The organism is Brachybacterium vulturis (assembly GCF_043641765.1).
Lineage (GTDB): Bacteria > Actinomycetota > Actinomycetes > Actinomycetales > Dermabacteraceae > Brachybacterium > Brachybacterium vulturis_A.
Genome location: NZ_JBHZRO010000002.1, coordinates 141,858 through 197,376 on the forward strand (window position 1 = coordinate 141,858; position 55,519 = coordinate 197,376).

Annotated in this window: 57 protein-coding genes, 1 tRNA gene and 1 pseudogene (2 of these 59 only partly in view); 40 read left to right on the forward strand and 19 right to left on the reverse strand. The window is 71.3% G+C overall.

Annotated features, from left to right (window positions below; translation table 11 throughout):
- From ACHUEU_RS02095 to ACHUEU_RS02150, 12 genes are all read left to right on the forward strand, one after another.
- Positions 1–212, forward strand: partial view of an Rne/Rng family ribonuclease gene (locus ACHUEU_RS02095; RefSeq protein ID WP_394214227.1) — the 3' end only. 2,596 nt of this gene lie to the left of the window's left edge; 212 of the gene's 2,808 nt are visible here — the last part of the coding sequence; its start codon lies off the left edge, out of view; it ends in the stop codon at positions 210–212.
- Between the two features lie 252 nt (positions 213–464).
- Positions 465–773, forward strand: a complete 309-nt coding sequence (gene rplU / locus ACHUEU_RS02100) for a 50S ribosomal protein L21 (RefSeq protein WP_089063991.1) — start codon at positions 465–467, stop codon at positions 771–773.
- A 34-nt stretch (positions 774–807) separates the two neighbouring features.
- Complete coding sequence (rpmA, locus tag ACHUEU_RS02105) at positions 808–1,062, forward strand: 50S ribosomal protein L27 (protein WP_089063990.1); 255 nt, start codon at positions 808–810, stop codon at positions 1,060–1,062.
- A 101-nt stretch (positions 1,063–1,163) separates the two neighbouring features.
- A complete protein-coding gene (obgE, locus tag ACHUEU_RS02110) occupies positions 1,164–2,696 on the forward strand; it encodes a GTPase ObgE (protein ID WP_394214228.1) in 1,533 nt (510 codons plus the stop codon).
- Positions 2,693–3,838: a glutamate 5-kinase gene (gene proB / locus ACHUEU_RS02115; RefSeq protein ID WP_394214229.1), complete on the forward strand. Its 1,146-nt coding sequence runs from the start codon at positions 2,693–2,695 to the stop codon at positions 3,836–3,838. Before obgE ends, proB begins: the two co-directional genes overlap by 4 nt.
- A gap of 63 nt (positions 3,839–3,901) precedes the next feature.
- A complete protein-coding gene (locus ACHUEU_RS02120; RefSeq protein ID WP_394214230.1) occupies positions 3,902–5,173 on the forward strand; it encodes a glutamate-5-semialdehyde dehydrogenase in 1,272 nt (423 codons plus the stop codon).
- 89 nt (positions 5,174–5,262) lie between these two features.
- Positions 5,263–5,451, forward strand: a complete 189-nt coding sequence (locus ACHUEU_RS02125) for a hypothetical protein (RefSeq protein ID WP_394214231.1) — start codon at positions 5,263–5,265, stop codon at positions 5,449–5,451.
- Between the two features lie 35 nt (positions 5,452–5,486).
- Positions 5,487–6,062, forward strand: a complete 576-nt coding sequence (nadD, locus tag ACHUEU_RS02130; RefSeq protein WP_394214355.1) for a nicotinate-nucleotide adenylyltransferase — start codon at positions 5,487–5,489, stop codon at positions 6,060–6,062.
- Positions 6,059–6,649 (forward strand): hypothetical protein, encoded by a 591-nt coding sequence (locus ACHUEU_RS02135; RefSeq protein WP_394214232.1) that lies wholly within the window; start codon positions 6,059–6,061, stop codon positions 6,647–6,649. The genes nadD and ACHUEU_RS02135 overlap by 4 nt, the downstream gene beginning before the upstream one ends.
- A complete protein-coding gene (gene rsfS, locus ACHUEU_RS02140; RefSeq protein ID WP_394214233.1) occupies positions 6,646–7,023 on the forward strand; it encodes a ribosome silencing factor in 378 nt (125 codons plus the stop codon). The genes ACHUEU_RS02135 and rsfS overlap by 4 nt, the downstream gene beginning before the upstream one ends.
- On the forward strand, positions 7,020–7,652 hold the full coding sequence (locus ACHUEU_RS02145; RefSeq protein WP_394214234.1) for a histidine phosphatase family protein: 633 nt from the start codon (positions 7,020–7,022) through the stop codon (positions 7,650–7,652). The genes rsfS and ACHUEU_RS02145 overlap by 4 nt, the downstream gene beginning before the upstream one ends.
- Positions 7,653–7,704: 52 nt before the next feature.
- Positions 7,705–7,777, forward strand: a tRNA-Ala gene (locus ACHUEU_RS02150).
- A gap of 83 nt (positions 7,778–7,860) precedes the next feature.
- On the opposite strand, the gene ACHUEU_RS02155 is transcribed toward ACHUEU_RS02150, so the two are convergent.
- From ACHUEU_RS02155 to ACHUEU_RS02185, 7 genes are read right to left on the reverse strand one after another with little or no spacing between them, the layout of a single operon-like run.
- The gene (locus ACHUEU_RS02155; protein WP_394214235.1) at positions 7,861–8,877 is read right to left on the reverse strand and encodes an NAD(P)H-dependent flavin oxidoreductase; all 1,017 of its coding nucleotides are present in this window, start codon (positions 8,875–8,877) and stop codon (positions 7,861–7,863) included.
- Positions 8,878–8,889: 12 nt separating this feature from the next.
- Positions 8,890–9,528 (reverse strand): endonuclease III domain-containing protein, encoded by a 639-nt coding sequence (locus ACHUEU_RS02160; RefSeq protein ID WP_394214236.1) that lies wholly within the window; start codon positions 9,526–9,528, stop codon positions 8,890–8,892.
- Entirely contained in the window at positions 9,525–10,535 is a 1,011-nt protein-coding gene (locus ACHUEU_RS02165) for a sulfate/molybdate ABC transporter ATP-binding protein (protein ID WP_394214237.1), read from the reverse strand. Before ACHUEU_RS02165 ends, ACHUEU_RS02160 begins: the two co-directional genes overlap by 4 nt.
- Entirely contained in the window at positions 10,532–11,302 is a 771-nt protein-coding gene (locus ACHUEU_RS02170; RefSeq protein ID WP_394214238.1) for an ABC transporter permease, read from the reverse strand. The genes ACHUEU_RS02165 and ACHUEU_RS02170 overlap by 4 nt, the downstream gene beginning before the upstream one ends.
- Positions 11,299–12,069, reverse strand: a complete 771-nt coding sequence (gene modA / locus ACHUEU_RS02175) for a molybdate ABC transporter substrate-binding protein (protein ID WP_394214239.1) — start codon at positions 12,067–12,069, stop codon at positions 11,299–11,301. Before modA ends, ACHUEU_RS02170 begins: the two co-directional genes overlap by 4 nt.
- On the reverse strand, positions 12,066–12,530 hold the full coding sequence (locus ACHUEU_RS02180; protein ID WP_394214356.1) for a TOBE domain-containing protein: 465 nt from the start codon (positions 12,528–12,530) through the stop codon (positions 12,066–12,068). The genes modA and ACHUEU_RS02180 overlap by 4 nt, the downstream gene beginning before the upstream one ends.
- Entirely contained in the window at positions 12,527–13,540 is a 1,014-nt protein-coding gene (locus tag ACHUEU_RS02185) for a YeiH family protein (RefSeq protein WP_394214240.1), read from the reverse strand. The genes ACHUEU_RS02180 and ACHUEU_RS02185 overlap by 4 nt, the downstream gene beginning before the upstream one ends.
- Before the next feature lie 71 nt (positions 13,541–13,611).
- Here ACHUEU_RS02185 and ACHUEU_RS02190 point away from each other — a divergent pair, with 71 nt between their 5' ends.
- The 12 genes from ACHUEU_RS02190 to ACHUEU_RS02245 all read left to right on the forward strand — a co-directional run bounded on the left by ACHUEU_RS02190 (position 13,612) and on the right by ACHUEU_RS02245 (position 25,944).
- Positions 13,612–14,520, forward strand: coding sequence for a LysR family transcriptional regulator (locus tag ACHUEU_RS02190; RefSeq protein ID WP_394214241.1), 909 nt, complete (start codon positions 13,612–13,614; stop codon positions 14,518–14,520).
- Between the two features lie 33 nt (positions 14,521–14,553).
- Entirely contained in the window at positions 14,554–14,904 is a 351-nt protein-coding gene (locus tag ACHUEU_RS02195; RefSeq protein WP_394214242.1) for a cupin domain-containing protein, read from the forward strand.
- A gap of 38 nt (positions 14,905–14,942) precedes the next feature.
- Positions 14,943–15,971, forward strand: coding sequence for an NYN domain-containing protein (locus ACHUEU_RS02200; RefSeq protein ID WP_394214243.1), 1,029 nt, complete (start codon positions 14,943–14,945; stop codon positions 15,969–15,971).
- Between the two features lie 78 nt (positions 15,972–16,049).
- Positions 16,050–16,424, forward strand: coding sequence for a DoxX family protein (locus tag ACHUEU_RS02205; RefSeq protein WP_394214244.1), 375 nt, complete (start codon positions 16,050–16,052; stop codon positions 16,422–16,424).
- 104 nt (positions 16,425–16,528) lie between these two features.
- Entirely contained in the window at positions 16,529–17,491 is a 963-nt protein-coding gene (locus ACHUEU_RS02210) for a squalene cyclase (protein ID WP_394214245.1), read from the forward strand.
- Between the two features lie 175 nt (positions 17,492–17,666).
- Positions 17,667–19,310, forward strand: coding sequence for an ABC transporter substrate-binding protein (locus ACHUEU_RS02215; RefSeq protein WP_394214247.1), 1,644 nt, complete (start codon positions 17,667–17,669; stop codon positions 19,308–19,310).
- A complete protein-coding gene (locus ACHUEU_RS02220; RefSeq protein ID WP_394214248.1) occupies positions 19,307–20,389 on the forward strand; it encodes an ABC transporter permease in 1,083 nt (360 codons plus the stop codon). The genes ACHUEU_RS02215 and ACHUEU_RS02220 overlap by 4 nt, the downstream gene beginning before the upstream one ends.
- A 1-nt stretch (position 20,390) precedes the next feature.
- A complete protein-coding gene (locus ACHUEU_RS02225; protein WP_394214249.1) occupies positions 20,391–21,422 on the forward strand; it encodes an ABC transporter permease in 1,032 nt (343 codons plus the stop codon).
- Positions 21,419–23,110, forward strand: coding sequence for an ABC transporter ATP-binding protein (locus ACHUEU_RS02230; protein ID WP_394214250.1), 1,692 nt, complete (start codon positions 21,419–21,421; stop codon positions 23,108–23,110). The genes ACHUEU_RS02225 and ACHUEU_RS02230 overlap by 4 nt, the downstream gene beginning before the upstream one ends.
- A 132-nt stretch (positions 23,111–23,242) precedes the next feature.
- On the forward strand, positions 23,243–24,271 hold the full coding sequence (locus ACHUEU_RS02235) for a hypothetical protein (protein ID WP_394214251.1): 1,029 nt from the start codon (positions 23,243–23,245) through the stop codon (positions 24,269–24,271).
- A 105-nt stretch (positions 24,272–24,376) separates the two neighbouring features.
- Complete coding sequence (locus tag ACHUEU_RS02240) at positions 24,377–25,246, forward strand: hypothetical protein (protein ID WP_394214252.1); 870 nt, start codon at positions 24,377–24,379, stop codon at positions 25,244–25,246.
- Complete coding sequence (locus ACHUEU_RS02245) at positions 25,243–25,944, forward strand: hypothetical protein (protein ID WP_394214253.1); 702 nt, start codon at positions 25,243–25,245, stop codon at positions 25,942–25,944. The genes ACHUEU_RS02240 and ACHUEU_RS02245 overlap by 4 nt, the downstream gene beginning before the upstream one ends.
- A gap of 54 nt (positions 25,945–25,998) precedes the next feature.
- Here ACHUEU_RS02245 and ACHUEU_RS02250 read toward each other — a convergent pair whose 3' ends face one another.
- Genes ACHUEU_RS02250 through recQ form a run of 3 tightly spaced genes read right to left on the reverse strand, consistent with a single transcriptional unit; the run spans position 25,999 to position 28,846 of the window.
- Positions 25,999–26,661, reverse strand: a complete 663-nt coding sequence (locus ACHUEU_RS02250; protein WP_394214254.1) for a (deoxy)nucleoside triphosphate pyrophosphohydrolase — start codon at positions 26,659–26,661, stop codon at positions 25,999–26,001.
- Positions 26,662–26,699: 38 nt separating this feature from the next.
- Positions 26,700–26,957: a hypothetical protein gene (locus ACHUEU_RS02255; protein ID WP_394214255.1), complete on the reverse strand. Its 258-nt coding sequence runs from the start codon at positions 26,955–26,957 to the stop codon at positions 26,700–26,702.
- Positions 26,954–28,846: a DNA helicase RecQ gene (gene recQ, locus ACHUEU_RS02260; RefSeq protein WP_394214256.1), complete on the reverse strand. Its 1,893-nt coding sequence runs from the start codon at positions 28,844–28,846 to the stop codon at positions 26,954–26,956. Before recQ ends, ACHUEU_RS02255 begins: the two co-directional genes overlap by 4 nt.
- A 535-nt stretch (positions 28,847–29,381) precedes the next feature.
- Here recQ and ACHUEU_RS02265 point away from each other — a divergent pair.
- A complete protein-coding gene (locus ACHUEU_RS02265) occupies positions 29,382–30,287 on the forward strand; it encodes a TM2 domain-containing protein (RefSeq protein ID WP_394214257.1) in 906 nt (301 codons plus the stop codon).
- A gap of 22 nt (positions 30,288–30,309) precedes the next feature.
- Here ACHUEU_RS02265 and ACHUEU_RS02270 read toward each other — a convergent pair whose 3' ends face one another.
- The gene (locus ACHUEU_RS02270) at positions 30,310–31,890 is read right to left on the reverse strand and encodes a DHA2 family efflux MFS transporter permease subunit (RefSeq protein WP_394214258.1); all 1,581 of its coding nucleotides are present in this window, start codon (positions 31,888–31,890) and stop codon (positions 30,310–30,312) included.
- A gap of 227 nt (positions 31,891–32,117) precedes the next feature.
- Here ACHUEU_RS02270 and ACHUEU_RS02275 point away from each other — a divergent pair, with 227 nt between their 5' ends.
- The gene (locus tag ACHUEU_RS02275) at positions 32,118–33,500 is read left to right on the forward strand and encodes a short-chain fatty acid transporter (protein ID WP_394214259.1); all 1,383 of its coding nucleotides are present in this window, start codon (positions 32,118–32,120) and stop codon (positions 33,498–33,500) included.
- A gap of 33 nt (positions 33,501–33,533) precedes the next feature.
- Here the strand turns inward: ACHUEU_RS02275 and ACHUEU_RS02280 are convergent, their stop codons facing one another.
- The 3 genes from ACHUEU_RS02280 to ACHUEU_RS02290 form a co-directional block, all read right to left on the reverse strand.
- Entirely contained in the window at positions 33,534–34,940 is a 1,407-nt protein-coding gene (locus ACHUEU_RS02280) for a DUF3100 domain-containing protein (protein WP_394214260.1), read from the reverse strand.
- Positions 34,940–36,265 (reverse strand): M20/M25/M40 family metallo-hydrolase, encoded by a 1,326-nt coding sequence (locus ACHUEU_RS02285; RefSeq protein WP_394214261.1) that lies wholly within the window; start codon positions 36,263–36,265, stop codon positions 34,940–34,942. Before ACHUEU_RS02285 ends, ACHUEU_RS02280 begins: the two co-directional genes overlap by 1 nt.
- 158 nt (positions 36,266–36,423) lie before the next feature.
- Positions 36,424–38,073 (reverse strand): nuclease-related domain-containing DEAD/DEAH box helicase, encoded by a 1,650-nt coding sequence (locus ACHUEU_RS02290; protein WP_394214262.1) that lies wholly within the window; start codon positions 38,071–38,073, stop codon positions 36,424–36,426.
- A 446-nt stretch (positions 38,074–38,519) separates the two neighbouring features.
- On the opposite strand from ACHUEU_RS02290, the gene ACHUEU_RS02295 reads away from it, so the two are divergent.
- The 5 genes and pseudogenes from ACHUEU_RS02295 to ACHUEU_RS02315 all read left to right on the forward strand — a co-directional run bounded on the left by ACHUEU_RS02295 (position 38,520) and on the right by ACHUEU_RS02315 (position 41,230).
- Positions 38,520–38,822: a hypothetical protein gene (locus tag ACHUEU_RS02295; RefSeq protein ID WP_394214263.1), complete on the forward strand. Its 303-nt coding sequence runs from the start codon at positions 38,520–38,522 to the stop codon at positions 38,820–38,822.
- A gap of 48 nt (positions 38,823–38,870) precedes the next feature.
- Complete coding sequence (gene nadC, locus ACHUEU_RS02300; protein WP_394214264.1) at positions 38,871–39,698, forward strand: carboxylating nicotinate-nucleotide diphosphorylase; 828 nt, start codon at positions 38,871–38,873, stop codon at positions 39,696–39,698.
- Between the two features lie 9 nt (positions 39,699–39,707).
- Positions 39,708–39,884 (forward strand): annotated as a pseudogene (locus ACHUEU_RS16485) (aminotransferase class V-fold PLP-dependent enzyme); the annotation flags it as partial.
- Positions 39,885–40,214: 330 nt separating this feature from the next.
- Complete coding sequence (locus ACHUEU_RS02310; RefSeq protein WP_394214266.1) at positions 40,215–40,370, forward strand: hypothetical protein; 156 nt, start codon at positions 40,215–40,217, stop codon at positions 40,368–40,370.
- A 107-nt stretch (positions 40,371–40,477) separates the two neighbouring features.
- Positions 40,478–41,230 (forward strand): ZIP family metal transporter, encoded by a 753-nt coding sequence (locus ACHUEU_RS02315; RefSeq protein WP_394214267.1) that lies wholly within the window; start codon positions 40,478–40,480, stop codon positions 41,228–41,230.
- 25 nt (positions 41,231–41,255) lie between these two features.
- Here ACHUEU_RS02315 and ACHUEU_RS02320 read toward each other — a convergent pair whose 3' ends face one another.
- Positions 41,256–41,501: a hypothetical protein gene (locus ACHUEU_RS02320; protein WP_394214268.1), complete on the reverse strand. Its 246-nt coding sequence runs from the start codon at positions 41,499–41,501 to the stop codon at positions 41,256–41,258.
- Positions 41,502–41,519: 18 nt separating this feature from the next.
- Positions 41,520–43,073, reverse strand: a complete 1,554-nt coding sequence (locus ACHUEU_RS02325; protein ID WP_394214269.1) for a DUF1846 domain-containing protein — start codon at positions 43,071–43,073, stop codon at positions 41,520–41,522.
- Between the two features lie 332 nt (positions 43,074–43,405).
- On the opposite strand from ACHUEU_RS02325, the gene ACHUEU_RS02330 reads away from it, so the two are divergent.
- The 6 genes from ACHUEU_RS02330 (at position 43,406) to ACHUEU_RS02355 (ending at position 49,934) form a co-directional block, all read left to right on the forward strand.
- Positions 43,406–43,561, forward strand: a complete 156-nt coding sequence (locus tag ACHUEU_RS02330) for a hypothetical protein (protein WP_089063947.1) — start codon at positions 43,406–43,408, stop codon at positions 43,559–43,561.
- A 278-nt stretch (positions 43,562–43,839) separates the two neighbouring features.
- Entirely contained in the window at positions 43,840–45,015 is a 1,176-nt protein-coding gene (locus ACHUEU_RS02335; protein WP_394214270.1) for a peroxidase-related enzyme, read from the forward strand.
- Between the two features lie 32 nt (positions 45,016–45,047).
- Positions 45,048–46,115 carry an ABC transporter substrate-binding protein gene (locus ACHUEU_RS02340; RefSeq protein WP_394214271.1) on the forward strand — a complete coding sequence of 356 codons (1,068 nt, stop codon included), beginning with the start codon at positions 45,048–45,050 and terminating at the stop codon, positions 46,113–46,115.
- Entirely contained in the window at positions 46,112–47,212 is a 1,101-nt protein-coding gene (locus ACHUEU_RS02345; protein WP_394214272.1) for a FecCD family ABC transporter permease, read from the forward strand. Before ACHUEU_RS02340 ends, ACHUEU_RS02345 begins: the two co-directional genes overlap by 4 nt.
- The gene (locus ACHUEU_RS02350; protein WP_394214273.1) at positions 47,209–48,024 is read left to right on the forward strand and encodes an ABC transporter ATP-binding protein; all 816 of its coding nucleotides are present in this window, start codon (positions 47,209–47,211) and stop codon (positions 48,022–48,024) included. Before ACHUEU_RS02345 ends, ACHUEU_RS02350 begins: the two co-directional genes overlap by 4 nt.
- Positions 48,021–49,934, forward strand: coding sequence for an FAD/NAD(P)-binding protein (locus ACHUEU_RS02355; protein ID WP_394214274.1), 1,914 nt, complete (start codon positions 48,021–48,023; stop codon positions 49,932–49,934). The genes ACHUEU_RS02350 and ACHUEU_RS02355 overlap by 4 nt, the downstream gene beginning before the upstream one ends.
- 21 nt (positions 49,935–49,955) lie before the next feature.
- Here the strand turns inward: ACHUEU_RS02355 and ACHUEU_RS02360 are convergent, their stop codons facing one another.
- A complete protein-coding gene (locus tag ACHUEU_RS02360; RefSeq protein ID WP_394214275.1) occupies positions 49,956–50,678 on the reverse strand; it encodes an MgtC/SapB family protein in 723 nt (240 codons plus the stop codon).
- 116 nt (positions 50,679–50,794) lie between these two features.
- Here ACHUEU_RS02360 and ACHUEU_RS02365 point away from each other — a divergent pair, with 116 nt between their 5' ends.
- Together ACHUEU_RS02365 and ACHUEU_RS02370 are read left to right on the forward strand one after the other, a co-directional pair.
- Positions 50,795–51,235: an OsmC family protein gene (locus tag ACHUEU_RS02365; RefSeq protein WP_394214276.1), complete on the forward strand. Its 441-nt coding sequence runs from the start codon at positions 50,795–50,797 to the stop codon at positions 51,233–51,235.
- Positions 51,232–52,875: a sodium:solute symporter family protein gene (locus tag ACHUEU_RS02370; protein ID WP_394214277.1), complete on the forward strand. Its 1,644-nt coding sequence runs from the start codon at positions 51,232–51,234 to the stop codon at positions 52,873–52,875. Before ACHUEU_RS02365 ends, ACHUEU_RS02370 begins: the two co-directional genes overlap by 4 nt.
- 166 nt (positions 52,876–53,041) lie before the next feature.
- Here the strand turns inward: ACHUEU_RS02370 and ACHUEU_RS02375 are convergent, their stop codons facing one another.
- Together ACHUEU_RS02375 and ACHUEU_RS02380 are read right to left on the reverse strand one after the other, a co-directional pair.
- A complete protein-coding gene (locus tag ACHUEU_RS02375) occupies positions 53,042–54,577 on the reverse strand; it encodes a UDP-N-acetylglucosamine 1-carboxyvinyltransferase (RefSeq protein ID WP_394214278.1) in 1,536 nt (511 codons plus the stop codon).
- A gap of 86 nt (positions 54,578–54,663) precedes the next feature.
- Entirely contained in the window at positions 54,664–55,191 is a 528-nt protein-coding gene (locus ACHUEU_RS02380; protein ID WP_394214279.1) for an HNH endonuclease, read from the reverse strand.
- A gap of 238 nt (positions 55,192–55,429) precedes the next feature.
- Here ACHUEU_RS02380 and nagE point away from each other — a divergent pair, with 238 nt between their 5' ends.
- Positions 55,430–55,519: the 5' end (the start) of an N-acetylglucosamine-specific PTS transporter subunit IIBC gene (gene nagE / locus ACHUEU_RS02385; protein WP_394214281.1), read on the forward strand. Its footprint extends 1,866 nt past the window's final position; the window shows 90 of its 1,956 coding nt (coding positions 1–90); its start codon is at positions 55,430–55,432; its stop codon lies beyond the right edge, outside the window.

Sequence of the window (55,519 nt, forward strand, 5' to 3'; positions counted from 1 at the left end):
ACGTGCATCGGCTCGAGGACGACGAGACCACCCGTGCCCAGGCACGGGCCACGATCGCCTCGATCGCCGCGGCCTCGGGCAGCGCCTCGCAGTCGGAGGGCCCCACAGGGGTCGCGGAGACGGCGGAGACCGCGCAGCCCATGCGGGGCGCGGAGTCGACCGGTGAGACCGTCACGACGGCGTGGGAGCAGGACGCCCCCGAGCGGGGGTGACGCGTTCCACAGGATGTGACTGCGTTCTCGCAGGTCGGGCCGTGTCCGGTGGTTGACCGGCAGGTCGCGGGATCGTAAGCTGTCCCCTGGCGCAGAACGCGTCGCAGTCGTGCTCCCGGTGGACATCGCCGACCGCATCTCCCGCTCGGGCCTTCACGGCCCGGGTCAGGTTGACGGTCGCAGGTCCGCGGTGACACCCGGCAGGGAACTCGACTCGTAGAGCAATTCCGAATCACAAGATGGAGCATTGACGTGGTGTACGCAATCGTCCGCGCAGGCGGTCGTCAGGAGAAGGTGTCGGTCGGTGACACCATCGTGATCAACCGCGTGGCAGGCGAGGCGGGCGACAGCGTCGATCTCGCTCCCGTGCTGCTGGTTGACGGCGACAAGGTCACTTCCGCCCAGAACGAGCTCGCGAAGGTGAAGGTCACCGCCGAGAAGGTCGAGGACCTCCGCGGCGAGAAGATCCGGATCCTCCGCTACAAGAACAAGACCGGTTACAAGAAGCGCCAGGGCCACCGCCAGGAGCTCACCCGGCTGAAGATCACGGGCATCGCCTGAGCGATCCCTTCGACTAGACAAGGATTGATTCCAGATGGCATCAAAGAAGGGCGTCAGCTCCTCCAAGAACGGGCGTGATTCCAACTCCCAGCGTCTCGGCGTCAAGCGCTTCGGCGGACAGGTCGTCGGCGCGGGCGAGATTCTCGTGCGTCAGCGCGGCACCAGCATCCACCCCGGTGACGGTGTGGGTCGCGGCAACGACGACACGCTGTTCGCGCTCACCGCGGGCACCGTCGAGTTCGGGCGCAAGCGTGACCGCAAGGTGGTCAACGTCGTCGAGACGGTCTGATCGCTCGCCCCGGATCGCGGGGCACACAGCGTCCTTCGAGGGGCGGAGCCGAACGCTCCGCCCCTCGAGGCTTTTCTCCCCTTCAGCATCGGAGTGCATCCATGGCCACATTCGTCGACCGCGTCGAGCTGCAGGTCGTCGGCGGATCAGGCGGGCACGGCGCCGCGTCCATCCGCCGCGAGAAGTTCAAGCCCCTGGCCGGCCCCGACGGGGCCGACGGGGGCCGTGGCGGGGACGTGATCCTCGAGGTCGACGCCTCCACCACGACTCTGCTGCAGTACCACCATCGCCCGCATCAGCGCGCCACCGGAGGCGGCTTCGGCAAGGGCGATCTGCGCCATGGCGCCAGCGGTGAGGACCTCGTCCTCGCGGTGCCGGACGGCACCGTGGTCACCGCCGAGGACGGCACCGTGCTGGCTGACATGATCGGCATCGGGACCCGCTTCGTCGCCGCCCGCGGCGGCAGCGGCGGTCTGGGCAATGCTGCACTCGCCTCCCGGCAGCGCAAGGCCCCCGGCTTCGCGCTGCTCGGCGAGCCCGGGCAGGAGCGCACCCTGGTGCTCGAGCTGAAGTCCGTCGCGGATGTCGCGCTGGTGGGCTACCCCAGCGCCGGCAAGTCCTCGCTGATCGCGGCGATGAGCGCCGCCCGGCCGAAGATCGCCGACTACCCCTTCACCACCCTGGTGCCGAACCTCGGCGTGGTCGAGGCCGGCGAGCACCGCTTCACCATCGCCGACGTCCCGGGTCTCATCCCCGGGGCCAGCCAGGGCAAGGGCCTGGGCCTGGACTTCCTGCGCCACATCGAGCGCTGCCACGTGCTGGTGCACGTGCTGGACACGGCCTCCCTCGAATCCGACCGCGACCCGCTCAGCGACCTCACCACGATCGAGCACGAACTGGCGAGCTATGCGGCGAGCCTCGACGAGGAGACCGACGGCAGGGTCCCGCTCATGCAGCGGCCCACGGTGGTCGTGCTGAACAAGACCGACCTGCCCGATGGCGAGGACATGGCCGATATGGTCCGCGATCAGCTCGCCGCGCGCGACGTGCCGGTCCTGGACGTCTCCGCCGTCTCCCACAAGGGTCTGCGCGAGCTCTCCTTCACCCTCGGCGAGCTCGTCGAGCAGGCGCGCGCCACACTGCCCGCCCCCGCACCGGCACCGATCGTGCTCACACCCCGCGCCGTCGACGCGAAGGCCTCCCGTGTCGTCACCGAGCAGTACGACGGCCACACCGCGTTCCGCGTGCAGGGGGAGAAGCCCGAACGCTGGGTGCGACAGACCGATTTCACCAATGACGAGGCCGTCGGCTTCCTCGCCGACCGCCTCGCGAAGCTCGGCGTCGAGGATCAGCTGTACGCCGCCGGTGCCGTGCCCGGCTCCACGGTGCTGATCGGCCCCGGCGACGACGCGGTCGTCTTCGACTGGGAGCCGACGATGGTGGGCGGCGCCGAGATGCTGGGCCGGCGCGGCACCGACGACCGCTTCGAGGACCGCTCCCGCCCCACCCGGGAGACGAAGAAGGAGCAGCAGCGCGCCCGCACCGCCGAGCGGATGCAGCGGATCTCGGCGATGGAGGCCGAGCGCAAGGCCGGCCACTGGGCCGACCCGGCCTCCGAGGAGGAGACGCGGTGAGCATCACGGAGCTGCGTCAGCCCGAGCGGCTGACCACCCGTGACTCGCTCCCCTCCGCCCGCCGGATCGTCGTCAAGATCGGCTCCTCGAGCCTCACCGACGAGCACGGGCATCTGGATCGGGGCCACATCCAGCAGATCGCCGATACCGCCGCCGGACTCGTCGAGCAGGGCACGGAGCTGGTGATCGTCTCCTCCGGGGCGATCGCCGCCGCACTGGGCCCGCTGGGCCTGCCCGAGCGGCCGGCCGCCGTCGCGCTGCAGCAGGCGGCCGCGAGCGTCGGCCAGGCGCTGCTGGCCACCGCCTGGCAGGGGGCCTTCGCCCGCCACGACCGGATCACCGGACAGGTGCTGCTCACGGAGTCGGACGTGATCCGCCCGCAGACCTACCGCAACGTGCGCACCGCGCTCGAGGCGCTGCTGGACCTGGGCACCGTCCCGGTGGTCAACGAGAACGACACCACCGCCACCCATGAGATCCGCTTCGGCGACAACGATCGCCTGGCGGCCCTGGTCGCCCAGCTGCTGGGTGCGGATGCGCTGATCCTGCTCACCGACGTCGACGCCCTGTACACCGCACCCCCGAAGGCGCCCGGCGCCGAGCGCATCGGACAGGTCGACGACGTCGCCCACCTGACCGGGGTGAGCATCGGCTCGGTCGGCTCCAAGGTCGGCACCGGCGGCATGGTCACCAAGCTCTCGGCCGCGCAGCTCGCCTCCACCACCGGGACCGCGGCGCTGATGACCTCCACCGAGCAGTTCGGTCCCGCGCTCGCGGGACAGGACGTGGGCACCTTCTTCCCGGCGCAGCACGGCCGCCGACGCTCCCGTCTGGTGTGGCTGCGCTTCGCGACCCGGGGCGCCGGCACCGTGCACCTCGACGAGGGCGCATCCCATGCGGTGCGCAGCCGTCGCCGTTCGCTGCTGGCCGTCGGCATCTCCTGCGTCGAGGGCACCTTCCCGGCCGGGGTCCCCGTCGATCTCGCCGCACCGGACGGTGAGGTCATCGCGCGCGGGCTGACCTCCTTCAGCAGCGACGAGCTGAGGGCCATGTCCGGTCGCAGCACGGCCGACGCCCGCGAGCAGCTGGGGGACCGCTTCCGTCGCCCCGCCATCCACCGCGACCAGCTGGTGGTGCTCTGAGCACGAGGTCTGCTGGTCGGACGCCCCTTCTCGGAACAGGGCCGCACTCGTAGACTCCCCACCATGGACTCTCCCGCGACCACCGCCGTCCTCGCCGCCGCCCGTGCCGCGAAGGATGCGCAGCCGGTGCTGGCCCGCCTGCACCGCGGAGCGAAGGACCAGCTGCTGCTGGCCATGGCCGGGGCGCTGGTGGAGCGGGCGGAGGAGATCGTCGGCGCCAATGCCCGCGATCTGGCCGCCGCCGACGACGCGGGCATCGCGCCCGGCCTGCGCGATCGCCTCGCCCTGGATCCCGAGCGGGTCGCGGCGATCGCCCAGCAGCTGCGGGACGCCGCCGCCCTGCCCGACCCCGTCGGAGAGGTGGTCCGCGGCTCCGTGCTCGACAACGGGCTCGAGCTGCGCGAGGTGCGGGTGCCGATGGGGGTGATCGGCATGGTCTACGAGGCCCGGCCGAACGTCACCGTCGATGCCGCCGGTCTCGCCCTCAAGGCAGGCAGCGCCGTCGTGCTGCGCGGCGGGTCGGCGGCGCTGCACTCGAACACGGCGCTGATCGGGGTGCTGCGCGATGTGCTGGCCGCCCACGAGATGCCCGCGGACCTGATCGTCGGGATCGACGAGCACGGCCGCGAGGGGGTGGACGTGCTGATGCGCGCCCGGGGCCTGGTGGACGTGCTGATCCCGCGCGGCGGTGCCGGACTGATCCGACGGGTGGTGGAGAACTCGCTGGTCCCCGTCATCGAGACCGGCACCGGCAAGACCCATGTGCTGGTCGATGCGAGCGCCGACCTCGACCAGGCCGTGGCCATCGTCGCCAATGCCAAGCTGCAGCGCATCGGGGTGTGCAACGCACTGGAGACCCTGCTGGTCCATCGCGACATCGCCGAGCAGGCGCTGCCGCGTCTGGCGGCGCCGCTGGCCGCCGCCGGGGTGCGACTGCATGCCGATGAACGGGCCTCTGCGCTGCTGCCCTCCGGCCTCGACGTCGTCGCCGCGACCGCCGAGGACTGGGACACCGAGTACCTCGCCCCCGAGCTCGCGGTCGCGGTGGTGGACGACCTCGAGGCGGCGCTGGCCCACATCCGGGCTCACTCCACCGGCCACACCGAGTCGATCCTCACCCGGGATCTGACCAGCCAGCAGCGCTTCCTCGCGGAGGTGGACTCCGCCGTGGTGATGGCCAACGCCTCCACCCGCTTCTCCGACGGCGGCGAGTTCGGCTTCGGCGCGGAGATCGGCATCTCCACCCAGAAGCTGCACGCTCGCGGACCGATGGGACTGCGGGAGATCACTGCGAGCAAGTGGCTGGTGGTGGGGCAGGGCCAGGTCAGGCCGTGACCCGACTCCCATCCTGCGCGTCAGGGTGCTGACCGACTGCGCCGCTGTGGGATGATGGGCCGGTCACCCGTGGAAAGGCCTTCTAGACCATGATCGATCAGCTCATGATCCTCGCCGAGTCCGGCGCCGACACCAGTGAGGCGCTCAGCGCTCCGACCGTCGGCATCGGCATCTTCGTCCTCCTGTTGATCCTGCTGGGCTTCACCTGGCTCACCGGGGGAGCGCACCACCGCAGCCTGGACAGGAAGCGCAAGAACTCCTCCGACTCCGACCACTGACCTCCGTGGAGCTGCAGCGGCGACGGATCGGCGTGATGGGCGGGACCTTCGATCCCATCCACCACGGGCACCTCGTCGCCGCCAGCGAGGTGCAGAGCGTCTTCGCGCTCGACGAGGTCGTCTTCGTGCCCACCGGCAGGCCCTGGCAGAAGCCGGACCAGGAGATCTCCGATCCCGAGCACCGCTATCTGATGACGGTCGTCGCCACCGCCGCGAACCCGGTGTTCACCGTCTCGCGGGCGGACATCGACCGGCCCGGGGACACCTACACCAGCGACACCCTGCGTGACCTCCGCCGGGAGCAGCCGGACGCCGACCTCTTCTTCATCACCGGGGCCGATGCCCTGCAGAACATCCTCACCTGGAAGAACACCGAGGAGATCTTCGAGCTCGCGCATTTCGTGGGGGTCACCAGGCCCGGTCACGAGCTCGACACCTCCGGCCTGCCCGAGGACGGCGTGACCCTGATCGAGGTCCCGGCGATGGCGATCAGCTCCACCGACTGCCGCACCCGCGTGGCCGCCGGCGGACCGGTGTGGTACCTGGTCCCCGACGGGGTCGTCCAATACATCAACAAGTACGCGCTCTACACAGGAGGTGACGGCCGATGACCGAGCCCGAGACCACTCCGCGCCGCGGGCGCCGCGCCCGTGCGCTGAGCCCCGAGGAGCAGGCCGCCCTCGAGGCGCGCGCCGCGATGGAGGCCCCCGGCGAGCAGGCGGCCGTGCCCGGCGTGCGCGGCGCCGTCGCCCCGCCCACCGCGGACACCCCCGTGCCCACCCTGCGCAAGTTCGGTCGCCGTGCGCGCATCATCGAGCTCAGCGAGCAGCCCGAGGCAGCCCCCGCCGCCTCCGGAGACGGCGCCGCCACCATGGCCGAGGACGGCTCCGCGGCGGGGGCCAGCCGCGATCACGACGGCGTCGAGCTGGGCGAGCTCTCGGTCACCGAGGCCCCCGCACCGCGCCCGGCACCGCGCTTCGACGGCAAGGTGCTGCATCGACCCGAGAGCAACGGCGGCCGTCTGCTGCCGTGGCTGGTGTGGATCCTCATCGCGATCGCCCTGGTGGTGCTGGTCACTCTGCTGCTGGCCGGGGTCATCGGGCCCGACACGGCAGCCTCGGCGCAGCCCACCATCTCCCCTGATCACCTGTCCGACCTGTCCCTCGCTCATCCCGTCCTGGAGGAACCTGCCGCGTGAGTGCTCCCGAAGAATCCCTCGACCTCGCCCGGGTGGCCGGCCGGGCCGCCGCCGACAAGCTCGCCGAGGAGGTCATCGGCCTCGATGTCTCCGAGCTCGTCGTGATCACCGATGCCTTCCTCGTCTGCAGCGGCGAGACCGAACGACAGGTCGCCGCGATCGTCGACGGCATCGAGGAGGCCCTCCTGACCGAGCGCCGCCGCAAGCCGCTGCGTCGGGAGGGCGAGCGCGAGGCCCGCTGGGTGCTGCTGGACTACGGAGACATCGTCGTGCACGTCCAGCATGCCGAGGATCGCGCCTTCTACGCCCTCGAGCGTCTGTGGCGCGACGCCCCCGTCATCGATCTGCAGATCGACGCGGACCGTACGGCGTGAGGGGCCCCCGCACGCGTCTGGTCCTGGTGCGTCACGGACAGACGGATTTCAATCGGGAGGGCCGCCTCCAGGGGCAGGTCGACATCCCGCTCAACCCCACCGGGATCCGGCAGGCCGAGTCGCTGGCGCCCGTGGTCGCCGCGACCCCGCCGGACGTCCTGGTGGCCTCGCCGCTGGAGCGCGCAGTGGAGACCGCCCGTCTGATGAGCCGCGGCACGGACGTCGAGCTCCGGACGGACGATGCCTTCCTCGAGCGCGGTTTCGGCCAGTGGGAGGGGCTGCGCGGCGAGGAGATCCGGATGCGCTGGCCCGAGCAGCATGCGGACTGGCGCGCGCACCGCCCGGTGCTCGGGCTCGACGTGGAGGACCGCCCCGAGGTGGGGGAGCGGGTCGCCGCCGCCTGCCGCGCCCTGGTCGCCGAGCACGTGGGCGGGACCGTGATGGTCGTCGCCCATGGCGCTGCGATCACCCTGGGCATCACCGCGCTGCTGGGCCTGGACACCAACGGTTTCCGCGGTCTCGCCGGGATCGAGAACTGCCACCGCTCCGTGCTCGAACCGCTGTCCGGGGAGACGGCGAACGGCCTGATGAGGTTGGTGTCACACAACCTCGCCCCCGATTTCCTCTGATCTCGGCGGCCGTGTAACATCGTCTCGTCGCCCTGGGGGCGGCACCCGATACGGGGCTATGGCGCAGTTGGTAGCGCGCTTCCATGGCATGGAAGAGGTCTGGGGTTCGAATCCCCATAGCTCCACTCGAGAAACCGTGAGACAGTGACTCGTCAGCAGGGCCCCGCCGGGTGGTGGGGCCCTGCTGCTGTCCGGGCTCCGGCCCGGCTCAGATCTCCGAGGCGAGCCAGCTGATGACCTCGCCGGCGGAGCGCTCGGGGGCGCTGCGCCAGCCGGTGCCCGCCCACAGGTGCAGTCGCTGCGGATCACCTGCCGCCCCGGCCGCCCGACGCAGCGGACGTGTCAGGTGGTGGACCTGCGGGTACCCCGTCGGCGCGGTGTCGTGGTGGCGGTCGATGAACTCGTTGCGCAGGGAGCGGGCGGGCCGCCCGGTGAAAGCGCGCGTCAGCACGGTCTCGCCGAACGCGGGATCCGCGAGGGCGGCGCGATGGGTGCGGGAGGTGCCCGCTTCGTCGGTGCGCAGCAGCAGTGTGCCGGTGACCGCGCCCTCCGCGCCCGCGGCGAGGATCCGTCGCACCGCGACCGGGCCGTCCACTCCGCCTGCACCCAGCAGCGGCAGGTCGACCGCGGCGCGCACCTGGCGCACCAGCTCCTCGGTGCGGATCGGGCCGGGCGACCGGGAGGGGTGATGGGTGGCGCTGTGTCCGCCCGCGCTCGGACCTTGCACCACCAGGCCGTCGACCCCGCACTCGGCGGCGGCGCCGGCCTCGGCGGCGTCCGTCACGCTCGCGAGCACGGTGGTGCCCGCCTCGTGCAGCGCGCTCACCGCCGCTGCGGGCGGCAGGCCGAAGGTGAAGGAGACGACCGGCACCGGGTTCTCGCGCAGCAGCGCCAGCTTCGCGGCGAGGTGGTCGTCGTCGCGATGCGGGACGGGGTCCAGAGCGACACCCAGGCGGGCGGCGTCCTCGCCGAGCTCCACCACATAGGCGGCGAAGGCCTCCTCGTCGATCTCCCCGGGCGGCACCACGAAGAGATTCACCCCGAAGGCGGTGCCGAGTCCCCGCGCCGCGGCGATGTCGGCGGCCATCGCCTCCGGCGTGAGGTTCCCACCTGCCAGGAACGGGAACGCCCCGGCCGCGGAGACGGCTCCGGCCAGGGCGAGCGTGGAGGGGCCGCCCGCCATGGGGGCGGCGACCAGCGGGAGACGGGAGTCCAGGAGCGTCATGGCCCGATCTTCTCAGGTGTCCTGCGTCGCCGGCGCCCCTCTCGCGCCGACCACCGGAGCGGTGTCGCGCATCCGCTTGCCCTCCTCGACGATCAGCCCGTGCAGCTCGGCGAGCTCCGCCACCTCGAAGCGCGCGGCGACGAGCGCTTCGCTCAGCGCCCGCCGGAAGGCCCGATAGCTGCCCGGCACGACCGCGCCCCGCTCGCGCAGCAGGCGCCGCGCGTACTCATCGCACAGGAAGGCCGGCCGGCCGAAGCAGTACAGCGAGATCGCATCCGCGGTCTCCTCACCGACCCCGTCGATGCTCAGCAGCTCGCCGCGCAGCGCCTCGTCGTCCAGCGTCCCGGCCACCGTGGCGCGCTCCTCCCACCAGCGCGCGAGCGCCCGGATCCGGCGCGGCTTGGTGCGCGGGAAGCCGGCGGCCCGCACCAGCTCCCGGACCGTCTCCTCCCGGGCCGCGGCGAGCGGGTCGGCGGTGAGCAGCCCCGCTGTGCGCAGCGCAGCGATCGCGGAGGCGGCCTGCTCCCAGCGGCTGCGCTGGACCAGCACCGCGCCGACGGCGATCTCGAAGGGCTCCTCGCCGGGCCACCACCAGCCCTGCGGGCCGTGCCGCTCGCGCAGCTCGCGGTGCAGGACGCGCAGATCGATCATGTCCCGTAGGTTGTCACAGCCTCCTGCGGCACCACCAGGTGCACCGTGGCTCCGGGCTCGAGGCGGAGCTCGGCGATCTCCTGCGGTGGCAGATCCGCGGCGAGATCCGCCGTGCGCACCCGGACCAGGTCACCGTGCGGGAGCAGCGCCGTCACGGTGCGGCGGATCCCTCCCGTCCGCGCCAGCTCGACGGCCGAGGGGCGGAAAGCGGCATGCACCTCCCGGCCCGGGGGATGCGGTCCGGGCGCCGTCAGCCGTGCCCCGTCCGAGAGCACTACGGCCCCGGCCTCCCACCGCCCCGTGACCAGGTTGAGCCCGGCGAAGCTCGCGGTGAAGGCGGTGCGGGGCCGGGCCAGCAGCTGCCGTGCCGGGCCCTGCTCTATGACCCGACCTCCGTCGAGCACGGCGAGGTGATCGGCGAGGGTGAGGGCATCGAGCACGTCATGGGTGACGATGATCGCCGTGCGGTCGGCGAGGAAGCGGCGCAGCTGTCCCCGCAGGGCCACCGCCACGTCGATGTCGAGCGCGGCCATCGGCTCGTCCAGCAGCAGCAGGCGGGGGTCCGCCGCCAGGGCACGGGCGACCGCGACCCGCTGCGCCTGCCCGCCGGAGAGCAGCGCCGGTCGGCGGTCCGCCAGCTCCTCCAGCCCGAGCTCGGCCAGCCACCGCCCGGCCTCCTGGCGGGCCCGAGCACGGGGCACCCCCTGGGACCGCAGCGGGAACATGATGTTCCCCCGCACCGTCAGGTGCGGGAACAGCACCGGGTCCTGGCTGAGCGTGGTGACCCGGCGCTGATGGGGCGGGGTCCAGGAGCGCTCCCCGAAGAGCAGCTGCCCGTCGAGCTCCACCCGCCCGTGCGCGGGACGCAGCGCGCCGGCGACCAGCGAGAGGAGCGTGGACTTGCCCGCACCGTTGGGGCCGATCAGCGCAAGGGTCTGCCCGCGGGCCACGGTGAGGTCGAGCGCGACCCCGCGCTCGGGGATCCGGGCCCGCAGCTGCAGGCTCATGTGCTCACCCTCCGCCGGGCCGCGGCGATGACCAGCACCGCGACGATCATCAGCAGGAAGGCCAGCGCCACAGCGGCATCGGGGTCGCTCTCCCGCTGCAGGTAGATCTCCAGCGGCAGCGTGCGGGTGGTGCCCTGGAGGGAGCCGGCGAAGGTGATCGTGGCCCCGAACTCCCCGAGCGCCCGGGCGAAGGCCAGCACCGTGCCGGACAGCAGCGCGGGCAGCACCAGCGGCAGCGTCACCCCCAGCAGCACGCGCGAGGGCCGGGCTCCGAGCGAGGCGGCGGCGCTCTCATAGCGGGTGCCGGCGGTGCGCAGCGCCCCCTCGAGGCTGATGACCAGGAAGGGCAGGGCCACGAAGGTCTGGGCGATCACCACCGCCGTGGTCGAGAACGCGATCTCGAGGCCCAGCATCTCCAGATGGCGGCCCAGGAGCCCCTGCCGACCGAAGGTGTACAGCAGCGCGATGCCGCCGACCACCGGCGGCAGCACCAGGGGCAGCAGCACCAGCGAGCGCAGCAGCGAGAGACCGCGGAACTCCGCACGGGCCAGCAGCACGGACATCGGCACCCCCACCAGCACGCAGAGCAGGGCGCTGGTCGCCGAGGTCTGCACGCTCAGCCGCAGCGCCGACAGCGAGGCCTCGCTGGTGATCAGTGCGCCGAAGCTCGACCACTGCACGCGCGCCGCCATCGCCGCGAGCGGGAGCAGCACGAACAGCCCGCCGAGCAGGGCGGGGAGCAGCACCCAGCGGGGGAGCGCGTTCACCGGCCGACGAAACCGTAGCCGTCGAGGATCTCCTGGCCCCTGGGACCGCTGACCAGGTCGACGAACTCCTGGGCCAGCTCGAGGTTCTCGGAATCCTTCACCGTGGCGATCGGGTAGATGTTCACGGCCGCCTGCGCCTCGGGGAACGCGATGCCCTCGACGGCGTCCCCTCCTCGGGCCACATCGGTGACGTAGACGAGACCCGCATCCGCCTCTCCGCTGGTGACCTTGTTCAGCACATCGGTGACGGACTGCTCCTCGCTGACCGGGGAGAACGTGAGCCCAGCGGCCTGCTCGACGATCTCGGTGGCCGCGCCGCAGGGGACCTCGGGGGCGCAGACGACGAGGTGCAGGCCCTCCTCGGTGAGCGAGGTCAGAGCGGTCACCCCCGCCGGGTTCCCCGCCGGCACCGCGATCAGCAGCGTGTTGGCGGTGAAGTCCACCGGCTCGGAGCCGTGCAGCCCGGCCTCGACGAGCTTGTCCATGGTCGAGGGGTCCGCAGAGGCGAAGACGTCCGCCGGCGCGCCCTGCCGGATCTGCTGGACCAGGGTGGAGGAGCCGGCGAAGGTGAACTCGACGTCCACCCCGTCATGCGCGGCCGCGAACGCGGCACCGAGCTCCTCGAACGGCTGCTGCAGGGACGCCGCGGCATAGACCTGCAGGGGGACGGAGTCCGCGGCCCCCTGGGTGGCCGCGACGCCGCCGCAGGCGGCGGCCAGCAGCATGACCGCGGCCGCGCCGGTGAGCCGCCGGAGCAGGCCCCTCATGCGCCGTCTCCGTCGGGAGCGCGGTCGGGCTCAGCATCGACCGTCACATGGGTGGCCTTCACGACGGCGCTGGCGACCTTGCCGGGCGCGAGGCCCAGCTCGCGGGCGGCCTCGCTGCTCATCAGGGACACGACACGGAAGGGGCCGCACTGCAGCTCGACCTGTGCCATCACCGTGTCCATCACGACGTTCGTCACCAGCCCCACGAAGCGGTTCCGGGCGGAGCTCGTGGTGGCACCGTGCAGCTGCGGCGTGACCGCCAGCTCCCGGGCGAGGCGGGCCACCTCGGCGCCCTCGAGCACCTTCCGCCCCGCGGCGTCGACGCTCGCGGAGAGGCTCCCCCTGTCGATCCAGCGCCGCACGGTGTCCTCGCTCACGCCGAGAAACCCGGCGGCCTCACGAACTCGCAGATGCGTCATGAATGCGACCATAGCACCGCGTCTGCGGCTCCGGGTGCTCAGGCTGCGAGCAGCACCCCACCAAGGGCGAGAGCGGCCACCAGCAGTGTGGACAGCGCCGCCAGGGCGAGCGGGCGCGCACCGACCTGCAGCAGGTTCCGCACCTTCACCCCGGTACCGAGCGCGAACATCGCCGCGGCCAGCAGGCCGGTCTGGGCGAGACCGCCCAGCTCGAGCACCACCGCGGGCAGCGGCACCACGGAGCGCAGCACCACCATCGCCAGGAAGCCGAGCACGAACAGGGGCACCAGCGGCGGGCGCCTCCCCGCGGCCACCCCCTCGCGTCGCTGCTGGAGGCCGATCACCGCCATCACCGGTGCGAGCAGCAGCACCCGGGCGAGCTTGACGATCACGGCCACGGTCAGCGCCGCTCCGCCGAGGGCCCCGCCGGCGGCCACCACCTGCGCGACCTCATGGATCGAGGCGCCGGCCCAGAGGCCGGCCGTCTCCGGCGCGAGCCCCAGCACCGCGGCGGCAGCGGGCACCGCGGCGATCATCAGCGTGCCGCACAGCACCACCAGGGCGATCGCCGTGATCGTGCGCTCCTCGTGCTCGTCCTCGGGATCGGTCACTCCGGCCGCCGCCGCCACGGCTGCCGCCCCGCAGATCGAGAAGCCGCAGGCCACCAGGAGCGTCAGGCCCTTCTCGACGCCGAGCGCGCGGCCGAGGGCGAGGGTGCCGAGGATCCCGCCGGTCACCACCGCCACCACCACGGCGAGCATCGGGGCGCCGAGGGCGAGCAGGTCTCCGAGCGCCACCTGCAGGCCCAGCAGCACGATCCCGGCCCGCAGGAACTTCTTCGCCGCGACCGACAGCCCGGGCGCGAGGCTCGGCGGCAGCGGGACGAGGTTCGCGATGACGATCCCGGCCACGATCGTGATGATCAGCGCGCTGACGCCCGGCAGCACCTGCGACAGCAGGATAGACAGGACCGCCACCGCGAGGGTGAGCAGGATCCCGGGCCAGGCGGAGGGGCGCAGGGTCGGAGGGGCGGGGGCGGTGGCGAGGGGCATGGACTCCACGGTTCCCCCCGGTGCGCGAGCCCGGTAGAGAGCAGTTCGCGACCAGGGCATATGATTCTGATATGACTGAGGCCCTTCCGAACCTGCCGGCACTCGCCCTGTTCGTCGCCGTCGTCGACGAGGGCGGCCTGGGGGCGGGCGCCCGTCGGCTCGGGATCCATCAGCCCAATGCCAGTCGCCTGATCGCCCAGCTCGAGGTGCAGGCGGGCTCGGCTCTGCTGGATCGCGGCCCGCGCGGTGCACGCCCCACCTCGGCCGGGCTGCTCTACGCCGCCCACGCACGTGAGCTCCTCGACGCGGCCGGGGAGTTCTCCGCCTGGCTGCGGCACACCCGCGACGCGGAGGCCCGTGAGCTCCGCGTCGGCGTGAGCATGACCATCGCCGAGCACCTGATGCCGGCCTGGCTCACCGAGCTGCGGCGCACCAGCGCCCGGGTGCGGGTCGACCTGGAGGTGCTCAACTCCACCCATGTGCTCGCCGGCATCCATGAGGGACGTCTGCAGCTGGGTTTCGTGGAGACGCCGCATGTGCCCCGCGGCGTGCACGCGATGACTCTGCGCGAGGACGAGCTGGTCGTGGTCGTCGCCCCGGAGCATCCCTGGGCGCGACGCACGGAGCCGCTGCCCCGGGAGGAGCTCGCCCAGACCCCGCTGGTGGTGCGCGAGGGCGGTTCCGGCACCCGCGATGCCTTCGAGGAACTGCTGCCCGCGGCCGCGCTGACCCCACCGGTGCAGGAGCTCGGCAGCAATGCCGCCGTGCGGGTCGCGGTCGCCTCCGGTGCCGGGCCGGCGGTGCTGAGCATGCTCGCGGTGCGATCCGCTCTCGAGGCCGGCCGGCTGTGCCGGGTGCCCGTGGCGGGCACGCGGCTGCGCCGCCTGCTCACCGCGGTGTGGAGCGGACCTCGGCGCCTCAGCGGACCGGTCGCGGAGCTGGCCGCCGTGGCCTCGGCGCCCCCTCCGGCCGAGCGCTGACCGACCGTCGACCGCTCCGTGTACGTTCGGGACATGCCGATCCTCACCAACACCGCCGAGCAGCCTGCCGAGCCCCGCCGCGGCGCAGTCTGGTCCATCGCCGAGCCGGAGCGCGAGCTGGACTCGAACCTGATCCGCCTCCCCGCGGGCGAGTCCATCCCCGCCCACGTCGGGGCCGAGGTCGACACGCTCATCCATGTGGTCCGCGGGGGCGGCACCCTGGTGACCGACACCGGGGAGGAACCCCTGCGGCCCGGTGACGTCGCCCTGCTCCCACGGCGCACAGGGCGCGGATTCCGCGCCGGCGCGGACGGGCTCGCCTACCTCACGGTCCACCGTCGACGGCAGTCGCTGCGGATCCAGAGCGGCCCGCCCGGCGACTGACGTCCCGCGCACCCCGAGGGAGAGGGCAGACTGGAGCCATGGCAGAGACTCAGGATTCCCGTGTGGCCGTGTACCTCGACTTCGACAACATCGTCATGTCCTGGTACGACCGGGTGCATGGACGACAGGCGTACAGCCGCGACCGGCAGCGCATCGCCGAGGACCCGACCGAGCCCGAGATCGCCGAGCGCCTGGCGAAGGCCACCGTCGACGTCGGCGCGGTGATCGACTACGCCGCCTCCTTCGGCTCGCTCATGCTCACCCGCGCGTATGCGGACTGGTCCTCCCCGGTCAATGCGATCTATCGCACCCAGCTGGTGGCCCGCGCCGTGGACCTTGTGCAGCTGTTCCCCGCAGCGGCATATGCGAAGAACGGCGCCGACATCCGCCTCGCCGTCGACACCGTCGAGGACCTCTACCTGATGCCCGACCTCACCCATGTGGTGATCGTCGCCGGCGACTCCGACTACGTCCCCCTCGCCCAGCGCTGCCGGCGCCTGGGTCGCTATGTGATCGCGATGGGCGTGGCCGGCTCCACCGCGAAATCCCTGGCCGCCGCCTGCGACGAGTTCGAGTCCTACGAGAACCTGCCCGGCGTGGAACGGCCCGCGGCCCCGCAGCGGAGCCGGTCGCGACGTGGGGGCGGCGGCAGCGCCCAGACCTCCGAGGAGAACCAGACCACCGGGGAGAACCAGACCACCGGCGACAGCGGCGGTCAGCGCACGCGGTCCCGGCGCTCGGCCGACGCCGACGCCAAGGCCCGTGCCGCCGAGCGCGCCGCCGACGAGGCGGCGGATGCCGCCGAGGAGGCCGAGGACGAGGAGACCGGGGAGGATCCGCGCGAGGCCGCGACCCGTCTGCTGCAGCGTGCTCTGCAGCTCGGCGACCGGGGGGACAGCGAGTGGCTGCACGCCTCGGCGGTGAAGTCCCACATGCGACGCATGGACTCCTCGTTCAGCGAGAAGGCCATCGGCTTCAAGTCCTTCAACGACTTCCTCAAGGGCAATGCGGACATCGCGGAGCTCGAGGAGAGCGGCCACGAACGCCTGGTGAGGGCGCGGGACTGAGGACCGCATCGGCGCGTCCCGTGACACCCACCGCCCCGGCGATGGATACTGGGAGGCCCCGTCGAAGGAGGCGCACCGATGAACCTGCTGCTGTGGATCCTGGCCTTCCTGCTCGCCGCGATCTTCGTGGTCACCGGCGTGGTCAAGCTGGTCACCGCCCGTGACCAGCAGATCGACCGCACCCCGTACGTCGAGGACTTCCCGCAGGTCGTGATCCGCGGGATCGGGGTGCTCGAGATCCTCGGGGCGATCGGGCTGCTCCTGCCCGCGCTCCTCGACGTCGCCACCGTGCTGGTGCCGCTGGCCGGTGCCGGCCTCGCGATCACCATGGTCTTCGCCGCGCTCGTGCACACCCGTCGCGGGGACGGGGTCGCGGCGACGATGCCGTCGATCGTGCTGGCGCTGGTGTCGGTCTTCGTCGCCTGGTCACGCTTCGGCCCCTACCCCCTATGACGGGCCCCGCCGGCGACGATCCCGGCGGAGACAGGATGGAGCGGGAGGCGCAGCAGGCCGGATGAGGGCTTGCCCGCGCGCCGGTTCACGAGGAGGATCACCGGATGGCACCGAGCGATGTGATCACCTGGCTGCGGGACACGGATCCGGCACTGCGCTGGCAGGTCGAGCGTGACCTGCTCGATGCGCCCCCGGAGCAGTGGCAGGCCACCCGCGCCCGGATCTCCCAGGAGGGCTATGGGGCGGCGCTGCTCGCCCACCAGGACCCGACCACCGGCCTCTGGGCCGGCGGCGCCTTCTTCCCGGCCGGCTTCCTCGAGGACCCGGCCAGCAGGGAGCTGCCCGGCCAGCCCTGGACCGCGACCACGTGGTCGCTGACCACCCTGCGGGAATGGGGCATGGACGCCGCCCCGCTGATCGCCCGGGACACCGTCGCGAAGCTCGCCGAGCACGCCCGGTGGGAGTTCGATGCCTCCCTGCCCTACTGGGGCGGGGAGGCGGATGTCTGCATCAACGCGATGACCCTGTCCAACGGGCTCTGGCTGGGCGCGGATGTCGAGTCGCTGGTGGACTGGTTCTGCGAGCACCGGATGGACGAGGGCGGCTGGAACTGCGAGTGGGAGAACGGGTCCACGCGCGCGAGCTTCCACTCGACCCTGAACGCGCTGCGGGCACTGCATGATCACGAACGCCGCACCGGGGGCACCGACGCCTCCCGCGAGGTCCAGCGCGCGGGGGAGGAGTACCTGCTGCAGCGGAACCTGACCCGGCGCCTGAGCAGCGGCGAGATCGTGGGCCCCTGGGTGGACCACTTCCTGTATCCGCCGCGGCACATCTATACGGCGCTGCGGGCACTGGACCATTTCCGCGAGGTCGATCGCCGCGACTCCCGGATGCAGGAGGCGGTGCAGATGGTGCAGGACGCGCAGCAGGCCGATGGGACCTGGCTGCAGCAGCATGTGCTGCCCGGCGAGGTGTGGTTCGAGATCGACGTGGGCGTCGGCCAGCCGTCGCCCTGGCTGACGATGCAGGCGTTGCGGGTGCTGCGGTGGTGGAACCAGGACTGAACCTCCCCGGGATCACGGTTCGGTCACGGCGCCCGTCACGATGATCCGGAGGTCGGTCGGCGCGGGGGCGGGCTGTTAAGTTGCGGGGCACAATGGGTGCACCCCGTCACCTCGGGTGCCCCAGTTCACGACGTCGTGATCCCCGCGGCGTCTTCCTCACCTCCAGGAGGACCCCATGTTCGATGCCGCTTTCACCCCCAAGCGCCGCGCCGTGCTGCTGTCGATGGCCGGCGTGCCCGTCCTGCTGTCCGCCTGCGCCCAGACCACCGACGACGGCGGCGGCTCCGGCGGTTCCGACGGCGGCGGCGGGACCCTGACCGTCGGCACCACCGACAAGGTCACCGCCCTGGACCCGGCGGCCGCCTACGACAACGGCTCCTCGACCGTGTGGACGCAGTGCTACGGCTACCTGCTGTCGGTCGCCCTCGGCTCCGAGGACGGACGCCCCGAGCCGGATCTCGCCGAGAGTGCCGAGTTCACCAGCGACACGGTCTTCACCGTCAAGCTCAAGGAGGGTCTGACCTTCGCCAACGGCAACGAGCTGACCAGCGAGGACGTCAAGCACACCTTCGACCGCACCCGCGCCATCGACGATCCCTCGGGCCCTTCCAGCCTGCTGGGCAATCTCGATACCGTCGAGATCGTCGACGACCTCACCGTCGAGTTCCACCTCAAGGAGCCCAACGATCAGACCTTCCCGTACGTCCTGACCAGCCCGGTGGGCCCGATCGTCGACGCCGATGTGTTCCCCGCCGACGCGGTGCTGCCGGACAACGAGATCGTCGCCGCCGAGGCCTTCTCCGGCCCGTACACGATCTCGAGCTGGAAGATCAACGAACTGGTCACCTACGAGGCCTTCGACAACTACCAGGGCCTGTTCGGCACGCCGTCGACCCCCTCGGTGGTGATGTCCTACTACGCCGACCAGAACAACATGAAGCTGGACATCCAGGAGGGCAACATCGACTGCGTGTGGCGCTCCCTGTCCGCCACCGACATCGCCGATCTCGAGGCCGATGACGCGGTCACCGTGCACAACGGCCCGGGCGGCGAGATCCGCTACATCGTGTTCAACTTCAACACCAACCCCTATGGTGCGGAGACCGAGAACCCGGACCCCGCCAAGGCGCAGGCCGTGCGCCAGGCCGTGGCGGACCTGCTGGACCGCGAGGCGATCTCGGAGACCGTCTACAACGGCACCTACACCCCGCTGTACTCCTACATCCCCGAGGGGCTGCCGGGCTCCGGCACCCAGTTCAAGGACATGTACGGCGACGGCTCCGGCGGCCCCGATCCCGAGCGTGCCCGCACGCGGCTCGAGGACGCCGGCGTCGAGACCCCGGTCCAGCTCAGCCTGCAGTACAACCCGGACCACTACGGCAACTCCTCCGGTGACGAGTACGCCGCCGTGAAGAACCAGCTCGAGGCCGACGGGCTGTTCGCCGTGGACCTCCAGTCCACCGAGTGGGTCCAGTACTCCAAGGACCGCGTCAACGATGTCTACCCCGCGTATCAGCTGGGCTGGTTCCCGGACTACTCGGATGCGGACAACTACCTCTCGCCGTTCTTCGCGACCGAGAACTTCCTGGGCAACCACTATTCGAACCCCGAGGTCGATGAGCTGATCACCCAGCAGCGCGGCACCCAGGACCCCGCCGAGCGCGAGGCGCTGTTCGTCGAGATCCAGGATCTGGTGGCCGAGGAGATCTCCACCCTGCCGCTGCTGCAGGGCGCCCAGATCGCGGTGTCCACCGCGGAGGTCCAGGGTGTCACCCTGGACTCGTCCTTCAAGTTCCGCGTCTCGCCGCTGTCGAAGTGAGCACTGCCCTCGAGAACGAGGTCGAGGATGCCCCCCGTCGCACGAGCAAGCGTGCGTCGGGGGGCCTCGGCCGCTACGTCCTGGTCCGCTTCCTCCTGATCATCCCCACCATCTTCATCCTGATGACGATGGTGTTCTTCCTGATGAGGATCACCGGCGACCCCATCACGGCCGCCCTGGGCGGTCGTCTCACGCCCGATCAGCTCGCCGAGAGACGCGCCGAGGCCGGCTACGACCGGCCGCTGATCGTGCAGTACTTCGACTACCTGTGGGGAGTGCTGCGCGGCGACTTCGGCACCACGTACTCCGACAACACCCCGGTCTCCGAGGTGCTGACCACCTACGGTGCGGCCACCCTCGAACTCGTGCTGTACTCGCTGGTGGTGGCGCTGCTGCTGGGCGTGCCGCTGGGCATGATCGCCGCCCGCACCCGCGACCGCTGGCCGGACGCGGTGCTGCGGATCGTGGCGATCCTCGGCTACGCCACCCCGGTGTTCTTCGTGGGCCTGCTGCTGAAGCTGATCTTCTCCGTGGGCCTGGGCTGGCTGCCGGTGGCCGGACGGCTGTCCACCGGGGGACAGATCACGATGAGCAAGATCCTGAACCCCAGCCCGTTCTACCTGCTGGACGCGCTGCGGCTGGGGAACACGGAGCTGATCGTGGACGCGCTCAGCCACGCGGTCCTGCCGGCGATCGCGCTGGGCATCCTCACCGGCGGCATCTTCCTGCGCCTGGTGCGCACGAACATGATCGGCACGATGGAGATGCAGTACATCGAGTCCGCCCGCTCCCGCGGAGTCTCCGAGACCCGCCTGACCACCCGGCACGGCCTGCGGCCCGCACTGATCCCCATCATCACCGTGATGGGCATGCAGATCGCGCTGATGCTGGGCGGCGCGGTGCTGACCGAGACCACCTTCGAGTGGAACGGACTGGGGTACATGCTCGCCGAGTACATGAAGTCCCGCGACTACGTCGCCGTGCAGGGCATCGTCATGATGCTCGCCGTGATCGTCGCGATCTCGAACTTCGTCGTCGACGTGATCGCCGCCCTCATCGACCCCCGAGTGAGGTACTGAGATGACTCTGTCGAACCCTGCCCCCCTCGGTGAGGACGATCCCGGGGCGACCGACCTGGCCGCCGAGGCCGGTGCCGCCTCTGCCGCGCGCCGCAGCCCCTGGTATCTGCGCCTGCCGATCATCAGCCACCTGCGCGGCTCCGTCGGCCTGCAGCGCGGCATGCTGATCACCGGCGTGGTGCTGGTGGTGGTGCTGCTGCTGTCCGCGCTGGCGGCGCCGCTGATCGCGCCCTACGGCTTCGCACAGACCTCGGTGGACGGAGTGCGCTTCGGCACCCAGCAGCCGCCGTCGGCGGCGCACCCGCTGGGCACCACCGTGACCGGCTTCGATGTGCTCTCCCGCGTGATCTGGGGGACCCGCACCGCGGTCGCGGTGATGGCCTGCGCCGTCACCGCCTCGCTGTTCCTCGGGGTGGCGCTGGGGCTGCTGTCCGGCTACGTCGGCGGCTGGCTGGACCGGGTGCTGGTGATGGTCGCCGACGCCGTCTACGCCTTCCCCGCGCTGCTGCTGGCGATCGTCATGTCGATCACCATCTCCGGTGGCCAGTCGGGCGCCTGGTCCGGCATCCTCGCCGCCGCCATCTCGATCACGGTGGTGTTCATCCCGCAGTACTTCCGCGTGATCCGCGCCGAGGTGGTGCGGCTGAAGGCCGAGCCCTTCGTGGAGGCCGCGAAGGTGGTGGGCACCGGGCATCGCCGCATCATGGGCACGCACCTGCTGCGCAACGCCACCCGCACCCTGCCGCTGATCTTCACCCTCAACGCCTCCGAGTCGATCCTCACCCTGGCCGCGCTGGGCTTCCTGGGCTTCGGCATCGAGCCCACCAGCGCCGCCGAGTGGGGCTATGACCTCAACCGGGCGATGGCCGACGCGACCAGCGGGATCTGGTGGACCGGGATGTTCCCGGGTCTCGCGATCGCGCTGGCCGTGCTCGGGGTGACCCTGGTGGGCGAGTCCATCAACGATCTCAACGATCCGCGCCTGCGCACCCGTCGCCGGCGCCGCGGCGCCAGGAAGAAGGTGGCGGCATGACCGACACGAGCAGCGACACCCGCCTGACCATCCGAGACCTCGACATCCACTTCGCCACGGACGGCGGGGACGTCCACGCGGTCGACGGGGTGAGCCTCGAGGTCGCTCCGGGGGAGATCCTCGCGATCGTCGGCGAGTCCGGCTCCGGCAAGTCCGTCACCGCCCGCTCCGTGCTGGGCCTGCTGCCGGAGACGGCCGAGGCCTCCGGCGCGGTGATCGTCTCCGGCACCGACCTGGTGGGCCTGTCGCAGGCGCAGCTGCGCGCCCTGCGCGGCGAGGACGTCTCGATGATCTTCCAGGAACCCTCCAGCGCCATGAACCCGGTCTTCCCGATCTGGTGGCAGATCGGCGAGGGCCTGCGCGCGCATCGCCCGAAGATCACCCGCAAGCAGATCCGCGCCGAGGCCGTGAAGGCCCTCGAATCGGTGGGGATCCCGGACGCGACCGAGCGCATCGACCGTTACCCGCACGAGTTCTCCGGCGGGCAGAAGCAGCGCATCATGATCGCCATGGCGCTGGCGCTGGGCGCGGAGCTGATCGTCGCCGACGAGCCCACCACCGCCCTGGACGTCACGGTGCAGGCGGAGATCCTGGAGCTGCTGCGGGACGTGCGCGACCGCTTCGGCACCGCGGTCATCGTGATCACCCACAACATGGGCGTGGTCGCGGATCTCGCCGACTCGGTCGCGGTGATGTATCGCGGGGAGATCATCGAGCGGGCCACATCGCGGGAGCTGTTCGCCGCCCCGCAGCAGGCCTACACCAAGAAGCTGCTCGCGGCGGTGCCGCATCTGGGCCGCAACTCCGCCTGGACCGCGCTGTCGCCGGAGCGGCAGTCCGCCCTGGAGGAGGCGGAACCGGTGGTGGTGGCGAAGGACCTGGTCATCGAGTACCCGGGCCGGCTGGGCAAGCCGCCGTTCCGGGCGGTCAAGGGCGTGGACTTCGAGATCCGCGCCGGCGAGGTGTACGGGCTGGTGGGGGAGTCGGGCTCCGGCAAGACCACCATCGGCCGTGCGATCGCCGGCCTGGAGCGCACCACCGGCGGCAGCCTGAGCGTGCTGGGCCACGAGATGAACGGGATGCGGGAGAAGGCCTTCAAGCCGCTGCGCCGCCGGATCGGTTTCGTGTTCCAGGACCCGGCCACCTCCTTCAACCCGCACCTGACCATCGAGCAGTGCATCGCCGAGCCGCTGGTGGTGCACGAGCCGCAGCTGAGCCCGGCAGCCCGCAGCCAGCAGGTGCGCTCCTTCCTGGAGGCGGTGGAGCTGCCCGGCCACTACGCCGGACGCTTCCCCCACGAGCTCTCCGGCGGGCAGCGCCAGCGCATCTCCCTGGCCCGGGCCCTGGTGCTCGAGCCGGAGCTGCTGGTCGCCGACGAGCCCACCAGTGCGCTGGACGTCTCGGTGCAGGCGACGGTGCTGGACCTGTTCCGGGACCTGCAGGAGCGGCTGCACTTCGCGGCGCTGTTCATCAGCCACGACCTGGCGGTGGTCGACACCCTCGCCCACCGGATCGGCGTGCTGTTCCGCGGCGACCTGGTCGAGCAGGGCCACGGGCCCGACGTGCTGCAGCGGCCGCAGCACGAGTACACCCGCAAGCTGATCGCCTCCCTGCCGGTGCCGGATCCGGTCGAGCAGGAGAAGCGGCGCGAGGCGTTCATCGCGGAGTGGGGCGGTGCGGCGGACTGATCCGCCTGCTCTTCGCTCACGTCACGGCGATGCGGCCCGCCGGACCGGGCATGGGGACCTCTCCCCATGGCGCGTCCGCCGCGGGGTTCATAGTCTGCCCTGTGCGAGGACAACTGCGACGGTAGGGAAGACATGACGTTCTACGGTGCCGACACCGAAGCTCTGAGGGAGATGGGGGACCGTTTCCGCGACGCCGGGAGGCGGCTCGGGGAGATCGAGCGCCAGCTCACGGTGGCCGTGATGGATCCGTCCATCTGGCAGGGGCCGGACGCCGAGCAGCTGCGGGACACCTGGAGCTCGGAGATCGGGCCGCGCCTGGGCTCCGTGTCCTCGGACACGAGCGGACGGCGCCAGCTGCTCGAGCAGCATGCCGAGGAGCAGGACGAGGCGTCGCATGAGGGCGGCGGCGCCCTCGACATGCTCTGGGATGCTGTCAAGGTCGGGGTGAAGGGCTTCTCGCTCTACAAGGCCGGATCCTCGATCGTCTCCGGGATCGACGACATGAAACGCCTGTGGGACGCGTACAAGCTGGGGCCGGATGATTTCAGCAGGGTCTGGAACTCTCTGAAGACCCGCAACTACATGCAGTGGGCCTCCGAGGGGTACGGCAAGCTGGCGAACTCCATCGCCGGCCAGATCCCCGGAGCGAAGCACCTGGGCCCGCTGTGGGAGTCGATGGGCACGTGGGTCGACGGCATCCCCACGAAGCTCGGCGAGGGAGGGAAGATCCTCAGCGCGATCGGGGAGAAGCTCGGGCCGGACGGTCTGGCGGCGCTGGGCAAGGGGTCCAAGGTGCTCGGCAAGCTCGTCCCCGGCGTCGACATCCTCGTCGGAGGGGCGCAGATCATGACGGCGGACGACGGCTATGGCAAGGTCTCCGGGGCGCTCTCGGTCGCCGGCGGCGCCCTCATGCTCGCGGGCGTCGCATTCCCGCCGCTCGCGGTGGCCGGCGCGGTGCTCACCGGGGCGAGCCTCGCGATGGACCTCGTCGACCTGGGCGGCGAGCTCTTCGGCATCGACCCCTCCAAGGCGGTCTCCGACGCGGTCGGGAACGCGACCGAGGCCGTGGGCGATGCTGTCAGCGATGCCGCGGGCGCTGCCGGGGACGCGATCTCCGACATGGCGGGCGGTCTCAAGGAAGGACTGGGTAGCATCTTCTGACGAGCTGCCGCCCTGCCCGCCCCGCATCCCGGGCTCGGGGCCCCGAACCCGGCGGCCTGATCCCAGCACGCCATCGCCCAGATCCCCGACCGACGGAGTCCTCGCATGTCCTCGACCACCGACACCCCGACGGACCGGACCGCTGGCACCGGTCCTTTCGACGAACGGTCGCTCGCGTGTGCGGCCGGAGTCATCGAACGGGGGCGGAAGGGAGTGGGTGACGTCGCCGTCCTCACCGACGAGGAGCTGATGGCCCTCGAGGGGATCACGAGCACCCAGATGACCGCCATGCCGTTCCTGGACGACCACGCCCCCGACGAGGAGTCCAGGATCCCCCTCGCGCGGACCGCGATGCGCTCGCTGATGGCACGTCGCCTCGTGATCAGCGAGATCGAGGCCGCCGAGGGGGAGGACCGCCCGCTGGCTGATGACAAGCTGCAGAGCGTCGCCGTCGAGCCGCAGATGGCGGGAGCCCTCGTGCTGCGCCGCACCAGTCGGATCCTGGTCTGGTTCGAGCGCGAGGTCCCCTCACAGATCCACCGGCTGTACTACTACCCGCATGTCGATGATGTGGTGCTCGAGGAAGAGGTCACCGCCGACGGGCTCCACATGTTCACGGTCATGCCCCAGTCCGAGGTTCCCGCCCGTGTGCACCATCTGATCGACCAGCCCGGGGTCGGTGGGCAGGACGGCCCGCCGACGACGATCGCGACCGCCGTGATGGAGGACCACCCCGAGTTCGGGCCGCGCCTGGCGGACACCCGCGCCCTGACCGTCGGATCGATGATCAGCAGGGTGGACGACGCCGCGAAGCGTGTGATCTTCCACCTGACGTCCACCGAGGTCCTCGGCGGGCAGCCGTCGGTGGACGGCGAAGAGATCACGCTCATGCAGGTCTCGCCGGAGAGGGTGGAGGAGATCGTCGCCGACCTCTTCACCGAGGACGGCCCCGACGACGCCCCGGTGTCCCGGTGATCCCGCTGCGTGCCCGGTTCATCGCCGGCCGCCATCGCGACCTCGTCGGCAGACCGCTGACATCCTGGCGAGTCGGTGCCGGCCCGTTGCTCCCGCTGTTCCTGGGCGGCGTCGTCCTCCTGGTCTGGCTGCTGCTGGTGCTGAGCCCCGGGGAGCATCTGGCGCTGACCGTCGGCCTCACCCTCGTCCTCGCGCTGCTCATGCTCGGGGTGTATCTGTTCACGATCGATGCCCGACTCGTCGTGTGCGAGCGCGGGGTGATCATGGGACGGCTGATCCCGGGCCTCCCGCTGAGCCCGAGCTATGTGATCGCGGGGCGCGAGATCGATCCGCGGACGGTGGCCGTGGTCTCGAGCGGTGCGACGGCCGCCCGTGAGCTGGGGCTGCCGTTCTTCTTCTTCCAGTTCAAGACGTTCCCGGGCGCGGTCGGGGTCGGCGCCGTGGTCTTCAACGGCCCCTGGGGCGCTGACGTCCACGCACAGCGCGAACTGTCCCACCGCCGCCCGACGCGGAAGTCGCTGTACATCTTCTCCCATCGCCGATCCGCCGTCATCGCCGATGCCGTGCTGCACGCGATCGGCCGTGACGGGGCGATCCCGCCCGGGTTCACCCCGCACAACGGATTGCAGCCGATCGCGGTGACCGGCCGACGGGACGACGCGGTGCGACAGATCCCCGGCGCCTGGCCTGCCGAGTAGGGCGCGGTCGACGCAGCGCGCGGGCGCAGCGTCGCTGCACACTGCTCCCCGTGCTCAGCGCTCGCGGAACTGCGGCGCGGCCCCGGCGACGATCCTCTCCACGATCGGCACGTCGGGGCCGGCCCATTCCCGCTCGCGCAGAGCGCCACGGTCCACCCACTCCAGACGGTCGTGGTCGGTGCTCGAGGTGGGCCGGGCGGCGATCGGTCGGGCCCAGTAGCAGTCGAGATGGAGGACGCGGTCGCCGAGATCCGCCTCGCCCCGCCCGATCAGCCAACCCACCTCGACCTCGATGCCGAGCTCCTCGCGGAGCTCCCGCACCAGCGCCTGCTGCGGGGACTCGCCCGGTTCGATCTTCCCGCCGGGGAACTCCCAGAGGCCGGCGGAGCTCCTGCTCGGCGCGCGCCGTGCGGTGAGGATCTGCTGATCGCGCACGAGCACGGCGCCCACCACACGCAGGGGAGCCAGCTCGCCGGGCGCCTCGTCGTCGCCCTCGCCCCGGTCCCCGTCCTCCTCGGCGGCGCCGACGTCCTCCGCCCACCAGGTGTGTGCGCACTCCTCGCAGCTGCGGTCGGGGCCGAGTCCCGTGCAGCCCGCCCAGTCCACCCATGCCGGGGCGGTCTCGTGCGCCTCGGCCGTGGGCATGCCGATCACACGGTGGATCACCTGGTCGCCGCCGCAGCAGGGGCAGGTGCCGCGCACCCAGTCGTTGTGCATGGGACCAGTCTCCCGCAGGGGTGGGACAGGCGGAGAGCTCACCCTGCGGATGTGCGACGGCCCGGTGCGTCCCGACCGGGCGCGCCGTGGCCGGGAGCACCGACGAGCAGCAGGGCGAGCAGCCCCAGCGCGACGAGCACGCAGCCCGAGCCCTTCAGCACGAGCGCGAGCACCAGGTTCGCCCGGGCATCGGCGCGGGAGACCGACTCCGCCGGGGGAGGGAGGGCGCCCGGGGACGGCCGGGGCGGCGTATCCGGAGCATCCGAGGGTCCCGGACCCTCCGACGGCGTGCTCACGCCGCTCCGCCCGCCAGCGCCTCCAGCACGGCCTCGCCGTACTCGGCGAGCTTCTTCGCGCCCACGCCGCTGACCTCGCCGAGCGCCGCCACCGACGGCGGGGCGGCCTCGATGATCCCCACCAGCGTGGCGTCGGAGAACACCATGTACGGCGGTATCTGCTTCTCCTTCGCCACCGAGGTGCGCCAGGCGCGCAGCGCTTCGAAGCGCTCCCGCTGGGCCGGCTCGAGGCTCTCGACGGCGCGGGAGGCGCCTGCCGCCCGGCGACCGCCCCCGCGCGAGGTGCGCTGCGGGCTGCGGTCCACAGCCAGTTCGACGGTGCTCTCGCCCCGGAGCACAGGGCCGGCGTGGGGGCCGGGCACGAGCACGCCGTACTCGCCCTCGGCGCCGACGATGCCGCGGGCCAGCAGCTGCCGGATCGCCGTGCGCCACTCCTTCTCGCTGAGCTCCTCGCCGATGCCCCAGACGCTGAGCTCGTGGTGGCGGGACTGGGTGGAGCGCTGATTCTCCCGACCCCGCAGCACCTCGATGACCTGCCCGGAGCCGAACTTCTGGCCCCGTTCGCGGTCCAGGCGGATCAGCGCCGAGAGCAGCTTCTGCGCCGCCACGGTGGCATCCCAGGTCTGCGGCGGGGACAGGCAGGTGTCACAGTTGCCGCAGGCCGTGAATTCTGCGTCCTGCCCGAAGTAGCTCAGCAGCTGCACCCGGCGGCAGGAGACCGTCTCGCACAGGGCGAGCATCGCGTCCAGATGGGAGCGGGCATTGCGCTTGAACAGCTCGGAGCCCTCACCGGTGTCGATGAACTTCCGCTGGCTGACCACGTCCCCCAGGCCGTACGCCATCCAAGCGGTGGAGGGCTGCCCGTCGCGCCCCGCACGACCCGTCTCCTGGTAGTAGCCCTCGAGGGATTTGGGCAGGTCGAGGTGGGCGACGAAGCGGACGTCCGGCTTGTCGATGCCCATCCCGAAGGCGATGGTCGCCACGATGATCAGCCCGTCGGCCCGCAGGAACCGCTCCTGATGATCCTGACGCACGGCCGCGTCGAGGCCTGCGTGGTAGGGCAGGGCGGGGATGCCGCGCGCCACCAGCGCCTCCGCGGTCTGCTCGACGCTTTTGCGGGAGAGGCAGTAGACGATCCCGGACTCGCCCTCGTGCTCGGAGGTGATCAGCTTCAGCAGCTGCTCGCGCGGGGCGGCCTTGGGGTCGATGCGGTACTGGATGTTGGGGCGGTCGAAGCTGGAGACGAAGTGCTCCGCCTCCTGCATCTGCAGGCGCTCGGTGAGCTCGCGGTGGGTGGCCTCGGTGGCGGTCGCGGTCAGGGCGATCCGGGGCACCTGCGGGAACGTCTCGGCGAGCACCGAGAGTCCGAGATAGTCGGGGCGGAAGTCATGGCCCCATTGCGAGACGCAATGCGCCTCGTCGATCGCGAACAGGGCCAGCTCCGCGCGGCGCAGCAGCTCCTGGGTGCGGGGCAGGACCAGCCGTTCCGGCGCCATGTACAGCAGGTCCAGCTCCCCGGCCAGCAGCTGCTGCTCGACCGCCTGCGCCTCGTGGACGTCCAGGGTGGAGTTCAGGAACGCGGCGCGGATGCCGACGGCCTCGAGCGCCGCGACCTGGTCCGCCATCAGCGCGATCAGCGGGGAGACCACGATCCCCGTGCCCGTGCGCAGCAGCGCGGGGATCTGGTAGCAGAGCGATTTGCCGCCACCGGTGGGCATCAGCACCACCGCGTCCCCGCCGGAGGCGACCTGCTCGATGATCTCTGCCTGGTCCCCGCGGAAGGCGTCGTAGCCGAAGACCGTCGAGAGGATGTCCAGAGCGCGGCCGCTCTGCCCGGCCTCGCCCTCGCGGAGCGTGGAGATCGGGTCGGCGGCAGGCGGGGTGCTCATGAAGGCCACTCTAGGCGGGCGGGCCGACGGGTCGCGAGCGGGGTGCGAGGGATGTGGACGGGCGCACCGATCGGGGCGGGAACCTCCCCGCGCCCCGGTCCGCGTCCGTCGGTCGGACCCCTCGTCGATGATGCAGTCAGCTCGATCGCTCCGGCGGCGCCCCTCGCGGTGCCGCCCGGCCGGGCACCCCCCACCCCTTCCCGGGCCGCGCTCGCCTGCCCGAACATCCCAAGGAGCACCCATGTCCCCATCCCTCCCGCCTCAGCCGCAGGGCCCCGACGACGGCACCCGGGTGCCGCAGCAGCCCGGCGGGTAGCAGCCCCAGCCGGCGCCGCAGGCACCCCTCGGGGCCTCTCCGTACGGTCCGCCCTCTCCGAACGGCCCGTACAGCGCACAGCCTGGCTTCGGCCAGCAGGCGCCGGGGGCTCCGCATCCGGGATACGGCGCGGCTCCGACGGCGACCCAGTTCGCCGCCGGTGCGTACCCGGCGGGTCCCGGGCCGTACGCCCCGGCGCAGAAGCCGCCGAAGGATTTCGTGGTGGCCTGGCTGCTGGCGCTCTTCCTCGGCGTCCTGGGCGCGGACCGCTTCTACCGGGGCTTCCTCGGTCTGGGCATCCTCAAGCTCCTCACCTGTGGTGGGGCCGGGATCTGGGCGCTGATCGATCTGCTGATCATCATCTTCACCGGTGGTCGTGACAGCACCGGTCAGCCGTTGGACGGCTATGACAGGAGCAAGAAGGTCGCCTGGATCGTCACCCCGATCGTCCTGGTGCTCGGCATGATCTTCAGCAGCGTCAATGCGGCCAGCGGTGACGAGGACAGCGCCGCTCCCGAGCCCGACGCCGTGGTGACCGCGGCGCCCGCCGAGGTCGAGGGGGAGCCCGCCGACGAGGCCGCGGCGGAGCCGTCCGCACAGGAGCCGACCGCCGAGGAGGAGCCCGTCGCCGCCGAGGCACCGGCCGTCGAGGTGCCCGCGGCGCAGCAGGCCATGTCCGAGGCCGTCGAGCAGGGACGCGCGGATGCCGAGGACGCGGAGACGGATCTGCAGCGCGCCAATGTCCTCAACGTGCGCAGCGAGACGATGTGCATGACCGTGCCGGACGGCGCCGTGCAGGAATGGGTCGGCACCGTGGTGACGGTCGACGCGAACGGCGAGGGCAAGGCCGTGGTGGTGGTCTCGATCGAGGACGACATCGAGATCGGCACCTGGAACAACGCCTTCTCGGACATCAGCGACAGCACCCTCATCGAGCAGGGCGATGCGCTGTACGACGCCGCGCTCGAGCTCGCCCCCGGCGACACGGTCCGGTTCTCGGGGACGCTGAAGACCGGCAGCGAGGGGAACGACGCCTGCTACTACACCTCGAACCTCACCGAGGTGATGTCGATCGACTCCCCGGACTACATCATCAGCTTCTCGGACCTGCAGAAGGTCGAATGAGCCCCGGGTGATCCGTTCCGCCTCAGGCGTTCTCGGCCCATGCGCCGGAGTCCACGGGGCGGCCGATGAAGAGCGCGGCGACCACCCCCACCAGTGACAGTGCCACCGGCAGCAGCAGCGCATCGGCCATGGCGGCGGCGAAGGGGGCGTGCAGGAGCTCGGGCAGGTCGCCGCCGGTGGGCAGGGAGCTGTCACCGGTGATGCCGCGGCCAGCGGCGGGGGCGTCCCGGAGCGCTTCGGTGATCCGCACGCCGAGGCGGTCGTTCATCACCGTCGCGATGCCCGCCGAGCCCAGCACGGAGCCGATCTGCCGGGTCTCGTTGTACACGCCGGAACCGGCGCCGGCCTGGGACGGCGCCAGGTTGCGGGTGGCCGTCAGCGACAGCGGCCCCCAGATCAGGGCGTTGCCGAGGCCCACCAGCACGAAGGGCACCAGCAGCAGTACCACCGAGGCGTCGGGCCGCATCAGGGCGGCGAGCCAGGCGAGCCCGGCGGCGAGCGAGGCGAAACCGCCCACGGCCATCCACCGGGGGTCGTAGCGGGTCATGGTCCTGCCCACCAGCGGGGCGAGGACCAGGGACACGATCGCCATCGGCGCCGTCATCAGCGCCGCCTCGGTGGGGGACATCCCCAGCACCCGCTGGAAGAACAGCGTGATCGGGAAGGACAGCGTGAGCACGATGGCCCCCATCATCGCGATCGCGATGTTCGCGACCGAGAAGTTCCGGTCACGGAACAGGCCCAGCGGCACCAGCGGCTCTCGACGGTTCAGCGCCTGCCAGACGATGAACGTCGTCATGATCACGGCCCCGGCGATGATCAGACCGGGCACGCTGATCGGCACCTGCGTCTCCAGCGGGCCGATCCGCAGGGAGTCGGTGATCCTGCCCCAGTCGTAGGAGGTGCCCTCCTGGATGCCGAAGACGAGCAGGAACAGCCCGGCCGCGGAGAGCACCACGCCGAGCCAGTCGAAGGAGTGCACGCGCCGCGCGAAGCGGGGCACATTGCGTCCGGCCAGCAGCAGGCCGATCACGCCGACGGGCACGTTGACGAAGAAGATCCACTCCCAGCCGGGCCCGTCCACCAGCAGGCCGCCTGCGATCGGCCCCACCAGCGTGGCGACCCCGGCGGTCGCGCCCCACAGGGCCAGGGCCTGGCCGCGATCGGCCGGGGCGAACATCCGGGTGATCATGGACATCGTCTGCGGGGTCATCATCCCGGCGCCGAGCCCCTGCACCACCCGCGCCAGGATCAGCATCTGAACGCTCCCGGACAGCCCGCACCACAGGCTCGAGGCCGTGAACACGGCCAGGCCCGCCATGTACATCGCCTTCATCCCGAAGCGGTCGCCCAGGCGTCCGGTGATCAGCAGCGGCACGGCATAGGCGAGCAGATAGGCACTGGTCACCCACAGCAGGGAGGGCAGATCGGTGTCCAGATCCTCCTGCATGCGGGGGATCGCGACGGTGACGATGGTGGTGTCCACCAGGATCATGAAGAACCCCAGCACGATCGACCACAGGGCGGGCCAGGGCCGGCTCAGGCGCGGGTCATGATCGGTACCAGCCGCGGCAGGCGGGACGGGGTGATCGGTGGGGGACATGAGGCGGATCCTTCGGCACGTCGGGCACTGCTCGGGCGGGAGCGACCCGGCAAGATTACGCGCCCGGGAGCAGCGGACACCGGCGTCGGGCCACGGGGACGACTCGCCGAGCCATCGCGCCACGTCACGACAGGATCCGTCCTATGGTGGCGGCAGTCACATCAGTCCCGGGCCGGGTCCTCGCACGACGTCGTGGAGACCGGCCCCACCCCCGAGGAGTCCACTGCATGTCCAGCGCGCCCGAGACCGACCCCATCCGGAAGCAGGGCACGGCGATCTCGCGCGCCATGCGCCCGCTGAACCACGTGGTGGAGCGGTTCATCCCCTCCGCCCTCGTGTTCTCGATCGTCCTGACCCTCATCGTCGCGGCCCTCGGGCTGATCCTCACCGACACCGGCCCGGCAGACCTGGTCGTGTTCTGGGGTGATGGACTGTCCGGTCTGCTGGCCTTCATGACCCAGATGGCCCTGATCCTGCTGCTGGGGCACATGCTGGCCAACACCGCTCCGGTGCGCAGGATCCTGGGCTTCCTCGCCTCGCTCCCGAAGACCGAACTGACCGCCTACGTCTTCGTCTTCGTGGTCGCCGCCATCGCCTCCCTCATCACCTGGGGCCTCGGCCTGGTGGTGGGAGGCCTGCTGGCGCGCGAGGTCGCCTACCGGGGCCGCGAGCGCGGGCTGACGCTGCACTTCCCGATGCTGGTGGCCGCAGGCTTCGGCGGATTCGTGGTCTGGCACATGGGCTATTCGGCCTCCGGCCCGCTGACCGCCGCCACCGAGGACTCATTCCTCATGGAGTCCCTGGGCGGGCAGCCGATCCCGATCACCGAGACCGTCTTCTCCGCCTGGAACATGATCGCCGCCGCAGTGACGATCCTCGTGGTCGCGCTCGCGCTCTACCTGGTGGCCCCCCGACGCGGTGACCGGGTCACCGAACTCACCATCGATGCCCGCGAGCAGGTGACGGACGGTCAGGAGGAGATCGTCACCCCGGCCGACCGGCTCGACGCCAGTCGGATCGTGACCGGGCTGATCGGACTCGCCCTGGTGGCGTATCTGGTGCTGCACTTCGTCCAGGGCGGCACCCTGACGCTGGACACCGTGAACTGGTCCTTCCTCGCCCTGATCCTGCTGCTGGTGAAGAACCCCTTCGAGCTGATCCACCTGACCAAGAACGCCGCCTCCAACGTGGGCGAGATCCTGCTGCAGTTCCCGCTGTACGCGGGGATCCTGGGCATGATGGTCAGCTCCGGGCTGGTGCAGGTGTTCTCCGATGTCTTCGTCTCGATCTCGAACACCACCACCTTCGGCCTGTTCGCGTTCCTGGCATCGGGGCTGGTGAACTTCTTCGTCCCCTCCGGCGGCGGGCAGTTCGCGGTGCAGGGCCCGATCATGCTGGGCGCCGGCGCCGATCTCGGCGTGGATCCGGCCATCACCATCATGGCCGTCTCCTACGGCGACCAGTGGACGAACATGATCCAGCCGTTCTGGGCGCTCCCGCTGCTGGCCATCGCCGGGCTGAAGATGCGCGACATCCTCGGCTACACCACCATCGTGCTGATCGCCTCCGGGCTGGTGTACGCGGGGACGCTGCTGATCGTGTCGCTGTGAACGGGGCGGCGCACGCCGGCGGCGTCCGCGGGGTCACACCCCCGTGACGGACAGGCCGAACTGCGCCAGCAGGGCAGAGCCGACGTAGGTGCCGATGAACACGAAGATGGCGGTGATCGCGACTTTCCACGAGGTCTTGGACAGGTCCACCAGACGATCCGCGACGCTGATCCCGGCGAAGGCGAGGATCGGGGTGGTCAGCGACAGGAAATCGACCGCACCGATCGCATCGACGAAACCGCTCCAGGCCAGGCAGCCGGCCAGCGAGACCAAGGAGACCCAGCCCAGCACCGGGAAATCCCGTACCACCGGCAGGCGGCTGAGGGTCATCAGGTCCCCGAGCACCAGGCCCAGCAGGGAGAACAGCCACAGGGTGGCCAGCCCGCCGAGGGTCAGCGTGGTGATCGGCGTGGACTCGGGGTTGACCCACAGCTTCATCTGCTGGGTCAGCAGCACCAGGACGACCGAGAGCAGGAGCACGCCCATGAACATCCCGTAGCGGCGCACGGCGAACAGCTCGCCGACGCTCGGGCCGGCCTCGCCACTCGCCCCGGAGCCGCCCGTGCGGACCGTCGCGGCTGCGCTCGGCGCCGACATCCGATCCTTGCCGCGCATCAGCAGGTTGTACATGGCCCGCTGCAGCGGGACGGCCAGGAAGACCATCGTGTAGGTGCCGATGAAGCTGGTCAGCAGCTGACTGGCGGCCGCGTACGAGATGATCGTGTCCTGCATCTCCGGCAGCTGGGCGGCGAGCGTCGAGGAGGCTCCGGTCATCATGGACGCCGACCCCATCCCCGAGGCGATCGCCAGAGCGCGGACGTCCAGCCCCGTCCCCAGCAGGATCGGGGCGAGGAAGGAGAAGAACAGCGCGCCGAACAACGTGCCGATGAGATAGATCGAGAGCACTCCGCGGCCGGGATCGGAGTTCAGGGTGTACTTCTCGGTGATATAGGCGAGCTCCCCCTCCCGGCCCAGGCCCAGCGTCGAACCGATCGCGTGCCGGCGCAGGCCGAGCAGCAGCGCGATCGGCAGACCCAGCACCACGGTGCCGAGGTTGCCGAGCTCCTGCAGCAGGAACACCCAGCCGATGGAGATGATCTCGCCCAGCCGCGGAGCGACGTCCGCCCCGTACCGCGCCATCAACGGCAACATGATGATGATCAGGAACGCGCCGGAGAAGGCGACGTTGCGCCCGGAGTAGACACGGCGCAGGATCCCCTTCCGCCACACCGGGATGCCCAGCACCATCGTGAGGATCACAGCGAACACCAGCGGCAGCACGGTGATCGTGATCGAGGAGGTGACCTGCAGGGAACGGATGCCGATGCCCTCGGCGATGGTGATCGTCAGCAGCACCAGGGCCAGCAGCAGCACCATGTCCAGGACGACTCCGCGGCGGGCCGGGGCAGCGGTCGTCGGGGTGGGGGAGGCGGTGCTCATCAGTGCTCCTGGGCGGGGTCGGAGGCGGCCTGCGCAGCGAGCGCGCCGCCCGGCACGGGAGCGATCGCAGCGAGCGTAGAGACGTAGTCCGCATAACTGCGGCGGGGGAGAGGTGCGGGCAGATGGGCACCCATGGTCAGCAGCGCCCGGACCAGCAGTCGTGGGACGGCGATCAGCACGTGCTCGGGATCGACCATCCGGAAGTCCCTGCCGTGGATGGTGCCGTCGAAGCCGCCGTAGGAGAGCTGGACCGTCGGCATCATGAACGACAGGTCACCGGCGTCGCCGGCCGCCGCGATCGCGCCGCGGTCGTCGATGAGATGGCGGATCTGCGGATCCGCTGCGAAGGCCGCACGGAACGCCCCGTTCAGCGTGCGATCCTGCACGAAGGGGAGGTAGCCCATCTCGGTGGTGATGTGGGCGGTGCCGCCCAGGGCGGCGGCGCAGCCGTGGGCGGCGCGGTCCACGCGGGCGGCGACCTCACCGAGGTAGTCGAGGTCCGTGGAACGGACGTCGGTGCCGACGGTGACCCGGTGCGGCACCACGTTGGTCGTCATCTCGGTCGCGGGGATGACGGGGTTCATCCGCACCAGCACGTCCTCGCGCAGCTGCTGGCGGCCCAGGCCGAGCGCGGTGGTGAACAGGGTCGCCATGGCGAAGGCATTGGCGCCGCTGAAAGGGTCCAGTCCGGCGTGAGAGGCGGTGCCCTCGAACTCGACCGTCTTGTAGAGGAATCCGGCCAGGTCGCAATCGATCTCGATGGTCGGCTCGCGCTGCAGACCGCCGATGGCGTGGAGGCAGACGGCGGCGTCGATGTCGTCGAACACGCCGAGCATCATCGCCTCGGGCTTGCCGCCGAACCAGGTGATGGTGCCGTCCTGGCGCAGCTGCGCCCGGTGGGTGAGATCCACGAACTCCTCGGCGGGGACGAAGACGAAGCTCAGGTCCACGTCCGCCTGCTTCCAGGTGCCCGTGCCCACCAGCTGTGCGAACACGGCCAGCGCGATCCCGACCTGGGTGTGATGGCCACAGGCATGGACAGCGCCGGTGGCGGGGTCGGACTCGGGGTGGGCGGGGGAGATCACCGCGTCGAGCTCGGCGACGACGGCGATGCGTCGACGGTCACGGTCCTCGGGGGCGGCCGAGGGCAGGGAGACCTTCAGCCCGGTGGTGGAGAAGTGTTCGACGGCGAGCCCGTCGCCGTGCCGGAGCAGGAACTGCTCGACGACGCGTGCGGTGCGGTGCTCGCAATACCCGAGCTCGGGATGCTCCCAGAGCTCGGTGACGAGAGCGTGGACCTCGGGATAGAGATGCTCGAAGGACATGGCGGGGGCTCTTCCTGGGCGGTTCGAGGGGCGCTGCACGCACCTCGACCGACACGCGCAGGGACGGCTCAGCGCGTCGAGTCCGACGGGGGGAGCCTACGAGGACGCGCCGGCGGCGTCCGCGGGTGTCCACCTGTTGTCACCCCTGGCGGAGGCGGTCACCCTCCGCTGATGCGCTCCCACACCACACCGCCGCCGGCGTCCCAGATCTCGGCGCCGTCGCCGACCACCACCAGCAGCGCTCGTGCGCGGGACAGGCCCACGTAGAGCAGCTGCGGGGCGCGCTCGGCGGAGCCGAAGCCGTTGACGGCGAGCACCACGACGAGCCGCTCGAGCCCCTTGAAGTTCAGCACGTGCCCGTAGAACACGTCGGTCCCCGCGAAGAACTCGTCCCAGTAGCCGTCATAGCCGTAGAGCTCGATCTGCTCCTTCTGCACCGGATGGCGGCTGCGGGTGGTGAGCAGGGCGATCTGCCCCGGCTCCCAGCCCTCGTCCATGAGCTTCTCGACCACGTCGTCGGCGGTGGAGACCGCGTCCTGCGCGGTGCTGGCGACGTACTGCACCGGCGCGCCCCTGTCCATGCGGGCGTTCTGCGCCAGGGGCGTGAGCGGTGCGAAGGTGCGGGCGATGGTGCGAGTGTTGCGCAGGTTGTCGTCCAGCGGGAACGGGTTCAGGGTGATCGGGGCGCGGCCCTCGCGGTCGAACACCGTCTGATGCTCGTCGGTGAACACGAACAGCACTCCCTGCTGGGGATCGCGCAGGCAGGGCTGCAGAGCGTCCCACCAGATGTCCGCGAAGTCCTGTGCTTCGTCCACCACGATCGCGTCGAACAGCTCGCTCGGGTCCCGGACGGCGGCGAGCTCGGCGAGGCGGCGCGGCAGGTGCTGCTCGTAGTAGGTCACGGCGGTGCCGTCGAAATCCGCCTCGGTCCCGGCGCCCCACAGCACCGGCAGGTCGTGGAACAGTCCCACATAGGCGGGCCGCTCCTCGACGGGCCAGGTCGAGGTCAGCAGCTGGAAATGGCGGGCGAGGCCACGGGAGTAGCACAGCAGCGCGGTCCGAGCACCCCGACGGGTCAGGGTCCGGGCCTTGATCATCGCCAGATGCGTCTTGCCGGAACCGGCCCCACCGATGATCTGCGCCCGGTCCTGGAAGCGCAGCAGCGCCATCGCCCGCTCCTGCTCACGGGTCAGAGCGTTGCCCTCGTCCGCGATCTCCCGGGCCAGCAGCTGGTGGTTCTCGATCGCACGGTGGGTGCGCCGCAGGAGCTTGACCGCATAGGCGCACTGCACCGCATTCAGTGGTGCGTACCCGAGATGCGTCTGCCCGTTCAGGGCGTGCACGATCCGGTCGGTCAGATGCGGCAGGTCGGTCGAGTCCAGCGTGATCGCCCGAGGGGCTTCCGGCGGGTCCCACGCCTCCGGGAGCTCGGTATAGGGCAGGACCACCAGGTGCACGGCGCGCCCGACGGGTGTCGAGGAGGCGTTGTTGAGGTAGCTGATCAGGTGGTGCTTCGCCGTCTGCGCCTGAGCGATCGGGGACTTCTTCAGCTCGCGCTCGCCGGAGCGGTCGGCCTGGTACCAGCGGCCCCCGCGCAGGGACACCCTTCCGCCCTTGACCTCGATCACCGCCATCCCGATCCCCGGCCACAGCACCAGCAGATCCGCCTCGACCTCCGCGCCGTCCCGGGTGATGCGCTGGCCGGCGATCAGCACGGCGTCGTCCGGCAGCTGCACGCACAGGTGCTCCCAGACCGTCTGCTCGGCCGCGGAGGCGAAGTCGGGGGAGTCCGGATGGGTGATCGGCATGGCGGCTCCTCGCACTTCGCATCATCGCTGGTGGTGCCAGGGTATCGAGTCGCTCCGAGGTGGGGTGCGGTATCGACTGCTGACGGGAGCGGGTCCCCGTACGCCCTGGGGCTGGAGGGTGCCCACGGCCGTGCGCGCATCCTCCACGCCGGCGGCGATGCGACCGGGCGCGTGATCCAGGCGGCGCTGGTGCGGGCAGTGGCGCGTGCCGCGTGCGCGGTCACCGGGTCCGGGAGCCTCGTCGCGCGCGAGCACACGAACCTGGTGGACCTGCTGCGCGAGGTCGGACGGGTCGTCGGTGCCGAGCTGCTCGGGGCCGACGGGGCCCGCCACCGCACTCGCCGGTCCGGGCGGCTTGCTGGTCTCGGAGGCGGTGCGCGGCGAGGGCGCGGGGCTGCGCGACGAGCGGGGACGACGCTTCCTGCCCGCCCTCGACCCGCGCACCGGTGCCCGTCACCCCCGCCGCCCACTACTGGATGGGTGGGATCCGCACCGCCCTGGACGGCACGGCCTCGCCGCCCGGGCTGCTGCGCACCGGCGCCGAGCTGGACGAGGCCGCCGACGTCCTCGCCTCCTGGCAGACAGCTGATCCTGCCGAGCTCTCCACCGGCGCGGCGCTCGAGGACCGCACCCTCCTCGACCTCGCCCGCCTGCTCGTGGCCCGGGCCAGAGCACGCCCCGACTCCCTCGGTGCCCATCACCGACTCGACACCCCCACCATCCCCGTCCAGGAGGACCACGCATGCTGACCACCGCCGCCCCTGCCCCCAACGCTCCCGGCCGCCCGGATCGGGGCCGTGGTCTCCGCCGCGCTCGCCGAGGACGCCCCCTGGGGAGACCTCACCGGTGAGGTGTTCCTGCCCGCGGAGGCTGTGGCCACCGCCGAGCTCACCGCGCGTGAACCGGGCGTGCTCTCGGGGGTCGAGGTGTTCGCCGCCGCCTTCCGCCTCACCGACCCCGCCGTGCAGGTCCGCGCGCACAGGGCAGACGGCGACCGCTTCGCTGCCGGGGAGGTGCTGGCCACTGTGACCGGCCCGGCCCGGCCCGTGGTCCAGGCGGAGCGGGTGGCCCTGAACCTCCTGCAGCGGATGAGCGGCATCGCGACGCTCACGCGCCGTTTCGTCGACGCGGTCGAGGGGACCGGCGCCTCCGTCACCGACACCCGCAAGACCACCCCGGGCCTGCGCGCCCTGGAGCGCCATGCCGTGCGCTGCGGCGGTGGGGTCAACCACCGCTTCTCCCTCTCCGACGCGGTGATGGCCAAGGACAACCACCTCGCCGTGCTCCGGCAGCAGGGTGTGGACCTCACCGCGGCGATCCGACAGGCTCGTGCCCGCCTCGGCCACACCACCACGCTCGAGGTGGAGGTGGACCGCATCGAGCAGATCGAGCCCGTGCTCGCCGGCGGCGTCGACGTGATCATGCTCGACAACTTCGCGCCGGCGGACCTCGCCCGGGGTGTGGAGATCATCGCCGGGCGCGCGATCGTCGAGGCGAGCGGCACCGTCACCCTCGAGACGGTCGCCGAGATCGCCCGCACCGGGGTGGATGTCATCTCCTCCGGGGCCCTCACCCACAGCGCCCGCCCCCTGGACCTCGGCCTCGACATGACCGTCTCCGCCTGAGCGCCACCGATGATCTACCTCGACACCGCCGCCACCGCCCCCGTCCGCCGGGAGGCGCTCGACGCCGCCTGGCCCTATCTCACCGGTACCTTCGGCAACCCCTCGAGCCACCACCCGGTGGGGGAGGCCGCGGCCGCGGGGCTGGAGGAGGCCCGGGCCCGTGCTGCCGCCGTGCTCGGCGCGCGCCGCCCCGGCCGCAGCGGGGAGTCGATCGTGCTCGACCTCGCCGAGCAGGGCGTGATCGCCTCCAGCGGCTCGGCCTGCGCCGCCGGCAGCGACGAGCCCTCCCACGTGCTCCTGGCGCTGGGGATCCCGCCCGAGGTCGCACAGACCGCCCTGCGCTTCACGCTCGGTCCGAGGACCAGCGCCGCCGAGGTGGAGGGGGCCGCGACGGTGATCGGCGAGGTCCTCACCCGCAGGTGAGGGACGGGTCTCTCAGGGACCGCTGGGACTGATCGCCAGCTTCACGACACACCCCGCGACGATCATCCTCACGCCGCCGGCCGGGGAGGTGGCATGATCGATGTACTGGTGAGGAGCGAGGACGTCCGGCGCAGCATGCCGGATGCCGAAGGGTTCCTCCGCGCCGCCGCAGCCATCGGCTGCGGCGATCCGACGCGGCCCACCGACTGCGTCCGGGGGACTCCGGGCGCCCTGGAAGAACGGCTGTGAGGACAGCTCTGCGCGCTGGAGGAGGTGCTGCCCGGGCTGCCCTCAACCCCCACGGCACCGGGAGCTGACGTCCTCACCACCTCACCACGTCACCCGGAGGAGACGAGATGGAACCTTGGCTGCTCGCCCTGCTGGCCGGGCTGATCGCCGGCGGTGCCCTGCTGCTGGGCAGCGCGATCGCCTGGTCCGTGAAGGTCCCCGCCGCAGTCGTCGCCGGCATCATGGCCTTCGGAGCCGGGGTGCTGATCTCCGCGCTGACCTTCGAGCTGGTCTCTGAGGCGATGGACCAGGGTGGCCTGCTGGCCACCGGCGGCGGCTTCCTTGCCGGGGCCGTCATCTACGTGGGGCTGAACATCCTGCTGGCCCGCCGCGGAGCCCGGCACCGCAAACGCTCCGGTGCGCAGCAGACCTCCGAGGAGGAGCGGAGCGGCAGCGGGGGAGCGATCGCCATCGGCGCCCTGCTGGACGGGGTCCCCGAATCCTTGGTGCTGGGGCTCAGCGTGCTCGCGGGACCCGGGCTGAGCGTGCCGATGTTCGCCGCCGTGTTCATCTCGAACGTCCCCGAAGGGCTCTCCAGCAGTGCCGGGTGGAAGAACGCCGGGCGCAGCCGCCGGTACGTGTTCGGGATCTGGGGTGCGATCGCCCTGGCCTGCGGGCTCGCCTCGCTCGCCGGCTTCGTGCTGCTCGACGGCGCGGCCCCCGCCACCCTCGCGGCGGTCAACGCCCTGGCCGCGGGCGCGATCCTCGCCATGATCACCGACACCATGATCCCCGAGGCGTTCGCGAAGGACTCCCTGTACACCGGACTGCTGGCGACCCTCGGCTTCCTCGCCGCGCTGACCCTGCACGCGATGGGGTGAGAGTCGGCCGGGGCCGCAGCGACTGCTACTCGCCGTCGGTGCCCCCGCCCTGCTCCACGTACTCCGTGGTCTCCGTCGGCTGGACCACCTCGTCGTCATCATCGCCGAAGTCTCCGCCGCCGTCCGAGACCTCCACCGGTGGCGATGTCGCGGGGGTCTCCGCGTCGCTTGTCGACGTCACGGTCTCCTCCTCGGGGGTCTCCTCCGGGCCGCAGGCGGCAAGGCCGAGCAGCAGCAGCGGAGCGGCGAGAGTGATGAGCGGGCGGCGCATGACGGATCTCCGAGTCTCTCAGCGCTTGTGGTAGAGCGCTTTGTGCAGGAACCGCGGCTCGGAGGTCACGGAGATCCCCAAGTTGCGGAAGATGTCCTCGTCGACGGTGCCGAGGATCGTGGTGGTGTGCACATCGCAGCCGGCGAGGTTGCGCAGCTGCTCCACGGCCTGCCGGGCATTCTCGTCGTTCGAGGCGGAGACCGACAGGGCGATCAGCACCTCATCGGTGTGCAGGCGCGGGTTGCGGGAGCCCAGGTGCTCGGTCTTCAGGGTCTGGATCGGCTCGATCGAGGAGGGGGAGAGCAGCTGCACGGAATCCTCGAGACCGGCAAGATGCTTCAGGGCGTTCAGCAGCATCGCCGCCGAACAGCCCAGCAGCGCCGAGGTCTTCCCGGAGATCACTGTGCCGTCGGCCAGCTGCATCGCCGCCCCCGGCTCCCCGGTGCGGGCCTCGATCGCGAGGGCGGGCTGGACCACGGCGCGGTCGTGCGGTGCACAGCCCGCCTTGGACATCACCATCCCGATCCGCTGCGAGACGAGGTCGTCCTCGTCATTGATCCGCTCGTGCATCAGCGCCTTGTAGTAGCGGCGGATGATCTCCTGCCGGGAGGCCTCCCGGCACACCTCGTCGTCGACGATGCAGTCCCCGGCCAGGTTCACGCCCATGTCGGTGGGGGAGGCGTAGGGCGAGGTCTCGGTGAGGCGCTCCAGCAGCGTGCGCAGCAGCGGGAACACCTCCACGTCGCGGTTGTAGCTCGTGACCTGCTGCCCGTACGCCGCCAGATGGAACGGATCGATGAGGTTGAGGTCGTCCAGATCCGCGGTCGCGGACTCGTAGGCGAGGTTCACCGGATGCTCGAGCGGCAGGTTCCAGATCGGAAAGGTCTCGAACTTCGCGTACCCGGAGGAGATCCCGCGCTGATGGTCGTGGTAGATCTGCGAGAGGCAGGTGGCGAGCTTGCCCGAGCCCGGGCCCGGCGCGGTCACCACGATCAGGTCGCGCGTGGTGTTGGTGTACTCGTTCGCGCCGAAGCCCTGTTCGGAGACGATCCGGTCGGTGTCCTGGGGGTATCCGGGGATCACGGTGTGCCGCGCCACGGTCAGTCCCAGCCGCTGCAGCCGCTCGATGAAGGCGTGCGCGACATGGTTGGTGGGCTCCAACTGTGTGACCACCACGTTCTCCACCAGGAAGTCGTGCTCGCGGAACACGTCGATCAGCCGCAGCACGTCGTCCTCGTAGGGGATGCCCAGATCAGCGCGGACCTTCTGCCGCTGCAGATCCTTGGCGTTCAGGCAGACCAGGATCTCCAGCTCGTCCTTGAGCCGGTGCAGCATTGCGATCTTGTTGTCCGGGGTGAAGCCGGGCAGCACGCGGGAGGCATGGTGGTCGTCGAAGAGCTTCCCGCCCATCTCCAGGTACAGCTTCCCGCCGATCTCCTCACGACGGTGCTGGATATGGCGGGACTGGAGCTCGATGTACTGCTCGCGATCGAAGCCGATCCTGCCACCGCCCCGAGCCTCCCGGGCGTGGGAGGCGGACGATGCGGGGGAGCGGGAATCCGAGTCGGTCACTCGGGCACGCTAGCACCGACGACGTGCCCGGGCGGGAGTTCGCCGGGGCCGGCGGGCCGGCGCTGGCAGGACCGCCCGGTAGCCCAGCGCCGGAAACCTCCCATCCACTCCCCGGAATCCCTGGTCGCGGCGCACATCGGAGAGGACTCTGGGATAACGGGGCGCACCGTGGCGTGCATCGTTCTGAGCAGATGCTCAGGTATCGTCGAGACTCTTCCCGGTCGGCGCTGCGTCACGGGTATCGCGGGCCCCAGTTCCCGTCTCAGTGCAGCGCCGACCATCTAGGTGCCCAGGGCCCCCTGTGGCGCGAGCTCTGCTTAGCGAGGTTCTCCATGATCATTCTCGGTGTCATTCTGCTGATCGTCGGCGCACTGACCGACCTGTCCTTCCTCTACGCCCTCGGCGGGCTGCTCGTCGTGATCGGCATCGTCCTGACGGTGCTGGGCTTCCTCGGCCGCGCCGTCGGGGGGCGCAAGACCTGGTTCTGATGATTCCGGGCGCGCCCCCGGGGTGAGAGCAGGCCGCTGAGGCGGCTCGGCCGCCGAGGCGTGCCCGCGGTGTCACCGGCTGCAGAGGCCCGTGGACCGCCGTGATGGCGATATGGATCGCCGTCGTGGTGGACCACGGGCCTCTGGTCGTGCGCGGACGCACCAGGTTGTCGCGGCCGACGCGTCGACACCCGGGCCGCACGGCGGGACGGCTCGAGTGAGCGTCCACACACCGTCACAAAGCCAATTTTTCCTTTGGTAGACCCTAAGGTCTACGTATGACGTCTCTGCTTGCTCCCCCTGACTCCCGGTTGCTCCTGGATGCACTCCTCACCGAGTCTCGCGAGGGTCGCGCCGCCCTCGAGGTGCTCCGCCCCGAGGTGCTGGCCCACACTCGCGCGGCCTACGACGCGCTCTACCGGGAGCCGCAGGTGCTGTCGATGCCCGTCCTGCATGCGCTGGCCGCGGTCACCGCCGACTGGCAGGGCAGCGGACCGCTCGCCGCCTGGCATCGGGCCCAGGGCGCCGCCGAGGCGCTGACCGCCGCCGACCCGCTGACCGGGGACCCGGCTCTGGCAGCCCTGCGCGATCACGTGGACCTGCTGTCGCTCTCTCCGGCGCTGGTCACGCCCGCCGATCAGGAGCGTCTGGCCGCAGCCGGCCACGACCCCCGCACCGCGGTGCTCGTCAGTCAGCTCGTCGCCTTCGAGAGCTACCTCCAACGACTGGTCACGGGCCTCGCCGCACTCCACGGCCTCGATACTCCGCCGGCCGATGCCCCTGTCCGTGCTCCGCGCACCCGCGGCCGTGCCGCCCAGCACGGCGGCACCACCCCCAGCGGAGGGACCCGCCCGTCGGTCTTCACTCGTGAGCAGCTGCAGTGGGAGCCCTGGATCGAGGTGCCCGCCGAGGACGCGCTCACCCCCGAGCAGCGGGACTCCTTCGCCTCCAAGGCGAGCACCCGCAGCGTCTACTTCCGGATGCTCTCGCTCACTCCCGGCATCACCAGGGCTCGCAGCGAGCTCGACAATGCGATCTTCCTGCCGCGAGACGGTCTGCCCAAGGCCGAGCGGGAACTCGCCGCCGCCGTGACCAGCAAGGTCAACGACTGCATCTACTGCGCCTCCGTCCATGCCCGCAAGGCCGCCGCCCTCGCCGAGCGCGAGGGTCAGGTGGATGCGCTGCTGGCGGCCGTCCTCGAGCGCGACACCGACTGGATCGCTGCCGATCTCGCGCCGCTGGCCGCCGGGCAGGACGCTCGCTGGTCCGCGATCATCACCGCTGCCGCCGAGCTCTCGCGTCCCCGCCCGTCGGCCCCGCCGATCGCGCCCCTGCGTGCACTGGGCATCCCCGACCCCGAGATCGCCGATCTGCTGAGCGCCGCCGCCTTCTTCGCCTGGGCGAACCGACTGATGCTCAGCCTCGGCGACCCGTCCCTGATCGACCCTTCCTGACCCGTTCCGCCCCTTCTGTCACGAGGATTCCCATGAGCTTCGCACCCCGCCGCCGCACCGTGCTCGGCGCCGCCCTCGCCACCCTGCCCGTCCTGGGCCTCGCCGCCTGCGGCGAGGTCACCGTCGCGGGCCAGGCCGAGGCGCCCGAGCAGCTGACGATCCTCGACGACCAGGACCGCGAGGTGATCCTGCCCGGGCCCGCCCAGAAGGCCGTCGTCCTGAACAGCTACACCAACGAGTTCCTGCGCGCCATCGGCGCCGCCGACCGCGTCGTCGGCGTGGACCGGGCCTCGCTGGACCGCCTGCCCTACCTCGATCTCGCCGAGGACCAGATCATCGCCGAAGGTCTGGACCAGCTGAACTACGAGGCGATCGCCGAGCTCGAGCCCGACGTCGTGGTGATGCCGCGCAACGCCGTCTGGCAGGAGGCGGCCGAGCAGCTCGAGGCCTTCGGCATCCCGCTGATCGTCGCCACCGCCTGGGACACCGACGTCGTGGACGAGACTCTCACCCTGCTCGGTCAGGTGTTCGGCCTCGAGGAGAGCACCCAGACCGTGCTCGACTTCAAGGCCGAGATCTCCGGGATCCTCCAGGACCGCCTCGCGGGGGTCGAGCCGGTCCCGGTCTACCTCGAGACCGTCGAGCCCTACCTCACCACCCTGCCCGGCTCCGGCTTCCACGCGATGATCCTCGCCGCCGGCGGCGCGAACATCTTCGACGACGCCGCCGGAGGTGACGCCCAGGAGGAGCTGACCGTCGATCCCGCCGAGGTGGTGCTGCGCGACCCGCAGTTCGTGGTCCACGAGTTCGAGCCCTCCGCCGAGCCCGTCGACCGCTTCGCCGCCCTGCGCGCGGACATCGCCGCCCGGCCCGGCTGGGACGGCATGACAGCACTGGACCAGGGGAACGTCGCGATCGCGAACGGCTGGGCCACCAGCGCGCTCGGCAAGTCCCTCGGTGCCCTATACCTCGGTTCCTGGCTGCACCCAGAGCAGATGGACGGGGTGGATCCCGACGCGTACCTCACCCGCTGGGTCACCGAGTTCCAGGACACCGAGCTGTCCGACCCGGCCGATTACGTGCAGGGGCCGGCCTCATGACGGCCACCCTCGACCGTCCCGCCCCCGCGCCCGAGGCCCCCGAGAGCAGCAGTGCCCGGACCGCACGCCGCCGCGGGACGCGCAAGCTCCTCATCCTCGCCGCCGGGTCGGTCCTCTCCGCGATCTGCCTGGCGGTGGCGGTGACCATCGGCACCGCCGGTGTCGCCATCGGCGACGTGCTCCACTCGCTGCGGGTGAGCCTGTTCGGCGGCACCATCAGCGCCGACTTCGCCTCCACTTATGCGGTGATCACCCAGCTGCGGCTGCCGCGCGTGCTGCTGGCCTTCACCGCCGGCGCCGCGCTGTCCGTCTCCGGCGTGCTCATGCAGGGTCTGCTGCGCAATCCCCTGGTGAGCCCGTTCACCCTCGGTGTCTCCCCGGCCGCGGCCTTCGGTGCCGCACTGGTGATCACCCTGGCCGGCACCCAGCAGCTGCCGGCCTGGGCCACCATCGTCGGGGCCATGGTCATGGCGCTCGTGGTCTCCGCCGTGGTGCTCGGCATCGCCACCGCCCGCCGCATGGCGGTGGCCACCCTGCTGCTGCTCGGCATCGCGATGACCCAGATCTTCGAGGCCCTCACCTCCGCGCTCCAGTTCACCGCGAACGAGAACACCCTGCAGGCGATCATCCGCTGGACCTTCGGCTCGGTGAACGACGCGCTGTGGAGCGATGTGCTGATCGTCGGGAGCGTCACCGTCATCGCGATCCCGCTGACGCTGTTCTTCTCCAAGGACCTCAACGCCATCGCCTTCGCCGGTGATGACGCGGCCCGCAGCTTCGGCGTCGCCGTGGGCCCGGTACGGGTCGGGCTGATCGCCCTCGCCGTCACCCTCGCCGCGGTGGTGGTCTCCTTCTGCGGGATCATCGGCTTCGTCGGCCTCGTCGGCCCCCACATCGCCCGCCTCGCGATCGGTGCCGATCACCGCCATCTGTTGCCTTTCGCGGCGCTGTCCGGTGGACTGCTGCTGCTGGTCGCCGATGCGGTGGGCCGCACCGTCATCGCCCCGGCGGTGGTCCCCGTCGGCATCGTGGTCGCCTTCATCGGCGGCCCCGTGTTCATCTACCTGATCCTGACCCGAAGGAACACCCTCAAGTGAGCCTCACCGTCGACCGCCTCTCCTTCTCCTACGGAACCCGCCGGATCCTCGACGAGGTCTCCTTCGAGGTCGCCCCCGGCGCGTTCTGCGCGCTGCTGGGGCCCAACGGTTCCGGCAAGTCCACCCTCGTCAAGGCGATCGCCGGCGTGCACCGCGCCAAGCAGGGCACCGTCACCGTCGAGGGCCGCGCGACCGCGCGGCTGGGCCGCCGCGAGCTCGCGAAGGTCATCGGCTATGTGCCGCAGGCCGGGGACGCACCCTTCGACCTCACCGTGCGAGAGGCCGTGATGCTGGGCCGCACCCCGCACTTCGGCCTCACCCCCCGCGCCCAGGACCGCGCGAAGGTCGAGGACGCGATCGTGCGGATGGGTCTGGTGGAGATCGCCGAGCAGTCCCTGTCCGAGCTCTCCGGCGGGCAGCAGCAGCGCGCCCTGATCGCCCGGGCCCTCGCCCAGAACACCCGGGTGCTGCTGCTGGACGAGCCCACCTCCGCCCTCGACCTGCGCTACCAGATCGAGACCCTGCAGCTGGTCCGCCAGATCACCCGCGAGGAGGGCATCAGCGCGCTCATCGCCATCCACGATCTGAACCACGCCGCCCGCTACTGCGACCAGGTGATCGTGCTGCACGGCGGCCATCTCGTCGCCGACGGCACCCCGGCCGAGGCGCTGCGGGCCGAGACCCTGCGCGGCGTCTACGAGGTCGATGTCGAGGTCGCCGCCCGCGAGGGTGCGGTCGAGGTGCGCCCTCGCGTGGACGAGGCCGGCTTCACCCGCACCGGCAGCCGGGTCGAGGAGCTCGTGACCGTATGAGCGGGGTCGAGCATTCGGAGACCGTGCACGTCGACGCCGTCATCGTCGGCGGCGGCCCGCGCGGCGTGGCCACCGTGCTGCGCACCGCCGCCCGCGCCGCCGTGGCGGGCGATGGTCCGGTGCGGCTGGCGATCCTCGACGCCCTCGCCGTCGGTCCCGGCGCCACCTGGCTCATCGACCAGCCCGCCCAGTACCTCAACAACACCCAGGCCGACGCCACCACCGTCCACCCCGACGCGTCCACCCCGATGAGCGGCCCCGCCGCACCGGGCCCGGACCTGGTGGACTGGGCCCGCCGGGTCCGCGCCGACGGCGGCCACCCGGCGGGTCAGTGGGTGCTCCAGGAGGCCTCGGCGCTGACCGGCGCGAGCTTCCCCACCCGTCGCCTGCAGGGCGTGTACTTCCGTGACCAGCTCGATGCCGCGATCGCGAGCGGCACCGTCGAGGTCACCGAGATCGTGGCCCGCGCCGTCGACCTCGACCGCGCCGGAGAGGACACCGCGGTGGTCCTCGAGGACGGACGCCGGCTCGCCGCACCCACCGTGGTGCTCGCCCAGGGCATGGTCCAGTCCGAGCCGGACGCCGAGGTCGCCGCGCTGACGGCGTTCGCGAAGCGGTTCTGCTTGCGCTATGCCGCCCCCGGCATGCCCGCAGAACGCGAGTACACCGGGCTGCCGGCGGGGGAGACCGTGCTGGTGCGCGGTCTGGGCGCGAACTTCTTCGATGTCATCGGGCAGCTGGTCGCCGACTGGGGCGGCACTCTCGAGACCGTCGCGGACGACCCGTACGGGCGCCTGCGCTATCTGCCCAGCGGACGCGAGCCGCATCTCCTGGTCGGCTCCCGCCGCGGCATCCCGTACCGCTCCAAGCCCGAGGGCGGCCGCTCGGTGCGTCCCTTCCTCCCGGTCTGGGCCAGCGATGCGTGGTTCGACGCGCTCGAGCAGCGCGGCGAGGTGGACTTCGCCGAGGAGGTGTGGCCGGTGCTCGCCCGCGAGTTCGCCCGGGTCTACCTCGAGGCCCTCGCCGAGCTGGCGCCGTCCGCGGTGCACGGCGACTGGCTTCCCGGGCTCGACGCCGCGGCCACGGTCGCCGACGTCGACACCGTGCTCGAGCAGGCGATCAGCGACCCGCGCCGGCGCTGGACGCTCGAGGAGCTGCACCGCCCCACCCACGGCCGTCCCGTCTCCGCGCAGGAATGGTCCCGCCTGGTGCGGCGGCTGATCGCCGATGAGCTGGGGTCGCTCGCCGACCCCTGGCATCATCCCCGCGCCGCCGTCAACGGCGCGATGGGCGCGCTGCGCCGACGCGTCGGACGGCTGACCGGGAGCGGCGCCTTCACCGGAGCGTCCCTCGCCCGTGATGTGCTGGGCTGGTTCGACGGCGACTCCCTGGCGCTCGCCTCCGGACCGCCCGCCGAGCGGGTACGACTGGTCCTGGCGCTCATCGAGGCCGGGATCATCGAGCTGATCGGCCCCGAGATGAGCATCGAGGCCGATGGGACGAGCGGGCTCTTCCGCGCCGCCTCGCCGCTGACCGGCCGTGTGGCGACCTCCGCCGTCCTGCTGGAGACCCGCATGTCCAAGGGAAGGATCCCTCGCACGAGCGACCCGCTGCTGCGCGCCCTGCTGGCCACCGGCCGGGCCCGCATCCACACCGTCGACGGAGTGCCCACCCACTCCCTGGAGGCCACCCGTGCCGAGATCTCCGAGCAGGCGCTCGGCGGTCACAACCTCATCGCGGCCGACGGCACCGTGGACAGGTCCGTGGTGGTGCTCGGCATCCCTGCGGCCTCCACTCAGCCCGGCTCCGCGATCGGCGCCACCCCGGGTGTCCCCTCTCCGCTGCTGGCCGGCGCGGACATCGCCGCGAGACAGATCCTGGCGCGGGTGCGGGCGACCGTCAGGGTCTGAGCCGCGGCGCGCCCGGACCCGTCAGGACTGGTCGTCGTCGGGGTCCTCGTCACGGCGCAGCGCGACCCGCTCCACGCCGTCGAGCTCCATGAACGGCGGTATCAGGTCGCGCACGGGCGGCCGGCCATGGAACCGGACCTCCATCACCACGAGGCGGCGGCCGTCCTGCTCGGTGCGGCGACTGTGCTCGATCGAGCTGGTGAACCCCATCGAGGTCGCCACCGCCAGCAGGCTCCGCAGCACCCCGGCGCCGTCGACGTAGGTGATGCGCAGCAGACGCTTGGCATCGGGAGAGGGGAGGCGGTGCAGCAGCGGGGCGATCACGAACAGCGTCAGCAGATGCAGCGCCGTGAGCATCACGGCCAGGGAGAGCATTCCCGCCCCGCAGGCCATCCCCACCGCGGCCGCCACCCAGATGGTGGCGGCGGTGGTCAGCCCGCGCACCACGTTGCGGCCCTTGAAGATGACACCGGCGCCGAGGAAGCCGATGCCGGAGACGATCTGGGCGGCGATGCGCGAGGGGTCCAGGCGCACGTCGTCACCGATCACCGCGGAGAACCCGTAGACGGAGACCAGGGTGAAGGCGCAGGAGCCCAGGCCCACCAGCACATGCGTGCGGAACCCTGCCGCCTTCTGGCGCAACTGCCGTTCGAGCCCGAGCAGGGAGCACAGCACGAACGCGGCCAGGAGCAGTTCGACCTCCACGAGCGTCGTGCTCGTGGCGAACCCGATGAGGGTATCCACGGGCTACCACCTCCCCCGGTCAAACTAGCATCGCGGGCCCGGCGGGGGAGGCGCCGCGCATGACGGTCTGTGTCGCGACGTTTGTCCGTGCCGAGCCGGCTCCGCATCATGGCGACATGGCCCTCAAGAGAATCCGCAGCCACGGTGAGCGCACCGGCGTCGAGCGCACCGATGTGACCATCCGTCGCCACAGCTTCACACTCGACGAACCGGTGGCCGCCGGCGGCACCGACACCGCCCCGACCCCGCTGGAGTACGTCGTGGGGGCGCTCAACGGCTGCGTCACGGTGCTCGTGGACCTCGTCGCGGCCGACCTCGGGATCACTGTCGAGCACGTGGTGAGCAAGGCGGTCGCCGAGCAGGACCGCGACGGGATCGCCGGTGTCCCCGGCGTGCGGACCCACTTCTCCTCGGTGCGCCTGGACGTCCAGGTCACCTCTTCCGCCGAGGCCGGGGCGCTCGAGGAGCTGGCCGCCGAGGTCGAGCGCCGATGCCCGATGGTCAACCTGCTGCGCGACGCCCAGGTCGAGGTCGACGTCCTCTGGAGCGCCGCATGAGCGCGGTCGGCCTGTGGACCCTCGGCCTGGCCGCCGCCTACACCGCATTCCTGGTCCTCGCCAACCGGCGACTGGCCCGCCGGCCCGCCGAGGACCGCGCCGCCGCCTTCTTCGTGGGAGGCCGACGATTCTCCGCCTGGACGGTCGCGTTCTGCATCACCGGGCTGTTCTCGGGCTCCAGCTTCATCTCGGTCCTGGAGCTGTCCTACCTGACCGGCGTCTCCGCCCTCTGGTACGGCGTCGCCGAGACGGTGCAGATCCTGCTCATCGCGCTGCTGCTGGTCAAGCCGCTGCGCAAACGGCTGGTGGTGACCGTCACCGGGATCATCGGGGACCGCTTCGGGCGCGCCCCGAAGCTCGTGGCCGGGACCATCACCGCGATCACCTTCCCCATGTGGTCGGTGGCCACCACGATCGCCTTCGCCTCGGCGCTGCATGTGTTCACCGCTCTCTCCCTGCCGCTGTCCGTCACGGTGACGGCGGTGCTGCTGCTGGTCTTCCTCTCCGCCGGAGGGATGCAGTCGGTCGGCTTCAACCAGACCATGAACTGCCTGCTCTTCGCCGTGATGGCGGTGGTCGGGGTGATCGCGCTGCTGTCCGCACCGGGCCGCGCCGCGCTCGCGGAGCTGCCCGTGCAGCGACCCGATCTGCTGGACCCGCTGGCCACCGGACCGGCACTGATCCTGGCCTGGTTCGGCACGTTCCTGGTCAACGTGCCGCTGGCGCAGGCCGCCTTCCAGATGTCGCTCTCGGCCCGCAGCCCCGAGGAGGGCCAGCGGGGCATGGTCCGCGCCGCCGCCCTCGGCGCCCCGTTCATCGTGCTCGGCGCGATCATCGGCTGTGCCGCCGCGATCGCGGTGCCGAGCGGCGACCGCGGCCTGGAGGCCGTGCCCAGGTTCCTCGCCGAGGTCCTCCCCGCCCCGCTGGTCGCGCTGTTCTTCCTCGGCATCTGGGCCTGCGCGCTGGGCTGGGCCGGCCCCTGCCAGTTCTCCGGCGCGACCTCGCTGGGTCGCGACGTCGGCTCTGCCCTGCGCCCGCACGCCACCGCCGAGCAGCTGGTGCGCTGGACCCGGTGGTCGCTGGTCGCGCTGACCGCCCTGATGATCCTCTTCGCCGTGCTGCGCACCGAGCAGTCGGCCTGGTGGAACATCCTGGCCTGGACGCTGCGCAACGGTGCGACCCTTGCCCCGGTGCTCGCCGCCTTCGCCTGGCCGCTCGCCACCCGCACCGCGGCCGGCAGCTCGATGATCGCGGGGTTCGGTGCGGGCCTGGCCTGGTACCAGCTCTCGGACTGGAGCGTGAACGATTTCCACCTGGGTGTGCACCCGGTCTGGGTGGGCATGATCGTCAATGTGATCGTGCTGGTGCTGGTCACGCTGGTGCAGGCCGGGTCACGGGCCACGTGGCGAGCCGATCGCGGCGGCGTGCTCGCCCTGAGCGGCGCGCTGGTCCTGCCGGTCGTGACCGCGCTGGGCGCTCCGGTGCTGCACCCGCTGGGGCTGACCGGGCCGCTGGTCCTGGTCACCGCCGTGCTGGTCCTGGTGGCTGCCGTGCGGACGGTGCGTGCCGTGGGCCCGCCTTCCGGCACCGTCGAATCTCGTCGCCCGCTCGAGCAGACCGCAGGCTCGGCCGCGGACTGAGCCCGACGGCAGGGCGCGCTCGGCCCCGGCTCGTCCACGCTCATCGAGTGGGACCGAGGGCACGCCTCCCGACAGTCGAGGCATGCCGGGCGTCGCACTCGGGGCAGCTCACGCCGCCTCCGGCCCGCCCGCCCGGATTCCCCGGCCGCTCCGAGGTCCCGCCCGCTCAGATGTCCCGGAAGGTCTCGATCCTCGCGCCGAGCTTGTTCAGCCGCGCCGCCAGATCCTCGTAGCCGCGGTTGATGACGTAGACGTTGCGCAGCACCGAGGTGCCCTTCGCGGCGAGCATCGCCAGCAGGATCACCACGGCCGGGCGCAGCGCCGGCGGACACACCAGCTCGGCGCCGCTCCAGCGCGTCGGCCCCTCGATGAGCACCCGGTGCGGGTCCATGAGCTTCACGTTCGCGCCGAGCTTCGTGAGCTCGGTGAGGTAGATGGCCCGGTTCTCGTAGACCCAGTCGTGCAGCATCGTCTGACCGTCCGCGGTCGCGGCGATCACCGCGAAGAACGGCAGGTTGTCGATGTTCAGGCCGGGGAAGGGCATCGGGTGGATCTTGTCGATCGACGCCCGGAGGTCCGAGGGATGCGTGGTGACGTCCACCAGGCGGGTCCGGCCGTTCTCCGCCATGTACTCCTCGGAGCGGTCATAGCGCAGGCCCATCTCCTCCAGGAGCGCCAGTTCGATCTCCATGAACTCGATCGGCACCCGGCGCACCGTGATGCTCGAGCGGGTCACGATCGCAGCGGAGATCAGGCTCATCGCCTCGATCGGGTCCTCGCTCGGGGCGTACTCCACGTCCGTGGAGATCCGCGCCTTTCCCTGCACCCGCAGGGTGGTGGTGCCGATGCCCTCGATCCTCACCCCGAGCTCCTCCAGGAAGAAGCACAGGTCCTGGACCATATAGTTGGGGCTGGCGTTGCGGATCACTGTCTCGCCCTCGTACAGCGCGGCCGCCAGCAGTGCGTTCTCGGTGACGGTGTCCCCGCGCTCGGTCAGGACGATCGGGCGCCGGGCCCCGGTCACCGCCGTGGTGGTGGCCTGGTAGTGGTGGTCGCTGGCGACCACGTCGAGACCGAAGTGGCGCAGCGCCGACATGTGCGGCTCGACGGTGCGAGTGCCCAGGTCGCAGCCCCCGGCGTAGGGGAGCTGGAACCTGCCCGCCCGATGCAGCAGCGGGCCCAGGAACATGATGATCGATCGGGTGCGGCGGGCGGCGGCAGCATCGATCGAGGAGAGGTCCAGAGTGGCGGGGACACGCAGCTCGAGGTCGTTGTTCTCATTCAGCCAGGTGGCCTTCACCCCGATCGAGGTGAGGACCTCGAGCAGCCGGTTGACCTCTTCGATGCGCGCCACCTTGCGCAGCACCGTGGTCCCGGTGTTCAGCAGCGAGGCGCACAGCAGCGCGACCCCCGCGTTCTTCGAGGACTTCACGTCGATCGCACCGGACAGGGTGGTCTCGCCGCGGACCCGCAGGTGGCTCGGGCCGGAGCTTCCCAGCCCCACCAGCTCGGAGTCCAGCGCGGAGCCGATCCTGGAGAGGGTCTCGAGAGTGAGGTTCTGCTGGCCCTTCTCGATCCGGTTCACCGCGCTCTGGCTGGTGCCGAGCTCGGTGGCGAGCTGTGCCTGGGTGAGGCCGGAGTGCTGACGGGCGTCGCGGATCAGGGTGCCGATGCGTGCCAGATAGTCGTCGTTGTCAGTCATATCGCGACCGTAACTCACAGATGAGATATATGCAGTTGAGAGACGGTGCGGTGCTCCTCACGTTGCGCCGGGGCACCAGGTGAGGATCAGAGGCGGGCCAGCACCGGGAGCCCGTCGACGTGCCCGGTGACCCGGTAGGCGAGAGCGGGGTCATAGGGCTCCGCCCGCAGCGGCATCCGGGCCTCAGCAGGGGTGCGATCGGCCTTGCGGTTGTTGCACTCCTTGCAGGCCGAGACAAGATTGGTCCAGCTCGTCGGACCGCCACGGGAGGAGGGGAGAACATGGTCGACCGTCGCCAGCAGGGCCTCACAGACCGGGGTCTTCGAGACGCTGCGGCCGCAGTACGCGCAGCTCCAGTGATCCCGCTCGTGGACCGCCCGGTAGGAGAAGCCGACGGAGCGCTGGCCGACGCCCTCCACCCAGGCGCCGCTCAGCTCACGGGTGAGCTCGAGGGCGGTGGGCACGATGCGATCCCCGAGCATCGTGAGCTCGACCGGGTCGGCGACCTCGCGGCGGATCATCCCGCAGGCGTGGCGCACGGTGGTGGTGTGCAGGAGCTCGCCGATCCCCGTCTCGGGGTCGTACCCGAGGTTGAAGACCCTGACCTGTGTCATGCCTCCACCTCCCGGTCGCGGTGCCGAGGACAGTGTGCCCCGGCCCGGTGAGCGGTGTCACGGCAATTGTGCGTCACCGGGGCGCGCACAGTCGATCCGGACACGTCTGCGCAGGGCGCGTCGCGTGGCGTCGCCCGCGGTGCCGGCCGTCGCCGCCATACTGGCCCCGCTCCTCCGGAACGCGCCGTCGGAACTCCCGACGGTCGCCTCTCCGCGCCCAGAACCACGAAGGACACCGATGAAATTCTTCCAGCGACTCGGCAGATCCCTGATGCTGCCGGTGGCCGTGCTGCCCGTCGCCGCCATCCTCAGCGGCATCGGCTACTGG

Coding starts and splice junctions, on each gene's coding strand:
- ACHUEU_RS02240 (WP_394214252.1), top strand. CDS start 24,377: ATGTCCTCGACCACCGACACCCCGACGGACCGGACCGCTGGCACCGGT.
- ACHUEU_RS02205 (WP_394214244.1), top strand. CDS start 16,050: ATGAACCTGCTGCTGTGGATCCTGGCCTTCCTGCTCGCCGCGATCTTC.
- ACHUEU_RS02230 (WP_394214250.1), top strand. CDS start 21,419: ATGACCGACACGAGCAGCGACACCCGCCTGACCATCCGAGACCTCGAC.
- ACHUEU_RS02330 (WP_089063947.1), top strand. CDS start 43,406: ATGATCATTCTCGGTGTCATTCTGCTGATCGTCGGCGCACTGACCGAC.
- ACHUEU_RS02210 (WP_394214245.1), top strand. CDS start 16,529: ATGGCACCGAGCGATGTGATCACCTGGCTGCGGGACACGGATCCGGCA.
- ACHUEU_RS02185 (WP_394214240.1), bottom strand. CDS start 13,540: ATGCCCCTCGCCACCGCCCCCGCCCCTCCGACCCTGCGCCCCTCCGCC.
- ACHUEU_RS02235 (WP_394214251.1), top strand. CDS start 23,243: ATGACGTTCTACGGTGCCGACACCGAAGCTCTGAGGGAGATGGGGGAC.
- rpmA (WP_089063990.1), top strand. CDS start 808: ATGGCATCAAAGAAGGGCGTCAGCTCCTCCAAGAACGGGCGTGATTCC.
- ACHUEU_RS02200 (WP_394214243.1), top strand. CDS start 14,943: ATGGCAGAGACTCAGGATTCCCGTGTGGCCGTGTACCTCGACTTCGAC.
- ACHUEU_RS02155 (WP_394214235.1), bottom strand. CDS start 8,877: ATGACGCTCCTGGACTCCCGTCTCCCGCTGGTCGCCGCCCCCATGGCG.
- nadD (WP_394214355.1), top strand. CDS start 5,487: ATGGGCGGGACCTTCGATCCCATCCACCACGGGCACCTCGTCGCCGCC.
- ACHUEU_RS02250 (WP_394214254.1), bottom strand. CDS start 26,661: ATGCACAACGACTGGGTGCGCGGCACCTGCCCCTGCTGCGGCGGCGAC.
- ACHUEU_RS02365 (WP_394214276.1), top strand. CDS start 50,795: ATGGCCCTCAAGAGAATCCGCAGCCACGGTGAGCGCACCGGCGTCGAG.
- ACHUEU_RS02215 (WP_394214247.1), top strand. CDS start 17,667: ATGTTCGATGCCGCTTTCACCCCCAAGCGCCGCGCCGTGCTGCTGTCG.
- ACHUEU_RS02375 (WP_394214278.1), bottom strand. CDS start 54,577: ATGACTGACAACGACGACTATCTGGCACGCATCGGCACCCTGATCCGC.
- ACHUEU_RS02285 (WP_394214261.1), bottom strand. CDS start 36,265: ATGTCCTTCGAGCATCTCTATCCCGAGGTCCACGCTCTCGTCACCGAG.
- ACHUEU_RS02190 (WP_394214241.1), top strand. CDS start 13,612: ATGACTGAGGCCCTTCCGAACCTGCCGGCACTCGCCCTGTTCGTCGCC.
- ACHUEU_RS02120 (WP_394214230.1), top strand. CDS start 3,902: ATGGACTCTCCCGCGACCACCGCCGTCCTCGCCGCCGCCCGTGCCGCG.
- ACHUEU_RS02165 (WP_394214237.1), bottom strand. CDS start 10,535: ATGAGCCTGCAGCTGCGGGCCCGGATCCCCGAGCGCGGGGTCGCGCTC.
- ACHUEU_RS02275 (WP_394214259.1), top strand. CDS start 32,118: ATGTCCAGCGCGCCCGAGACCGACCCCATCCGGAAGCAGGGCACGGCG.
- ACHUEU_RS02280 (WP_394214260.1), bottom strand. CDS start 34,940: ATGAGCACCGCCTCCCCCACCCCGACGACCGCTGCCCCGGCCCGCCGC.
- ACHUEU_RS02135 (WP_394214232.1), top strand. CDS start 6,059: ATGACCGAGCCCGAGACCACTCCGCGCCGCGGGCGCCGCGCCCGTGCG.
- ACHUEU_RS02370 (WP_394214277.1), top strand. CDS start 51,232: ATGAGCGCGGTCGGCCTGTGGACCCTCGGCCTGGCCGCCGCCTACACC.
- ACHUEU_RS02320 (WP_394214268.1), bottom strand. CDS start 41,501: ATGCGCCGCCCGCTCATCACTCTCGCCGCTCCGCTGCTGCTGCTCGGC.
- obgE (WP_394214228.1), top strand. CDS start 1,164: ATGGCCACATTCGTCGACCGCGTCGAGCTGCAGGTCGTCGGCGGATCA.
- ACHUEU_RS02380 (WP_394214279.1), bottom strand. CDS start 55,191: ATGACACAGGTCAGGGTCTTCAACCTCGGGTACGACCCCGAGACGGGG.
- ACHUEU_RS02315 (WP_394214267.1), top strand. CDS start 40,478: ATGGAACCTTGGCTGCTCGCCCTGCTGGCCGGGCTGATCGCCGGCGGT.
- modA (WP_394214239.1), bottom strand. CDS start 12,069: ATGAGGGGCCTGCTCCGGCGGCTCACCGGCGCGGCCGCGGTCATGCTG.
- ACHUEU_RS02195 (WP_394214242.1), top strand. CDS start 14,554: ATGCCGATCCTCACCAACACCGCCGAGCAGCCTGCCGAGCCCCGCCGC.
- ACHUEU_RS02335 (WP_394214270.1), top strand. CDS start 43,840: ATGACGTCTCTGCTTGCTCCCCCTGACTCCCGGTTGCTCCTGGATGCA.
- ACHUEU_RS02290 (WP_394214262.1), bottom strand. CDS start 38,073: ATGCCGATCACCCATCCGGACTCCCCCGACTTCGCCTCCGCGGCCGAG.
- recQ (WP_394214256.1), bottom strand. CDS start 28,846: ATGAGCACCCCGCCTGCCGCCGACCCGATCTCCACGCTCCGCGAGGGC.
- ACHUEU_RS02125 (WP_394214231.1), top strand. CDS start 5,263: ATGATCGATCAGCTCATGATCCTCGCCGAGTCCGGCGCCGACACCAGT.
- ACHUEU_RS02345 (WP_394214272.1), top strand. CDS start 46,112: ATGACGGCCACCCTCGACCGTCCCGCCCCCGCGCCCGAGGCCCCCGAG.
- ACHUEU_RS02340 (WP_394214271.1), top strand. CDS start 45,048: ATGAGCTTCGCACCCCGCCGCCGCACCGTGCTCGGCGCCGCCCTCGCC.
- ACHUEU_RS02270 (WP_394214258.1), bottom strand. CDS start 31,890: ATGTCCCCCACCGATCACCCCGTCCCGCCTGCCGCGGCTGGTACCGAT.
- ACHUEU_RS02225 (WP_394214249.1), top strand. CDS start 20,391: ATGACTCTGTCGAACCCTGCCCCCCTCGGTGAGGACGATCCCGGGGCG.
- ACHUEU_RS02160 (WP_394214236.1), bottom strand. CDS start 9,528: ATGATCGATCTGCGCGTCCTGCACCGCGAGCTGCGCGAGCGGCACGGC.
- ACHUEU_RS02310 (WP_394214266.1), top strand. CDS start 40,215: ATGATCGATGTACTGGTGAGGAGCGAGGACGTCCGGCGCAGCATGCCG.
- ACHUEU_RS02355 (WP_394214274.1), top strand. CDS start 48,021: ATGAGCGGGGTCGAGCATTCGGAGACCGTGCACGTCGACGCCGTCATC.